The sequence below is a fragment of the Virgisporangium aliadipatigenens genome, from assembly GCF_016863615.1.
GTDB lineage: Bacteria > Actinomycetota > Actinomycetes > Mycobacteriales > Micromonosporaceae > Virgisporangium > Virgisporangium aliadipatigenens.
Genome location: NZ_BOPF01000006.1, coordinates 171,529 through 228,487, shown reverse-complemented (window position 1 = coordinate 228,487; position 56,959 = coordinate 171,529). Strand labels below are relative to the sequence as shown.

The following is a 56,959-nucleotide window of genomic DNA, read 5'->3' as shown; positions in this document are numbered from 1 at the left end:
GCCCCGCCGGCGACGGCACGCGCCCGCCGCCACGTGGCGCCCCCGTCCGTGCTGACCTCGACGTGCCGCACCGGCCCGTTGCCCGACCATGAACGCCCGCGCAGCACGTGCCGCCGCCCCGCGGCCAGGGTCGCGTTCCAGGGCAGCTCGAACGCGCTCTTCACCACCTGCCGGCTCACCAGCGTCCCCTCGGCGGGATAGGCCGGCCCGAACAGTCGGTAGAACTGGGTGTTCCAGGGAGAGAAGAGCGGCGTCGCGGAGACCTCGATGCGCCCCACCCACTTGATCGACGCGATGCCGATCCACCCCGGAACGATCACCCGCACCGGATACCCGTGGTCGGGCGGCAGCGGTTCGCCGTTCATCTCGTAGGCGAGCAGAACGTCGTCGAGCGCCTTGGCCACCGGTAGCGGCCGGCGCACCCGTCCGAGGTCGACGCCGCCGGTGACGAAGTTCGGGTCGAGCCCCTCGGGCTGCACGTCGACGGCGTCGCGGGTGATGCCGGCGCGGCGCAGCACGGTCGACAGGCGCACGCCGCGCCAGCGGGCCACGCCGATCGCGCCGAGCGTCCAGGCGGTGCCGGAGACGGTCTGCCCCTGCTGGCCGGTGTAGAAGCTGCGGCCGTTTCCGGCGCACTCGACGGCCGAGACGAGTTCGGTCGACGGCAGCCGCTTGAGGTCGCGCAGGGAGAGGGAAGCGGGGGCGCGCAGCCCGCTGCCGAAGAGTTCCAGCCGCCAGGTCGAACCGTCGATGATCGGCGTCGAGGTGTGGTTGCGCACGAAGAAGCGGTCGACCGGCACCAGATATCCCTGGTCGGCCAGTGCCTCCCAGCGCATCTCGGCGTTGGTCCCCCGGATGGTGAACCACTCGGGCGGCAGCGGCTTGACGATCGGCCCGTCCGCGCGGGCGGCCGCCGGGGCGGCACCCACACCGAGCGCGACAGCGGAGACGCCGACGGCCAGCCGGGCGAGGTCCCGCCGGGAGAAGCCGGAGGCCACCCCGGCCCGCCACTGGGACAGCCGCGCCGAGTCGTACTCCCGCTCGTCCATGAGCACCCCTCCAAACCCACCAGGTTACTGGGATTTTGCACCAGGTCATTCCGCGCGCACAAGACGCGCACAGCGCGCGGACAGGTCGGACCCGCGTAATGAAGCGGTGAACGAGCTGACCGTCATCGCCGCCGACCTGCTGGCCATCGGAACCCTCGCCTTCGGCGTGTATCTGCCCCGCCACCACCGACGGGACCTGGTGGTCGCGTTCGTCGGCATGAACGTCGGCGTGCTCGCGGTCGCCATGGTGCTCGGTTCCAGCACGGTCGGCGCGGGCCTGGGACTCGGCCTCTTCGGCGTGCTGTCGATCATCCGCCTGCGTTCGGACGAGATCGCACAGCAGGAGCTGGCGTACTACTTCGCGGCGCTGGCGATCGGCCTGCTCGCCGGCCTGCACGGCACGCTCAGCCCGCTCAGCGGCGGCCTGATGGTGCTCATCGTGGTGGCCCTCTACCTGGGCGATCACCCCCGGCTGCTGCGCCGGCACCGCCACCAGACGGTGCGCCTCGACGCGGCGTACACCGACGAGGACGCCCTGCGCGCGCACCTCGAACTGACCCTCGGCGCCACGGTCACCCGCCTGGACGTCAAGCACCTCGACGTCGTCAACGACACCACCCTCGTCGAGGTCCGCTACCTGGTCGGCGCCTCCCGGATCCGCAAGGAGCCGAGTCTCGTATGAGAACCATCAGCCTCACGGAACTGACCGAGCGCGCCGCCCTTCTCACCCGGGTCGACCGCAAGTACGTGCTGCCGATCGACGAACTCCCCGCGCTTCTCCGGGAGATCGACGCCCGGGTGCTGGAGATCGACGGCCGCCGGGAGTTCGGCTACCGCTCCGTCTACTACGACACGCCCGAACTGGCCAGCTACCTCGGTGCGGCACGGCGGCGGCCGAAGCGGTTCAAGGTCCGCACGCGCACCTATCTCGACACCGGGCTGCACGTGCTGGAGCTGAAGACCAGGGACGGCCGCGGCACCACGGTCAAGCGGCGCCTGCCGCACGAGGACCTGCACACCCTGGCGGCCAGACTCGCGCCGGCGCTCGTCACGCACTACCGGCGCATGACGCTGTTCCTGCCGGCGGACGGCAGCCGCGTCACGCTCGACACCGACCTCGCCTGGGCCCTGCCCGACGGCGCGGGCCTGCGCCTGCCCGGCCGCGCGGTCGTGGAGACGAAGTGCGCGCCGGGCCGGGCCTCCGCCGTCGACCGGCTCCTCTGGTCGTTGCACCAGCGGCCGTGCGCGATCTCCAAGTACGCCACCGGCCTCGCCGCGCTCCGCCCGGACCTACCCGCCAACCACTGGAAACCGGTGCTCCGGCGCCACTTCGAAGAAGGACGATGATCATGCGGATCCGCCCCGAAATCGCCGCCGCGGCCATGTCGGCGGTCCTGGCAGTCGCCGCGCTGACCGGCTGTGGCGCCACTTCCTCTCCTTCCGGGGCAACGGGCACCACCACGGCCGCCGCCGCGACCGGAAACGCGGGTCAGTCGGCCCAGGAGGTCCTCGCCGCCAACAAGGCGGCACATGCGGCGCAGGCCGCCGGCACCGCCGAGGACCTCGACCTGAGCGGCAGGTCCGGCACGGTCACCATCTCGAACGCCGGCACCTACCGCCTGCACGGCACGCTCAACGGCCAGGTCGTGGTGGAGGCCGACGACGTCACGCTGGTCCTGGACGGTGCCACGATCACCAGCACCTCCTCCGCCGCGATCGCCGGCACGAAGGACCTCGTGCTGGTACTCGCCGACAACAGCACCAACACGCTCACCGACACCAACTCCTACGCGCCGGACGCCGACGTCAACGCCGCCCTGTTCAGCGCCGGCGACCTGACCGTGACGGGCAACGGCGCGCTGACCGTGCACGGGCGGGGCAACGACGCGATCGCGAGCAAGGACGGACTGGTCGTCGCGTCCGGGAACGTCACGGTGGACGCGGTGGATGACGGCGTTCGCGGAAAGGACTATGTCGTGGTGAGCGGCGGAACGCTCGCGATCACGGCGGGTGGCGACGGCATCAAGGCCGACAACACCGAGGACGCCGACGCCGGGTACGTGTCCGTGACGGCCGGCGCCATCAGGATCACCTCGACCGGCGACGGCGTCGACGCGGCGACCGACCTGGTGCTCACCGGCGGCACCCTGAACGTCACCTCCGGCGGCGGCCACACCGCCACTCCCCCGGCCGACGCCTCCGCGAAGGGGCTGAAGTCCGGCGTGATCACCGTGCTGGAGGGCGGCACCGCGACGGTCGACGCGGCCGACGACGCCCTGCACGGCGACGCCTCCGTGCACCTGAACGGCACCGCGCTCACCCTTGCCGCCAAGGACGACGGCGTGCACGCCGAGGACACCCTGCGGGTCGACGCGGGGACGACGACGATCACCACGTCGAACGAGGGCCTGGAGGCGGCCCACATCGCGCTGAACGACGGCAGCGTCACGGTCACCAGCTCCGACGACGGCGTCAACGCGGCCGGCGGCAGCAGCACCGACACCCAGCAGCAGGGCGGCCCGATGAACGGCGGCGGCGGCGAACAGGTCGGCGACTACGACGTCACGATCGCCGGCGGCACGCTGGTCATCGACGCCCAGGGTGACGGCTTCGACTCCAACGGCACCGCCACGATGACCGGCGGCACGCTGGTGGTGAACGGCCCGACGACCAACGGCAACGGCGCCCTCGACGTGAACGGTTCGTTCCGGGTCAGCGGCGGCACGATCGTCGCGGCCGGCAGCGCCGGCATGGTGGTCACGCCGGCCACGGACTCGACGCAGGGCTGGCTGTCGGCGACGTTCGCCTCGACCGTGGCCGCCGGCACCACCCTGCACGTCGTCGACGCGAACGGCGCGGTCGTGGCCACGTTCGTCACGTCGAAGGCGGCGCAGAACATCGTGTACTCCTCGTCGGCGGTGAAGCCCGGCGAGCAGTACACGATCCGCAGCGGCGGCACCGCCACCGGCACGGACACCGGCGGCCTGCGCCGGTCCGGCGAACTCGGCTCGGCGAGCACGATCGCCACGGTCACCGCCGGCCAGGCCCCGGCCCGCAGCGGCGGCATGGGCCGCGGCGGCGCCGGAGGGCAGCGGCCCGGCGGCTGAACACCACGGCCGTTCGTCAGCGGTGCGAGCACCTGTACCCGGTGGGCTTGAAAATTGGGCGATCGTCCAGTACGGTCGCCCAATACATCCGACCGCACCGGAGGCGAAGAGATGGTGACCACCGCCGAGCGTGGGCGCGAGGTACGGCAGCGACTGCTGCGGGCCGCGGCGGAGCTGATCGCGGAGCGCGGCTGGAGCGCGGTGAGCACCCGGATGCTGGCAGAGCGGGCCGGCGTCGCGCCGGGCCTGGTGCACTACCACTTCTCGTCGGTGCAGGCGGTACTCGTCGAGGCGGCGGTGGGAGCCGCGCGGGACCTGGCGGCACAGGCGGGGCCGGCGCTGGCCGCGGCGCAGAGCGCGGAGGAGGGCGTCGCGGCGCTGTTCGGCATGCTCGACGCCCACACCGGCACCGACCCGACGTCAGTGCTCTTCGTCGAGGCGTATCTGGCCGCCACCCGCGACGAGGCGTTGCGTGCGGCGCTCGGCGCCGTGATCGGGGAGTTCCGCCGGCTGCTGGCCGACCTCCTCGACGCGCACGCCGTCCCCGACCCGGCGGCGACGGCGCTGGTGCTCACCGCGGCGGTCGACGGCCTGTTGGTGCACCGGGCGTTGCGGCCGGGGCCGGACGGCGCCGACGTGACCGCCGTGCTGCGCCGCCTGTTGAGCGCGCGACCGGAGGACCGGGGATGAGGGTGATCGTCTGCGGGGCCGGCATCGCCGGGCTCGCCCTCGCGCAACGACTGGCCGCACAGGGCGCCGAGGTGACGGTGCTGGAACGGGCATCCGGCCCGCGCGCCGGCGGCTACATGATCGACTTTTTCGGACCCGGCTACGACGCCGCGGAGGCGATGGGGGTGCTGCCGCGGATCCTGGAGCTGGGCTACCGCGTCGACGAGCTGGCCTACTGCGACGAGTCCGGCCGCCGGCGGGCCGGGCTCCGGTACGCCCAGTTCGCCAGGGCCGCGGGCGGCCGGGTGGTCAGCGTGCTGCGCCCGGATCTTGAGCGCGCCCTGCGCGAGCACCTGGGCGGGCACGTCGACCTGCGGTACGGCCGCACGATCGCCGCCGTTGACGACCGCGTCGACGGCGTGACGGTGACGCTGGACGACGGCGACGAGCTGACCGCCGGGCTGCTCGTCGGCTGCGACGGCATCCACTCGGCGGTGCGGGCACTGGTCTTCGGCCCCGAACGCGAATACCTGCGCCACCTCGGATTCCACACCGCCGCGTACTCCTTCGCCGACCCCGCGGCGCGTGCCGAGATCGGCGGCCGGATGTGCATGACCGACAGCCTGGACCGGGCGATGGGCTTCTACGGGCTGCGCGACGGGCGCGTGGCGGTGTTCAGCGTGCACCACAGCGCCGACCCGGCACTCCCCGACGACCCGCGGGCGGCACTGCGCCGCGAGTTCGGCCGGCAGGGCTGGCTCGTGCCGCGGGCGCTGGCCGCCTGCCCGCCGTCCGAGGGGCTGTACTACGACCAGGTCGCCCAGGTGGTCATGCCGTCCTGGAGCCGGGGCCGGGTGGCCCTGCTCGGCGACGCGGCGTACGCGGTGTCACTCCTGGCCGGGCAGGGGGCCGCACTGGCCGTCGCCGGCGCCTATCTGCTCGGCGAGCACCTGGCGCGGGCCGCCTCCGTCGAGGCCGCGCTGGCCGGCTACGAACGGGCGCTGCGGCCGGTGGTGCTCGACCGGCAGGAGACCGCCCGCAAGGGGGTGCGCTGGTTCGCGCCGACCACCCGTGGCCGGCTCCGGCTGCGGCGCGCCGCCCTCGCCGCGGCCCGGCTGCCGCTCGCCGACCGCCTGTTCGCCAACGCCCTGGTCGGCAAGCCCAGCGCCGTCATCACCGGCCACCGGATCCGGGTCGGCTGACGGCCACCGGTCTACAAGGGGCTCTTCTGGGCCGGCACACAGCCGGGGAACAGCCCGCCCGCCTTCACTTCTGTAGGTGAGCGAAGAACGGAAGTTCAGCGGGCGGGCGTTCCTCCGCGGCGGGATCTGTGCCCTCGCCACGGTCGGCGGCGCCGCCGCGTGGGGGCAGACCGAGGTGATACCGGTGTCGCTCACCTTTGCGGTGCAACGTTTTCTGGTCTTTCCCTCCGTAAGATCGGCTCATGAGCTGGACGTTGGCGGTGGCGAGGGACGACCTGACGCGCACGACCCTGACGGAGCGGGCCGTCCCGGCGCCCTCCGACGGTGAGGCCGTCCTGCGGGTCGACCGCGTCGGGATGACCGCCAACAACGTCACCTACGCGGTGCTCGGCGAGTCGTTCCGGTACTGGGAACACTTTCCCGCCGGCGATCCCGCGCAGGGGCTGGTGCCGCTGTGGGGGTTCGCCGACGTGGTGGCCTCCGCCACCGAGGGCGTCGAGGTCGGGCAGCGCTACTACGGGTACCTGCCCTCTGCGGGGCATCTCGTCGTGCGGCCGGTGCGGGTGGACTCGCGCGGGTTCCGGGACGGGGCGGCGCACCGGGCCGAGCTGCCGTCGCCGTACCTGGCGTACGCGCTGACCACCGGCGACGCGGCCTACGAGGCGGAACGCGAGGACCTGCTGATCCTGTTCCGGCCGCTGTTCTTCACGTCGTTCATGCTGGCGGACCAGCTCGTCGACAACGAGTTCCACCGGGCGCGGGCCCTGGTGCTGTCGTCGGCGTCGAGCAAGACCGCCTACGCGGCGGCGTTCGAACTGCACGGCAAGGGACCGCGCGTCGTCGGGCTCACCTCGCCGGGCAACGTGGCGTTCACCGAGGCGCTCGGCTGCTACGACGCCGTCCTCCCCTACGAACGCGCCGACGAGCTCGACGCCTCCGTCCCGACCGCCTATCTCGACCTGTCCGGGCAGCCGGGCGTGCGGGCGGTGCTGCGCGGCCATTTCGGCGCCAACCTCGTGCGCGACATCGCCGTCGGGCTCACCGGCCAGGTGCCGAACGTCGCCGACGCCGGCGAGTTCTTCTTCGCCCCGGTGCAGATGCGCAAGCGCACCGTGGACTGGGGTCGCGACGGGCTCGACGCCCGGTTCGGCGAGGCGTGGCGGCGCTTCTGCGGCCGGGTCGACGCGTGGGTCGACCTGTCCGTGTCGCACGGCCCCGAGGCGCTGCGCACCGTGTGGCTCGACACACTCGCCGGCCGTACCTCGCCGCGCAGCGGAAACGTAATCTCGTTCCCGTGAAAATCCTGGTGGACGACCTGTCCGGGCCGGAGATCGCCGGCTTCCTGGAGGCCCATCTCGCGCAGATGCGCGAGATCACGCCGCTGGAGAGCAAGCACGCCCTCGACCTCGACGGGCTGCGCCGGCCGGAGGTCACCTTCTGGACCGTGCGGGACGGCGACGCGGTCGTCGGCTGCGGCGCGCTCAAGCGCCTCGACGACACGCACGCCGAGGTCAAGTCCATGCGCACCGCCCCCGAACGCCGCCGCAGCGGCATCGCCGCGCTGGTGCTGTCGCACATCATCGCCGAGGCGACGCGCATGGGGTTCCGGCGGCTGAGCCTGGAGACCGGCTCGGACGACTTCTTCGCCCCGGCCCGCGCCCTCTACGCCAAGCACGGCTTCACCTTCTGCGCCCCCTTCGCCGACTACCGCGAGGACCCGCACAGCGTCTACATGACCCGCGCACTCACACCCGGGTGAGTGCGACGGCCGTGAGCTCACACCCGTGCGGCTAGGCTTCCCCGCATGACGGACGGCGAGGCGGCAATCCGCGAGCTGGTCGCCGTCCTGCCCGCCGGCTGCACCTGGCTGCGCCCGGTCACCGGCGCCGACGGCGCGATCGCCGACTTCCGGCTGGTCGCCGTCAGCGCCCAGGAGGGCGACGTCTACGGCCGGGGCACGACGCGCGCCGGCCGGCTGCTCACCGAGCTGTACCCGGACATCGCCGGCAGCGTCCTGTGGGACATGTTCTGCCGGACGGCGCGCGACGGGGTTCCCGGCGGGCCGACCGAGTACCGGCACGTGGAGAGCCGGGCCGGTGTGGTGGCCGATTCCCGGTTCGAGGTCTCCACGCATCCGGTGCTGGGCGGGGTACTGCTGTGGTGGCACCGGCTCGACGAGGCGCAGCGCCGGCTGGAGAACACGGAGGCGCTGGGCAACCTCGGCTGGTCCGAGTTCGACCTGACGAGCGCGCGGGTCAGCTGGTCCCCCGGCATGTACCGGATCTTCGAACGCACCACGGAGCAGGGGCCGCTGCCGCGCACCGAGCAGGCCGCGATGATGGAGCCCGACGACCGCGGGCTCGCCGAGGCGGCGTGGCAGGGGCTGGACAGCGACGGCGCCTCCGACGTCACCGTGCGCTTCCGCATCGCCGGCGGCGTCAAGCACCTGCGGATCATCTCCGAGGTCGCCCGGGACGGCGAGGGCAACCCGGTGAAGATCTACTCGGTCGTGCAGGACGTGACGGCCCGCGTCGACTCGCGCACCACCATCGAGCTGCTCAACGATCAGCTGCGCACCCGCGAGATGACGGCGCTGGCCGAACACCGCCTCGCCGCACAGGTGCAGCGCCTGATCCAGCCGGTGCCGCGCGAGCCGTTCGCACTCGCCGGCCTGGACGCCGTCGTCAACTACCTGCCCGCCGAGAGCACGGTGCGGGTCGGCGGCGACTGGTACCACGCGCAGACGCTGCCCGACGGGCACGTGGCCCTCGCGGTCGGCGACGTCGCCGGCCACGGGCTCGACGCGGCGAACGGCATGGCGCACCTGCGGTTCTCGCTCATCGCGTGGCTGTCGATCGGCATCCTCGACCCCGGCACGCTCCTCGCCCACCTGAACCGGCTCTGCCTGCAACTGGGCATCACGGCGACCGCCGCCGTCGCGGTGTACGACCCGGCGACCCGCACGCTGGCCTGGGCCCGCGCCGGGCACCTGCCGCCGCTGCTCGCCCGCGCCGGCAGCACCCGCGAGCTGGGCCGCCCGGACGGGCTGCTGCTGGGGGCCGACGCCGGCGCGCGCTATCCGGTGCTGGCACCCCGCCTGGAGCCGGCCGACCTGGTCCTCTTCTACACCGACGGCCTGATCGAACGCCGCGCCGACGACCGGCTCGCACACGTCCTGCGGCACCTGTCGGAGGTCTCCGCCGAGCCCGGCGCCGCGCCGTTGAAACGCCTCCGGGACCTGCTGCACCGGGCCAGCCCGCACGACGACACGTGCACGCTGGCCGTGCGGGTCAACGGCGACGCAGCCGCAGGCTGACCATCGTCCCGTCGGGGACCGGGATGGCGCTCACCTTGTCGCAGATGCGTTCGACGATGGCGAGGCCCCGCCCGCGGGTCGCGTCGGCGGACGGCATCGACCGCCCGAACACCGGCACCGGCCCGCCGTCGATCACGTCGCAGACGAGGTGTTCCGTGTCGGCCCACACCCGCACGTGGCCGCCGCCGTCGGTGTGCTGCACGGTGTTGGTGGTCAGCTCGTTGACGGCCAGGAGCAGCAGCTCGACCCGTTCGTCCGACAGCCCCAGCGAGAGCGCCCGGGCGCGCACGAACGCCCGCACCGCCGCCAGGTCGGCGGCGTCCGCGTAGGGGATCGTGTCGGACACGACGGGTCGGTGCGCCATCAGTCCCGCGCCGGCGCGCGGAGCAGCTCGCCCACCCCGGTGATGTCCAGAACGTGCGCGACGGCGCCACCGGCGTTGCGCACGTAGAGCCGCTTGCCGTTGCGCACGGCGGCGTGATGCCCCTCGACGAGGCCGTGCACGCCGCTGGAGTCCAGGAAGTGCAGGTCGGCGAGGTCGACGTAGACGACCGGCCCGCTGTCGACGGCGGAGTGCAGGATCGACGAGAGACGTTCGCGTGAGTCGAGGTCGCACTCCCCGCTGAGCGTCACGACCACCCGTCCCGCCTCGGTGTGTGTCTCGGCTTCGAACCGCACCGTAGCACTCCCTTCGCGTTCGCCACGGTCGTGTGCGTGCACATCATGGCACCCGCGGGCCACAGGGTTTGCAAGTTGCGGTTACCGGGGAGCGGATCCGCCCGTCTGGACTACCGCCAGCGACAGTTCGCCGTAGTAGGCCAGGTCCCACGCGGCGACGAAGACGGCACCGGTGCGCTGGGCGAGCGTGCGGAAGCGGCCGGCCGGGTCGGCACCGGTGAGCGTGCCGTCGTCGGCGCGGTCCCACACCCGGTCCAGGTAGGGCGACCACAGGTGGGCGCGCAGGCGCGGATCGGCGACCGGGGCCAGCACGCGGTCGCGGGCCGCCGCGATCCCCGGCGCGGGCTCTCCCTCCGGGTCGGTGAAGAGCGCCACGGCGAACGGGACCAGCCCGGCCTCCTCCTGCACGGGACGCAGGCCCTCGGGGCCGGCGCCGGTGCGGGTCGCGGCGGTCATCGCGGCGCGCAGTGTGCCGTCGGTGGCGACCCGCAGCGTCATCGCGACCTGGGCGGTGCCGGCCTTCACCGCCGCCGCCACGTGTGCCGGACGGACGCCGTGGATGGCCAGGGCCGTCGCCAGCTCCCGGCCGTGCAGTGTCGCCCGTTCCTTGTCGAGGAACGCCGAATCGGGCAGCCACGCCAACGCGTTGCGCAGCGGCTCGTCGGTCACGTTGTCGAACTCGAACTCGGAACGCCCCAGGTCCAGTCCCCAGGAACGGTCGAGGCAGACGGTGAGCGCGGCCGGCCGTTCGTAGCCGCCGGGGCGCAGCACGAGACCCAGGTCGTCGGCGTGCCCGAGCCGCTCGAACAGCGGCCCGGGGGCGTGCACGTTGCGGTAGTACAGCGCGTAAGCACCCGCCGGATCGAACGCCGCGAACGGCCGCCCGAGCAGCACACCGAATCCGGCGGTCTGCTCCGCTTCCCACGCGCCCCGGGCGCCGCTGGTCGTGTCATCCACGGGGATTGACCCTATCTGGTCTTTCCGGTCAGAATTCCTCGCCCTTCTCGGCCATGTCCACAAGGGACTGCGGCGGCGCGAACCGGTCACCGTACGCCGCCGCCAGCTCGCGCGCACGGGCCACGAACCCGGACAGGCCGCCCGGATACTGGTTGATGTACTGCAGCACCCCGCCGGTCCACGCCGGGAAGCCGATGCCGAAGATCGAGCCGATGTTGGCGTCCGGAACGCTCGTCAGCACGCCCTCGTCGACACAGCGCACGGTCTCCAGCGCCTCGGCGAAGAGCATCCGCTCGCCCAGTTCGGCCGGGGACACGCGCACCCGCCCCGCCCCGAACGCCTGCCGCAGCCCCGGCCACAGCCCGACCCGCGCACCGAGGTCGTCGTACTCGTAGAACCCCGCCCCGGCGGCCCGCCCGCCGCGCCCGAACTCCTCGACCATCCGGTCGATGACGGCCTCGGCCGGGTGTTCCTTCCACGTGCCGCCGCTCTCCTCCACGGCCGCGCGGGTCGCCTGCCGGATCCGGCGCGGCAGCGTCAGGGTCAGTTCGTCCATCAGCTGCAACGGCGGCGCCGGGTAGCCCGCCTGCGCACCCGCCTGCTCGATGGTCGCCGGCTCGACGCCCTCGCCGAGCGCCGCGACGGCCTCGTTGAGGAACGTCCCGATGACCCGGCTGGTGAAGAAGCCGCGCGAGTCGTTGACGACGATCGGCGTCTTGCCGATCTGCAGCGTGTAGTCGAAGACCTTCGCGAGCGTGGCGTCGGAGGTCTTCTCGCCGCGGATGATCTCCACGAGCGGCATCTTGTCGACGGGCGAGAAGAAGTGGATGCCGATGAAGTCCTCCTGCCGCCGAACGCCCTGCGCCAGGCCGGTGATCGGCAGCGTGGAGGTGTTGGAGCCGAGCACCGCGTCGGGCGCCACGACGTCCTCGATCTCGGCGAAGACGGCGTGCTTGAGCTTCGGGTCCTCGAAGACGGCCTCGATGACGAGGTCGACGCCGGCGAAGTCCTTCGGGTCGGCGGTGGGCGTGATGCGGGCGAGCAGGGCGGCCGAGGTGGCCTCGTCGGTGCGGCCCCGCTTGAGCGCCTTCTCCTCCAGCTTGACCGCGTAGCCCTTGCCCTGAGTGGCGCCCTCGAGGGTGACGTCCTTGAGCACCACGTCGATGCCGGCCTTGGCGCTCACGTAGGCGATCGCGGCGCCCATCATGCCCGCGCCGAGGACGCCGACCTTGCGCGCCTTCCACTTCTCGTGGCCCTGCGGACGGGAGCCGCCAGAGTTGATGTGCTGGAGGTCGAAGAAGAACGCCTTCGTCATGTTCTTGGCGATCTGACCGGTGGCGAGGCTGACGAAGTAGCGCGTCTCGATGATCCCCGCGGTGTCCACGTCGACCATGGCGCCCTCGACGGCGGCGGCCAGGATGGCGCGCGGCGCCGGCATCGGCGCACCCTTGAGCTCCTTGCGCAGCAGCGCCGGCATGGCGGGCAGCGTCTGCGCGAGCTTCGGGCTCGACGGCGTGCCGCCCGGCATCCGGTAGCCCTCCCGGTCCCACGGCTGCACACCGCCGGTCGGGTTGGCCGCGATCCACCCCTTGGCCCGGCCCACGAGGTCCGCGTCGGCGTCGACGACCTCGTGCACGAGGCCGATCCGCAGCGCCGCGGCCGGCTTGTGCCGCTGGCCGCGCAGCAGGACGCTGGTCAGCGCCTCCTGGATGCCGAGCAGCCGCACCGTGCGCACGATCCCGCCGCCGCCGGGCAGCAGGCCGAGCGTCACCTCCGGCAGGCCGATCACGGTGCCGGGCCGGTCGGCGACGATGCGGTGGTGGCAGGCGAGGGCGATCTCCAGGCCGCCGCCGAGCGCGGCGCCGTTGATGGCCGCGACGACCGGCCGCCCCAGGGTCTCCAGGCGGCGGAACTGCGCCTTCATGGCCTGGCCGGACGCGGTGGCCTCGGCGGCGTGCTCCGGGGTGATGCGGATGAGGTCCTTGAGGTCGCCGCCGGCGAAGAAGGTCTTCTTCGCGGAGGTCACCACGACGCCGGTGATCGTGTCGCGCTCGGCCTCCAGCCGGTCCACCGTCTCGGCGAGCGACGCGCGGAAGGCGGCGTTCATCGTGTTGGCGGACTGGTCGGGGTCGTCGAGCGTGAGCGTCACGATGCCCGCGTCGTCGCGGTCCCAGCGGATGGTGCCCATGTCACACACGCTCCACGATCGTGGCGAGGCCCATGCCGCCGCCGATGCACAGGGTCACTAGGCCGCGCCGGGCCTGGCGGCGCTCCAACTCGTCCACGACGGTCCCGAGGATCATCGCGCCGGTGGCGCCGAGCGGGTGGCCCATGGCGATCGCGCCGCCGTTGACGTTGACCTTCTCCTCGGGGAGGTTGAGGTCGCGCATCCATTTGAGGACGACGGCGGCGAACGCCTCGTTCAACTCGAAGAGGTCGATGTCCTCGACGGTGAGCCCCGCGACGTCGAGGACCTTGCGGGTGGCCGGGGTCGGCCCGGTCAGCATGATCGTCGGATCCGAACCGGTGACCGCCGTCGCCACGATCCGCGCCCTCGGCACCAGCCCGAAGCGCTCCCCCACGGCCGCGTTGCCGATCAGCACCACCGCGGCGCCGTCGACGATGCCCGAGGAGTTGCCGCCGGTGTGCACGTGGTCGATCCGCTCGAGCCAGTGGTACTTCTGCAGCGCGACGGCGTCGAACCCGGCCATCGCGCCGATCCCCTCGAACGCCGGACGCAGCTTGCCCAGCGTCTCGACCGTCGTGCCGGGCCGCCGGTGCTCGTCATGGTCCAGCAGGGTGACGCCGTTGATGTCCTTCACCGGCACCACGGACTTGGCGAAGTAGCCGCCCGACCAGGCCGCCTCGGCCAGCGCCTGCGAACGGGCGGCGTAGGCGTCGACGTCCTCCCGGCCGAAGCCCTCCATCGTGGCGATCAGGTCGGCACCGATGCCCTGCGGCACGAAGTACGCGTCGTAGGCGGTCGCCGGGTCGGTGAAGCCGGGCCCGCCGTCGGAGCCCATCGGCACCCGCGACATCGACTCCACGCCACCCGCGACGATCAGGCTCTCCCAGCCCGAACGCACCCGCGCGGCCGCCTGCGCGACGGCCTCCAGGCCGGAGGCGCAGAAGCGGTCGACCTGCACGCCCGCGACGGTCTCCGGCAGGCCCGCGGCGAGCGCGGCCGAACGCGGCAGCACCCCGCCCTGCTCACCGACCGGGGAGACGATGCCGAGCACCACGTCGTCGATCGCGGCCGGGTCGAGCTGCGGAAAACGCGTGCGCAGCTCCCTCAACAGCCCGACGACGAGGTCGATGGGTTTGACGCTGTGCAGCGAACCGCCCTTGTTGCGCCCGCGCGGCGTGCGGATGGCTTCGTAGACGAACGCCTCGGCCATGACGACCCACCTCCTGCTAATCGCGATTAACATTCGCGCGCCCGAACCTATGTTGTCAACCGCATCCGGGTGATCCGATGCCGCTAAACTGGGCTCACCATGAGCACCTCGGCGCGGACGGACCGCCGGGCGCGGCTGATCGACGCCGCGGCCGCGCTGTTCGGTGCGCGCGGGTTCGACGCGGTGACCGTGGCCGACATCGGCGCCGCCGTGGGCCTCAGCGGGCCGGCCGTCTACCGGCACTTCCCCGACAAGCGCGCGCTCCTCGCCGAGGTACTGCTGCGCGCGGCGGGCGAGACGCACGCGGCGGTCGACGCCGGGCTGGACCTGGCGGCGCTCGTGCGTTCCGCCGCGGCCGTGGCCGTCGAACGCCGCGACGCCGGCGCGCTCTGGCGCACCGAGGGCCGGCACCTCTCCCCCGAGCAGCGGCGGGCCATCGGCCGGCGCTACGCCGCCACGCTCGCGATCTGGGTGCGGGTGCTGCGGGTGCACCGGCCCGAGCTGTCCGCCGATGCGGCCGACCTGCTCGGCGGCGCGGCGATCGCGGTCTTCGGCAGCGTGTCGGCGCACCACACGACGCTCGCCCGCACCCGGTTCGTGGCTCTCCTGTCGGCCGTCGCCGAGCGCGTACTCGCCGCGTCGCAGCCGCTCCCGGGAGGGCCGGCGCAGGCGGCAGCGCGGCCGGGCGTGCCGGTGGGAGCGCATCCGGTCGGGCCGTCCCCGGGGGCGGACGCGCCGGGCGCTCTCCTCGCCGAGCCGTCGCGGCGCGAGCTGATCCTCACGGCGGCGGCCGGGCTGTTCCACCGGCACGGGTTCGCGGCCGTCACGATGAGCGACATCGGCCGGGCGGTCGGCATCGCCGGGCCCAGCCTGTACCGCCACTTCTCCGGCAAGCCGGCCATCCTCGACGCGATCGCCCGCCGTGCCGCCGACCGGCTCGCCGCCGACGCCGACCGCATCATGCACGCCGTGGCCGCCTCCCCCGGAAGCGATGACGCGCGGGCCGCCGCGGCGCTGCGCCTGCTCGCGGAGTCGTACGTGCGGGCGCTGACCGGGTCGCCGGACCTGACGGTGGCGTTCTCGATCGACACGGCGCACCTCGACGACGGGCACCGGGCGGAGCTGCTCCAGTGCCAGCGCGACTACGTGTCCCGCTGGGCCGGCCTGTTACGCACGGTCCACCCAGGGCTGGACCGGCGGGAGGCCACGGTCGTCACGCACGCCGCCCTCGGCATCGCCAACGACCTGACCCGCACCCGCCGGTACGCGAAGCGGGTCGACGCCCTGCCGACCCTGATGACGGCCGCCCTCGGTAGCTGACCCAAGTGGTGGGGCGATATGCAGGTCACGGCGCGCGTTTGAGCTGCGGATGTCCCCACCACTTGCGCACGCGCATCACGGCACCCGCCCGGCCAGGTGCGCCGCGGCCCGGTACCCGAACGCCATCGCCGGCGCGATCGTCGCACCAGCCCCCGGGTACGTGCGGCCCATGACCGACGCGGTGGTGTTGCCCGCCGCGTACAGCCCGGGGATGACGCCGCCGTCCTCCCGCACCACGCGGGCGTCGGCGTCGGTGAGCAGCCCGCCCTTCGTGCCGAGGTCCCCCGGGTAGAGCTTCACCGCCGTGAAGGGTCCCTTGGCGATCGCCCCGAGGTTCGGGTTCGGCGTGACGCCGGGGTCGCTGTAGTAGCGGTCGTACGCCGTGGCGCCCCGCCCGAAGTCCTCGTCCACCCCGGTGCGGGCGAACCCGTTGAAGCGCGCGACGCTGTCCCGCAGCACCCGCGGGTCGACGCCCATCCGCACGGCCAGTTCCGGGACGGTGCGCCCGCGCACCATCTCCCCCGAGGCGAGGAACTTCTTCGTGCCGCCGCCGGAGAGCACATACGTGCGCAGGTACCGCCGGGCGTGCCGGGCGTCGGTGACGAGCCAGGAGGGCACGGCGGGCACTGTCCTGTCGCGTTCGAGCATGGCGTGGCCGAAGTCCACATAGGACGCCGACTCGTTGGTGTACCGCACGCCGGTGGAGTCGACCACCATCGAGTACGGGAACGAGCGCTCCCACAGCACGAAGCCGTGTCCCCTCTCCTCGGGCAGCTTCACGGTCGCGCCCCACCAGGCGTCGTCCATGAGGGCGAGGGCCGCGCCGGCCCGCCGGCCGAGGTCGATGGCGGTGCCGAGGTCGCCCTCCGGGGCGGAGGTCCAGCCGGGGATGCCGTGGTGCTTCTGGCGCCATTCGCTGTTGGCGGCGAACCCGCCCGCGGCGAGCACGACGCCGCGTTCGGCGCGGACGCGCGTGTGCGTGCCGTCGCGCCGCACCACGGCACCGACCACCGCGCCGTCCTCCTGGATCAGGTCGACCAGCGGCGTGCGGAGCCGGACCGGCGTCTTCTGGTCCAGCACGATGCGCATGAGGCCGGTCGACAGCGCCCCGCCCATCCCGAACTCCCGCCGCCCGGCCAGCAGCGACCGCACCGCCCGCGCCGCGAAGCGCGCACCCCGGGCGAACCCGCCGGGCGTGGACCAGGCGCGGGCCAGCAGCCACACGTCGTCCGTCTTGATCGGCAGCGGGAACCCGTCCTTGGCGCGGGCGGTCTCCATCCACGCGCCGAGCGGCTCGGTGTCGACCGGTTCGAACTCCAGGGTGCGGCCGATCCGTGCGCCGGGCCTGTCCGGGTAGTAGTCGGGATAGTCGGCCGCACGCACCCAGCGCGCACCCAGCCGCTCCAGCAGCCCGTACACCTCCGGAACGGCGTCGAGGAAGGCCTGACGGCGTTCGACCGAGGAGGCGGGACCGACGTCGCCGATGACGGTCCGCATGTACAGCAGCGCGTCCTCGGCCGAGTCCTCGAACCCCTCCTGCCGGGCGAGCGGGTTGCCGGGCATCCACAGCCCGCCGCCGGAGATGGCGGTGGTGCCACCCCAGCGCGGGGTGCTCTCGACGACCAGGACCCGCAGCCCCCGGTCGGCGGCCGTGATCGCCGCCGTGAGCCCCGCCGCTCCGGTGCCCGCCACCAGCACGTCCACGCTCTCGTCCCACGCGTCCGCCACGAACGGCCTCCCGGCACATCGGCAACGATCAACCCGTCCGGCATCGTACGTGAGTGATCCTCGGATCGCTCCCTGTCAACACCCGAGAGCGCCGGCGCAACCCGCCGCGGCAGGGATCACCAGCCCCGCACACGCGGCCACACGGCCCGCACCGTCCGGGAGCCCGTCCCGATGACGTGGTAGCGGTCGTGCTGCGCGGCCGTGGCGCAGGCGTGGTTGGGCAGGATCCGCACCCGCGCGCCGACCGGCAGGTCGGGCAGCTCGGCCGCGCTGCCGGGGCGCACGGACAGCACGCCGTGCTCCTGGCTGGCGGCGCTCATCAGCAGGTCCGGGTAGGGAACGCCGTCGAGGTCGGTGACCAGCCCGTAGCCCTGGTCGATCTTCTGCTGGGCGGTGCTGCGATCCTGCGAGGTGGCCATCCAGCCGCCGTCCGTGAGGATCCAGCCCTTGTCCCGCTGATGGCCGATCACGGTGGCCACCACGCTGAGGGCGAGGTCCTCGACGGCGCACACGCCGAGGCCGGCCATCACCAGGTCGAGGAAGACGAAGTTGCCGATCCGCGCCTCGGTCACGCCGGTCAGTTCGACCGGGGTGTGCCCGCTCGGCGTCGAGCCGATGCTCACGACCGGCGCGGCGTACCCGGCGGCGCGCAGCCGTTCGGCCACCCGCACGGCGTGCGCGACCTCGTCGGCGGCGACCCGGTGCTTCTCCTCCGGGGTGTACGCGTAGTACGAACGGCCGGCGTGGGTGAGCACGCCGCGCACCTCGGGCAGGATGCCGGCGATCTCCAGGACGGCCGGGTCGTCCGGGGCCAGCCCGGCGCGGTGGCCGTCGCTGTCGATCTCGATCAGCGCGGGGACAGCGGCCTTCGCGGCCGCCGAGGCCTGCGCGACGCTGTCCAGCAGCACCACCAGGTCCACGCCGCGCTCGCGCAGGTCGGCCACGCGGGTGAGCTTGTCCGGGGCGATCCCCACGGCGTAGACGATGTCGGTGAACCCGGCCGCCGCGAACGCCTCCGCCTCGGCGAGCGTGGAGACGGCGATCGGCCCCGGCGTCCCGTCGAACGCCATCAGCGCCACCTCGACCGACTTGGCGGTCTTCACGTGCAGGCGCAACGGGACGCCGGTGCCGGCGAGCCGGCCGCGCAGGCGGGCGACGTTCGTCGCGACCTTGTCGGCGTCGAGCACCGCGAACGGCGTGACCGGCTCGTGAAGATCCATAAGCGAAAGCCTACCGGCGGCGGGTAACGCGGCGCCTGCCGAGGAGGAGGGCACTGGGGGCCACCTCAGAAATCCCCTCGCGATGACGCGGATCGATCGCTGAGCCAGTAACCTTCCGGGGGTGCTGACGGGGGACGAAACCACGGTGAACGATCTCGACGCGGAGCCCGCCTGGAAACTGCGCGCCGTCGAGAGGTCCACCAAGGCGGCCAAGGTGCGCGCCGAGCAGCGCGTGCAGCGGTTCCTGCACGCCGCTCAGTCGATCATCGCGAAGCGGGGCAGCACCGACTTCACCGTCCAGGAGGTCGTGGACCGCTCGCACCAGTCGCTGCGCAGCTTCTACCAGCACTTCGACGGCAAGCACGAGCTGCTGCTGGCCCTCTACGAGGACGCGCTGCGCCAGGCCGCCGAGCGGATCCGCGACGCCGCCGCCGCGCACGACGACCCGTCCGAGCGGCTGCGCGCGGCGGTGCAGCGGCTGTTCGCGCTGAGCGATCCGGACGTGGCGGGTCAGGGGCCTCTGGTCACCGACCTCTCGCCGCGGCTGCGCGTCTCGCACCCGGCCGAGGCCCGCGCCGCGCACGGCCCGCTGATCGCGCTCTTCACGGAGCTGATGACCGACGCCAAGCGTTCCGGCGTGCTGCGGGACGGCGTCGACCCGGCCCGAGCCGCCGCGCTCACCCTCGGCACCGTCGTGGTCGTCGCGCAGGCGGGCTCGATCTCCGAGGACGAGGTGTGGGACTTCTGCTCCCGCGGCTTCGCCGGGAGATAAAGAGTCTTATTTACGCGCGTCCGTCGGGCGCACGACCGTACGCTCCCGCGCGCACCGCTCCGGGCCGGTCCGCTTCGCAGGACCGGCCGCTGCGCTGCCGGGCCCGGATTCAGCGCAGCGACGCCAGCTTGTCACGGACGCTGTCCGCTTCCCGGGCGGCCAGTGCCGTGAACAGTTTCAGCGCCTCGCCGTAGCGTCGCCTCGCCTCGGCGCCCGCTCCCGACGCGGCGTGGGTGTCGGCGAGGTGGTCGAGGGCGAGGGCCACGTAGTAGCGGTCGCCGGTGTCGCCGAGCGTGGCCAGGGCGCGGTGGAAGCTGGCCGCCGCCGCCTCGTGGTCGCCGAGGTGGTGCTGCGCCGTGCCGAGGGTGTCGTGGGCGCCGGCCGCCCCGTTCGGGTCGTCGAGGCGGGCGAAGAGGTCCAGTGCGCGCCGGCAGGTGTCGATCGCCGCCGCGTGTTCGCCGGTCATCGTCTGCAGCGTGGCCACGCCGCCGAGCGAGCGGGCCTCGCCCAGGACGTTCCCGGCGGCGCGGTACAGCTGCACCGCGGCCCGGTCGGCCGCCATGGCCTCGGCGACGCGGCCGGCGCGCTCCAGCAGTTCGCCGAGGGTGGCGGTGGCGTGGGCGAGGCCGTTCGGGTCGTCGAGGTCGCGGTAGAGCGCCGCCGCCGCGCGCAGGTGATCGACCGCCTCGTCGTAGCGGCGCAGGCGGCCGAGCGTGCGGCCCAGGCTGCGCAGGGCGCGCGCCTCGACGCCGCGTTCGCCGGTGCGGCGGGCCGACTCCCGCGCCGCGTCGAGCACGGCGAGCTTGTCCGTCCAGTGGCCGCCGCGCTCCAGGTGCACCACGAGGGCGAACGCCAGCCGCCAGGCGTGTCCCGGGAAGCCGTCGCGGGCCCGTTCGACCGCGGCCAGCAGCCCGGGCGTCTCGGCGTCGAACCACGCGAGGGCCTGCGCCCGTTCCCCCACCGCGTCCGGGGTGACGCCCTCGGCGGCCCGCTCCAGCGGGGTCGGTGTCTGGTGCGGGTCGAGCAGCAGCGCCGCCGGATACGCCGTGTGCAGCAGGTGATCGAGGAGCCGCACGAGGGCCGCGTCCCGCTCGGCGGGCGGGTCGGCGCCCTCCGCCAGTTCGACCGCATAGGCCCGGACGAGGTCGTGGAACCCGTAACGCCCGGGGCTCGGCTCGGTCATCAGGCTCGCGGCGCGCAGCTGCCGCAGCACGGCCCGCGCCTCCTCGACCGCGACGCCCGCCAGGCTCGCCGCCGCACCGACCGTCAGCTCCGGTCCGGGATGCAGCGACAGCAGCCGGAACATCCGCGCGACACCCGGCTCCAGCACCCGGTACGACCACGAGAAGACGCTGCGCAGGTCGGTGGCCGCGTCGTCGCCGCTGAACCCGTCCAGCGCCCGGCGCGGCCCGGTCAGCTCGGCCGCCAGCGGCGCGAGGGAGGCCTCGGCGAGCACGGCCGAGCGCGCCGCGACGACGCTCAACGCCAGCGGCAGCCCGCCGCAGCGCGCGACGATGGATTCCACCGCGGCCGGCTCGGCCGCCACGCGTTCCGGGCCGAGGCGGCGCTCCAGCAGGTCGTACGCGTCGGTGCGCGGCAACGGCCCGAGCACGAACGGCCGCGCGCCCGCCGCCGCCAACCCGCTCAGCAGGTCGCGGCTGGTGACCAGCACCAGGCAGCCGGCGCCACCGGGCAGCAGCGGCCGCACCTGGGCCGCCGCGTGCGCGTTGTCGAGCACGAGCAGCAGCCGCCGGCCGGCGGTGACGCTGCGGTAGAGGCTCTCCCGTTCCTCGAGGCCGATCGGGTGCTCCCGGGCCGGCACGCCGAGCGCGGACAGCGCCCGGCCCAACGCGTCCAGCGGCGCGAGCGGCGCCCGCACCGGATCGAAGCCGTGCAGATTCAGGTAGAGCTGGCCGTCCGGGAACCGGGCGGCGACGCCGTGCGCCCAGTACACGGCGAGCGTGGTTTTGCCGATGCCGCCGGCCCCGCTCAGGGTGGCGATCGGGACGGCGCCCCCGTCGACGTCGTCCGGACCGTCCACATCGGACAGCAGCGCATCGAGCCGCTTCAGCCACTCCCTGCGACCGACGAACCCGTGCGTGCGCGCCGGCAGCTGCCGCGGCACCACGACCGTCCTCTGTGGAGCGTCGCGCACCGGTGCGGGCGCCGCCTCGCTGCGCAGCACCTGCAGGTGGAGCTTGCGCAGCCGCGGATCGGGGTCGAGGCCCAGTTCGTCGGCGAGCACGCGGCGGGTGTCCTCGAATACCGCCACCGCCTCGGCGCCCCGCCCGCCGGCGATCAACGCGCGCATCAGCTGCTCGCGGAACGTCTCCCGCAGCGGATGCCGGTCGGCAAGCTCGCGCAACCCGGCGATCGCCCCGTCGTGGCGGCCGAGCGCGAACGCCGCCTCGTAGCGCAGTTCCCACGCCTGCAGCCGCAGTTCCTCCAGCCCGGCGGCGTCGACGGCCAGCGCCGGTACGGTCTGCGCCCCGGCCAGCACCGGCCCGCGCCACAGCGCCAGGGCCGCGTCGAGGGCGGCGAGCGCGCGCTCCGGCTCCCCCGCCGCGACAGCCGCCCGCCCCCGCGCGACGAGGCCGCGGAACCGGTCGGCGTCCAGCTCGTCGGCGTCCAGCCGCAGCGCGTACCCCTCGGGGCGGCGGCCGATCCGCCCGTCGCCCAGGGCCTTTCGCAGGTGGTGCACGTGCACGCGCAGGGCGGCGTCGGCCTGGCGCGGCGGTGCCGGCCCCCACAGCGACTCGACCAGTACCTCGGTGGGCACGGGACGGTTGGCGTGACAGGCCAGCACCAGCAGCAGTGTGCGCGGCTTACCGCCGGGCAGCTCCACCACGACGCCGTGGTCGTCGGTGACGTCGAGCGGCCCGAGCAGGGCCAGCCTCATCAGCAGACGATCTCGCCCGCGTGGGTGTAGCACTTGCCGACGGGTATCTCCACCTCGGCGGAGGAACGGTCCACGGTGGACGGTGCGCTGCCGATCGCGATGCCGAGTGCGAGTGCCAGAGCCGATAACGCGAGCACGAACCGCCGCATTGTTCCCCCCTTGATGACGATGCACGGCATCATACGACCGCTAAGGCGTTTGTCGATGCCTCTCGCCGGCCGCCACGGCCCGGGCCAGCAGCGCCGGATCGGCCAGCGTGGCGGGGTGCCGCAGCATGTAGGTGACTTGCAGGAACGCGTCCGTGACCGCGCCGTCGACGAGGGTGGCGGCGGTGATCTGTTCCATGGCCCACCGCTGCAGGCGCAGTTCCTCGGGCACCTCGACGCCGTTCGTCGCGTCCAGGCGTGCCGCGTCGCCACCGGCGGACACGGCCCAGGCGGCGTCCACCACCACCTGCTGCAGAGCGAAGAAGGCCCGCGCGGGCGTGTCCAGATCCGGCCGCCCACGGAGATAGGTCGCCAGGCAGGAGGCGTGCAGCGCGGCCGAACTCATGCCCTGGCCGTAGATCGGATTGAACGACGCCACCGCGTCCCCCACGCTCACCAGCCGGGCCGGGAACCGGTGCAGGTCGGTGAAGTGGCGCCGACGGCTCTCGGCCTGGTGGTAGGTGACCACGTCGCCCACGGGCTCGTTCGCCGCCACGGTGGCGAAGAACGGCAGCAGGTCGGCGACGGCCGAGCGCATCTCGTCGACGGTGCGGCCGGGCCGGCTGTCGCCGTAGCCCATCAGCATGAGGAGCCACCGGTCGTCCTCGATCGCCTGCGCGGCCGCGACGGAGACACCGCCGGAGGGGTACCGCGGGGTGTAGAGCGCCAGGGCACCGGCCGTCGGCAGGTCGGCGAACTTCACCGGCCGCTCGAACAGGGCGGTCGCGTAGTTGATCGGAGCTTCCAGCCGTTCGAGCGCGGGTCGGTCGTACCCGCTGTCGTCCAGCCAGTGCGCGAGCCTGCTGGCGCGCCCCATGGCGTCCACCACGAAGTCCACCTCGATCGTGCGTGCGTCGCGGTCGTCCGCGTCGCCGCCGGCGGCCAGGTAATGGACGTGGCTGACGGCGTCGTCGCGGTACCCGAGGCCGGTCGCCCGCCCCCGGAGAAAGGAGACGTTGGGCAGGGCGGCGACCCGCCCGCGAATCAGGACCTCCAACAGCGGACGGCTGAGCGCGAGCAGGTGGTACCCCTCGCCCTCGGACGCCTGTGGTACGCCGTCGAACGCGGTGATCGCCTGCTCCGGTCCGACGAACGGGGCCCCGCGATCCTGCGCCTCCCGGGTCAGTCCCGGCATCCACCGTTCCAGCCAGCGCTGACCGGCCGGTAGGAGCGTATGCACCTGTTGATCCTGGGGAACGCCGGCGCGGAAGGCGGCCTCCTCCGGAAGGGCGTCGGCCTCGACGACGACGACCCGGCGGGCGTGATCGGCGAGCACCCGCGCCGCCATCAGCCCGGCGACGCTGCCGCCCAGCACCACCGCCGTGTCGATTGTCAGCGGCGCGTCCTCGACCGGACCGACCGCCACGAGCGTCTCGAACACCGCATCGGTCGGCTCGGACAGGAGATGATCAAGATCCATGAAGGCCACTCTCGCCGTGCACCGCCCTCGGCGTCTTGTCCCTGCCGGCCAACCGGCTGGTACCTGCCTGCAATCCGGCCCGACAGTCCGGACAACCGGCGCGTAGCACGCACGACGTAACGTAAACCGGTGGATTGGACCGACGATGCACCCGTCTCGCCGATGGGCGGCGCCTGGCGGCCGATGATCGACATCACCGTGCCGTACGCCGACGCGAGCCGCGACCACGTGCTGCACAGCCGTTGGCGGCGCCAGGCCGGTGACCTGCTCCCGGCGCCCCCGCTGACCCTGCCCCGGCGCGCCGAGGGCGCGTTCCGGGTCCGCATCCGGGCCCAGCGACTGCTCGATCTGCCGGTCGAGGACCAGTACAGCGACGCGGTCGCCGGTGCCACCGGCGGCCCGGGCGGCCATCTCGAGAACCAGATCGTCACCCACATCACCTTCACCGGCCGGACCCGGTTCGCCACCCGCGGCCGGCAGGCCGTCGCGGCGGCCGGCACGGTGTGTGTCCGCCGCAACGACGAACCGTGGGACTTCGAGGTGGCTCGTGACACCCGTGCGATCGCGGTGGGCCTACCGGCCGGCGCGATCCGTTTCCCCGGCGACATCCGCGCCGTGACCGCCCCGCAAACCGCCCCGGCCGCCCGGTTGCTGCTGGCCCAGCTGCGCCTGTTCGCGGGGCTGTCGGAGGAGCTCGGGCCCGCGGGAGCCACGGCCGCCCGCAACGCGATCGTGGAGCTGTTCCGGGGACTGGTGAACGACCAGGTCGTCGACGACCGCGAAGTCAGCCCGGCGCTGTTCGAGGCGGCACGGGGTTACATCGAGGACCGGCTGCTGGACGATCCGGATCTCGATCCGGGGAGCATCGCCGACGCGCTGCACGTGTCGGTTCGCACGCTCTACCGCGTGTTCGCCGAGCAGGCTCCCGGTCCCGTCATGGCCTACGTCCGGGAACGACGCCTCGACCGCGCCCGGGCGGAGCTGCTCTCGACCCGCCTGACCGTGTCGGAAGTGGCCGCCCGATGGCACTTCGCCGACGGCAGCCATTTCGTCAAGGCGTACCGGAAGCGGTTCGGCGAGGTGCCCACCGCCCGCCGTAAACCCTGAGTCGGGCGCCCTTAACGGAAGTACAACGGCGCTCTGCCAGCCTCTTCCCGCCGACGTCGTCGCGAGGGGGGAACGTGGAATGAGCCTGTCGTTCAAGATATTGGGACCCGTCGAGGTACGCGACGGGGACCGCGCCGTCGCCGTCACCTCGGCCAAACAGCGGGCGCTGCTCGGTGCCGCGCTGCTGCAGGCGAACGCCGTCGTGCCCACCGCGCGCCTCGTCGACGCGATCTGGGGCGACCGCCCGCCGAACACCGCCAACGACCTCGTCCAGACCTACGTGTCGACGCTGCGCCGCTCGATCGGTTCGGCCGGGGCCGGCTGCATCGTCACGCGCGCGCCGGGCTACCTGGTCCGCGTCGACGAGGGCGCGCTGGACCTGCACCGGTTCGAACGGCTGACCGCCGAGGCGGACCGGGCGGCGGCCGACGGCGATCACGACCGCGCGACGCGGCTCTTCGGCGACGCGTTGGCCCACTGGCGCGGCCCCGCCCTGGCCGGGCTCGACTCGCCGGTGTTCCGCGCGGCGGCGGCCCGCCTGGAGGAGCTGCGCCTGCGCGCCGTCGAACGCCGCTTCGAGGCCGCGAGCCACCTCGGTGCGACGGGCTGGCTCGTGGCGGAGCTGACGGCGTTCGTGGCCGAACATCCGCTGCGCGAGGGCACCCGCGCGCTGCTGATGGACGTGCTGTACCGGCAGGGCCGGCAGGCCGAGGCGTTGCAGGTCTACCAGCAGGGCTACGCGGTGCTGCGCGAGGAACTGGGCGTCGAGCCCGGCCCGCAGTTGCGCCGCGCGCACCAGGCGATCCTGTTCGGGGACGCCGAACCGGCACCCGCCGCAGCGAGCGTGGGACCGCACCAACTGCCGCCACCCGTGCGGCTGATCGGCCGGGAGCCGGAGGAACGCGCCCTCGGGGCGGCGCTCGCCGCGGCGGCCCGGGCCGACCGGCCGGCGCTGGTGACGGTCGACGGGCCGGCCGGCGTCGGCAAGACCGCGCTGGCGTTGGCCGTGGCCGACCGCGCCCGGGAGGCGTTCCCGGACGGGCGGCTGTTCGTGCCGATGCGGGCGACCGGGGCGACGCCGACGCCGGTGGTGGACGCGCTCGCGATGCTGCTGCGCTCCCTCGACGGCGCCGACACCCCGCTGCCGGGCTCCGTGGACGAACGCGCCGCGCTGCTGCGCACCGTGCTGGCCGGCCGCCGGGTCCTGGTGCTGCTGGACGACGCGTGGAACGCCGCGCAGGTGCGTCCGTTCCTGGCGACGCACCGCGGCTGCGTGGTGCTGGTGACCGGCCGGCCGACCCTGCCCGACCTCGACGCCGACCTGCGGATCTCGCTCGGCCCGTTGACCTACCGGCAGTCGGTGGAACTGCTCGGCTCGGTCGTCGGCGCGCAGCTCACCCGCGCGCAGGCCGGTGCGGCGGGCGACATCGTGTCGGCGTGCGAGGGGCTGCCGCTGGCCGTTCGGGCGGCCGCCGCGCGGCTGCTCTCCCGCCCCGGTGCCGAACTGCACACGCTCGCCGTCCGGCTGCTGGACCCGCGGGTGTGCCTCGATCACCTGACGGTCGGGGACCTGGATCTGCGGGCCCGGCTGGACGGCGGCTTCCGGCACCTGGATCCGACCGCGCGGTGGGCGTTGCGCCGGCTGGCCACCGAGGGCACGGTCTTCACGGCGTTCGACGTCGCGGAGGCGCTCGGCACACCGGTCGCCGTGGCCGAGCGCGTCGCCGACCGGATCGCCGCCGCACGGCTGCTGGACCACCACGACGGCGGGTACCGGCTGCCGCGCCTGGTGCGCCTGTACGCCCGTTCGCTTCCCGCGGAGTAGGAGGAGGGCCGGGTCCCACCGGACCCGGCCCTCCACTGTGGACGGTCAGCGGGTCGGGACCGCCGTCGCCGGCACGTCGCCACCGCCGCCGTACGGATGGCTCCCGACGAGCTGCGCGTTGCGGTGCAACGACTTCACGTGCCACTGACCCGCCGACGGGCGGTACAGCGCGATGTCGGCGAACCCGTCACCGTCGTAGTCGCCGGTCAGCGGCACGTCGCCGGAGCCGCCGTACTGGTGGCTGCCCCACAGCTGCACGCCCCGCTTCAGGCTCTTGACGTGCCACTGCCCGGCGGACGGGCGGTACAGCGCGATGTCGGCGTTGCCGTCGCCGTCGAAGTCGCCGGTCATCGGCACGTCGCCGGAGCCGCCGTACTCGTGGCCGCCGTACAGCTGCACGTTGCGTGAGATGCTCTTCACCCACCACTGCCCCTGCGCCGGCCGGTACAGCACCATGTCGTCGGTGCCGTCCCCGTCGAAGTCGCCGCTGAGCGGGATGTCGCCGCCGCCGCCCCACTGGTGGCTGCCGGTGATCTGGACGTTCCGCTTGACGGACTTGATGTGCCACTGCGCCGTCGAGGGGCGGAACACCGCGATGTCGGTGTAGCCGTCGCCGTCGAAGTCGCCCGTCAGCGGGATGTCGCCGTTGCCGCCGTACTCGTAGGCCGCGTACAGCTGCACGTCGCGCTTCACGCTCTTGATCCACCACTGCCCCTGCGCGGGGCGATACAGCGCGATGTCGGTGTAGCCGTCGCCGTCGAAGTCACCGCTGAGCGGGATGTCGCCGCCGCCGCCGTACTCGTAGCTGCCGTACAGCTGCACCATGCGCGAGACGCTCTTCACGTGCCAGTTCCCGGCGTTCGGGCGGAACAGGGCGAGGTCGCTCGCGCCGTCGCCGTCGAAGTCGTTCACCGGCTGCCTGCCGCCGACGAGGGTTTTCAACGCGGCCGCCGAGCCGTTGAACACGTCGCGGTCGACGTTGCCGCTGATGCCGCTGACGCTGCCGCCGCTGGTGTACTGCCAGAACGTCCACCGGCTCCAGCCGGCCGGCATCGGGCTCGGTCCCTCGGAGCCGTAGGAGTAGTCGGCGACGAACAGCGGCAGCGCGCCGAACGACGTGTTGCTTCCGGTGCACGGGTTCCACCAGTTGGTGTTCGTGTAGATGACGGTGGTGGCGCCGGTGCGTTCGCGCACGCGGTCGACGAAGTCGCGGATCCACCCGACGATCGCCGAAGGGCTCATCCCGTAGCAGGGCGACGGGCTGCCGGACGGGCCGGAGGGCCACTCGATGTCGAGCATCGGCGGCAGCGTCCGCCCGTCGTGCTGATAGCGGGCGTGATCCAGGAACCAGTCCGCCTGCACCCTGCCGCTGCTGTGATCCGGCAGGCCGTAGTGGTAGGCGCCGGCGTAGAGGCCGTTGCCCTTGGCTCCCGCGTAGTTCGTGCCGAACGTGGGGTCGGCATAGTCGGTGCCCTCGGTCGCCTTCAGGTAGGCGAACTGTTGCCCGGTCCCGGCGACGGCCGGCCAGTTGACCGTTCCCTGATGATGGGAGATGTCGATGCCCTTGACGCTGTAGTCCGCGGGGACCGCGGCCGAGGCGGCGGTCGGGGCGAGAAAGACAAGGCACGCGGCCGCGAAGGCGGCGAGTCGTTTCATGGCGACGCTCCAGAAAGAAAGGGCCGGGCCGCCCCGGGGGGAATTGGGGCGGCCCGGCTGCTTGCGGAGGGAATCAGTTGCGGGTGGGGATGTTCGTGACCGCGAGGTCGTTGCCGCCGCCGTACGGGTGGCTGCCGATGAGCTGCGCGTTCTTCTTGACGCTCTTGACGTGCCACTCGCCGGCCGACGGGCGGAACAGCGCGATGTCGGTGTAGCCGTCGCCGTCGTAGTCGCCGGTCAGCGGCACGTCCCCGCCACCGCCGTACGGGTGGCTGCCGAGGATCTGCACGTTGCGCTTGAGGGACTTGATGTGCCACTGGCCCGCCGACGGCCGGTAGAGCGCGATGTCGGCGTTGCCGTCGCCGTCGAAGTCGCCGGTCATCGGGATGTCGCCGGAGCCGCCGTACTCGTGGCCGCCGTACAGCTGCACGTTGCGTGAGATGCTCTTCACCCACCACTGCCCCTGCGCCGGCCGGTACAGCACCATGTCGTCGGTGCCGTCCCCGTCGAAGTCGCCGCTGAGCGGGATGTCGCCGCCGCCGCCCCACTGGTGGCTGCCGGTGATCTGGACGTTCCGCTTGACGGACTTGATGTGCCACTGCGCCGTCGAGGGGCGGAACACCGCGATGTCGGTGTAGCCGTCGCCGTCGAAGTCGCCCGTCAGCGGGATGTCGCCGTTGCCGCCGTACTCGTAGGCCGCGTACAGCTGCACGTCGCGCTTCACGCTCTTGATCCACCACTGCCCCTGCGCGGGGCGATACAGCGCGATGTCGGTGTAGCCGTCGCCGTCGAAGTCACCGCTGAGCGGGATGTCGCCGCCGCCGCCGTACTCGTAGCTGCCGTACAGCTGCACCATGCGCGAGACGCTCTTCACGTGCCAGTTCCCGGCGTTCGGGCGGAACAGGGCGAGGTCGCTCGCGCCGTCGCCGTCGAAGTCGTTGGGGGTCCCGAACGAGTTGCCCGGGAACTTCGGCTCGGAGTAGCCGATGATGTCGGCGTTCGAACGGGAGTAGGTGCGGCGGCTGACCACGCTGGCGTCGCCCTGGTTGCCGCCGATGATGTTCACGCTGCTGCTGGAGACGCTCTCGACGATCGCGACGTGGTCGATCGGGTGGTCGTCGGCGGAACTGTGGTCCCAGTCGAAGACGATGGCGTCGCCGGGCTGCGGGGTGTAGCCGCTGCCGCGGGAGTGGTAGGTGCCGCGCTTCTCGCCGTACTGCTTGAACGACTGCGCCCACCCGTCGAGGCCGGCGTAGTCGGTGATGCCGCCGTGGCGCCAGACCCAGCGCGCGAACTCCGCGCACCACTCCATGCCGCAGCTGTTGTAGTAGCCCGGATCGCAGGCCGTGCCGCCGAGCTGTGCCTGGGCCTGGTCGACGATCGCGTTGCGGATCTGCGATTCCGTCGCGGCCTGCGCCGTCCCGGGCAGCACCACCGTGCCGGCCGCGACCGTGGCGCCGAGCATGCCGGCCAGCACGGCGGCTCTGGTGAGCCGGCGGAGGATGTTCGTTGTCATTGTCGTGCAACTCCTTCGTACCGAACGCTTGTGGCTTGTTGGTGCGACCACTGTCGATCGGTGCGCTGGAGGAACACGGGCAGCGGCTCCGCAGTCGCGCTGCAGAGCCGCTGCAATCCCGGTCAGGCCTTGATCGGCTCGAGCGGAACGTCGTCCACGCCCGCCGCGATCGCCTCGTCCTGGCGGCGGCGGGCGGAGGGGACGATGAGGCAGATCAGCACGGCCAGCAGGGCCACGCCCGCGCACACCCAGAACCCCTCGGTGAACGCGTGGTCCGTCGGCAGCCCGCGCGGCGTGCTGTCGGCGGCCATCACCGCCGCGATGACGGCCGTGCCGACGCTGCTGCCGATCGTGCGGGCGATGGTGTTGACGCTGGTCGCCTGCCCGGTGACGGTCGCCGGAACGGCCTCGATGATGGCGTTCGACATGGCGGCGAAGCCGAGGCCGATGCCGGCACCGGTGAGGAAGCTGGCGAGCAGGATCTGCCACGCCTGGGAGTGGTCCAGCGCCGGCAGCACGAACGCCGCCACGATCAGCCCGGCCCCCAGGAACATCGGCACCTTGGGCCCGAACCGGCGGTCGAGCAGCCCGGCGAGCGGCCCGAAGATCAGCATCGACAGGGTGGCGGGCACCAGGTACCAGCCGGCCTCGGAGACCGTCCTGCCGAAGCCGTAGCCGGTGCCGGCGGGCAGTTCGAGCAGCGTCGGCAGCAGCAGGAACGTGCCGAACATCGCGAAGCCCAGGACGACGGCGACGAGGTTCGTGGTCCACACGCCGCGCACGGCCATGAGCCGCATGTCGATCAGCGGCTGCGCCACGGTCCGCTCGACGATCACGAACGCCACCAGCGCCACCGCGCCGACCGCGAACAGCGTCAGGATCGTGCCGGAGTCCCAGCCCCACTCGCGCCCCTTGCTGATGGCGAGCAGCAGGGTCACCAGCGCCACCGACAGCAGGCCGGCGCCGGCCAGGTCGAGCCGCCCGGGCGTGCGGATCGGCGACTCGGGCACGCCGAAGATCACGCCGAGCAGCGCCACCACGATGACGGCGAGCGGCAACCAGAACAGCCAGTGCCAGGAGAGGTGGTCCACGATCGGGCCGGCGGCCACGATGCCGACGCCGGCGCCGATGCCGAAGATCGCCGAGAGCAGGCCGACGGTGACGCTGACCCGCTCGCGCGGGAGTTCGTCGCGGACGATGCCGATCGACAGGGGCATGATCGCGCCGGCCGCGCCCTGCAGCGCCCGCGCCGCGATGAGGATCGGCAGGTTGGGCGCGAGGGCCGCCAAGAGCGTTCCCACGAAGAGAACGACGAGCACGGCGAGCAGTACGCGTCGCTTGCCGATCATGTCGCCGAGGCGGCCGAGGATCGGCGTCAGCACCGAGGCGGCGAGCAGGTACGCGGTGAGCGTCCAGCTGATGTCACCGGTCGAGGCGTCGAGGTCCCGCGCGATGACCGGCAACGCCGGGGCGATGAGCGACTGGAGCACGGCGAACGACAGGCCGCCAAGCGAAAGGAACAGCACGACCAGGGTGCTGTTGGCGTGTCGGCCGGTGCGCGCCGCGGGCTCGGTGAGCGGTGCGGACAAGGGATCCCCCAGAGCATGTAGTCGTTTGACGACTTAACCGACGGTAGGAAGATCCGCGGAGTAAGTCAACAACTGACTACTTACGTGATGATCACCACTCGGGGTATGTTTCTCCTGTTCGTCGGCCGAGTTACGTCGGAGGAAACGGTGCCGGAACCGCGACGCCGGGATGCCGCCGCCACCCGGGAGGCACTGCTGGGCGCCGCCCGGGACCTGATCTCCCGGCACGGCGTCGAGGGGACCAGCACGCGCGACATCGCCACCGCCGCCGGCGTCAACCAGACGCTCGTCTACCGGTACTTCGGCTCCAAGGAGAAGCTGATCACCGAGGCGATCGACAACAGCGGCACCACCGGCGAGAAGATCATCGCCGAGACGCCGCTGGACGAGCTGCCCCGCGCGCTGCTCGAACACATCCTCGACGCCAGCGCCGCCCGGCGGACCAACAGCTACTCGGCGCTGCTGTCCAGCACCAACGACGACACGCTGCGCGAGCTGGTGCGCGGCAAGCTGGAGAAGGCGTTCACCGTGGGGCTCGCCGCCCGGCTGGCGGGCCCCGACGCCGCCCTGCGCGCCGAGCTGGTCATCGCCCTGCTCAGCGGCATCGCGCTGCTGCGCGACAAGCTCGGCACGAAGGCGATCAGCGCGGCCGGGCGCGAGGAGATCGCGGCGCACGTCGAGCGGATGTGCGCGCCGCTGCTGCGCGGCTGAGCGGGCTCTCCGTCCGGCGGGTTATCGTGCGTCAGATGGGTACTCGACGGGAGATCAGCGAGCTGCCGCCGGAGGCCGATCTGGCGCGGGCGGACTCGCTCGCGCGGGAGATCTTCTCGGACGTCGCCAACAAGTGGGCGTTCCTGATCATCGAGTTCCTCGGCCAGGGCATGATGCGCTTCAGCGAGCTGCAACGGGAGATCGGCGGCATCAGCCACAAGATGCTCGCCCAGAACCTGCGGATGCTGGAGCAGAACGGCCTGGTCGAACGCACGGTGCACGCCACCGTGCCGCCGCGCGTGGACTACGCGCTCACCGAGGCCGGGCAGGCGCTGCGCGCCGTGGTCGACGGCATGTGCGGCTGGACGCAGCGCTACCTCGGGCACATCGAGGAGTCCCGGCGCCGCTTCGCTAGTCGAGAACGGCCGTAGCCTCCACCTCGACGAGATGTTCGGGCACGTCCAGGGCCGCGATGCCGAAGAGCGAGGCCGGCGCGGCGGGGGTGGTGCCGAGCTTGGCGGCCGCGCGGGCGATGCCGTCGAGGAGTTCCGGCATCCGCTCGGGTGTCCAGTCGACGACGTGCACCGTCAGCTTCACCACGTCGTCGAAGGTCGCGCCGACGCCGGCGAGCGCGGTGGCGACGTTCAGGTAGCACTGCTCGACCTGGGTGGCCAGATCGCCGCCGTCCCAGGCGACCTGCCCGGCCACGTGGATCAGCTTCGTGCCGGTCGCCACCGACACCTGCCGGTAGACGTCGATCTCCGGCAGTCCGGCAGGGTTGATCAGGGTGACGGCCATGGCGTTCTCCTCACGTCGGGTACCCGGACGACCGTAGGAGCCCGGCGCCGCGCGCGGAAGAACGCACTTTTTCGTTACCCAGGAACCTTTCGGTGACCGGCTCAGGCGACCCGCACCTCGTCGCCGTGCCACTCGAAGGACGTGTTCAAACCCGCCCGGCCGCTGATGTCGGCGATGTAGGCCGCCACGCGCTCGCCCACCTCGTCGCGGCCGTGCGGGACCGGTCTGCCGGCGTCGTCGATCCAGCAGGGGACGAAACCCGCCGTCACCTCGCCGCCGGTGCTGACGCGCACCCTGGCGATCGCGGTGTTCCGGCTCTCCGGATGGAACGGGTAGTACGGCATGTCGGGATCGGGGGCGAACCCGTACAGCTCGACGCGGCGCCTGGCCCAGGCCGCCCGTTCGGCGTTGTCGCCGTCGGGGGTGAGCGCGCGGGTCACCGTGACGAAGTTGCCGAGGCCGTGGAAGATCGGCCGGCCGCGGTACACCTCGACGCCCCGCATGATGTGCGCGTGATGGCCGAAGACGGCGTGCGCACCGGCGTCGATCGCGGCCTTCGCGACGGGGCGTTCGTACATGGCGAGCACCGCCGGCGTGTGGCCGACGCCCTTGTGCATCGAGACCGTCACCACGTCGACCTCGGCGGCGAGGGCCTCGATGTCGGCGGCCATCGCGTCCAGCCCGGCCGGATCCGCGAACGTGTAGATCGTCGGCGGGCCGCCCGGCGACGCGTGGTCGAGTTCGTAGTGTGTCAGGACCTTGACGTAGGCGACGCCGGGCTTGCGGGAGTTCGCCCACGACTCGCGGGGGCCGACGAGGTTGTAGCTGAGCACGCCGACGCGCGTCCCCTCGTGCTCCACGATCGCGGCGCGGCGGGCCTCGTCGAGGTTCGCGCCGGCGCCGGCGGTGTGCAGTCCGGCCTTGCGGGCGTGGCCGATCGTGTCGTGGATGCCGACGTCGCCGAGGTCGTACATGTGGTTGCCGGCGAGCGTCACGACGTGGAAGCCCGCGCCGGCCACCGCCGCCAGGCCCGCAGGGTCGGCGCCCGGTGCCGGGATGTCCGTGCTCAGCTGCACGTCGGCGGTCGAGTGCGGCACCTCGATGTGCCCGATCACCACGTCGCCCGCTTGCAGCACACGGCGCGCCGGGTCGAAGAACGACGCCTGTTCCGGCTCGTCGAGCACGAGATCGCCGACCGCGAGGATGGAGAGCTCAGGCATCGAGGGGAACCTCCGACGGTCCGGTGAAGCGGGACAGGAACGCGCGCAGCCGCGGCGACCGCGGCGCACCGAAGATCTGCGCGGGCGGGCCGGTCTCGACGATGCGCCCCCGATCCATGAACACGCACCGGTCGGCCACCTCGCGGGCGAAGGCCATCTCGTGCGTCACGACGACCATCGTCATGCCGCTGCGCGCGAGGTCCCGCATGACGGCCAGCACCTCGTCCACCAACTCCGGGTCGAGCGCGCTGGTCGGCTCGTCGAAGAACATGATCCGCGGGTCGGTGGCGAGCGCCCGCGCGATGGCGACCCGCTGCTGCTGCCCGCCGGAGAGCTGGCGGGGATAGGCGTTCGCCCGCTCGCCCAGCCCGACGCGCTCCAGCAGCGCCAGCGCCCGATCGCGGGCCGCGGCCGGCGCGACGCCGTGCACGCGCACCGGCGCCTCGGTCAGGTTGCGCAGCACCGTCCAGTGCGGAAAGAGGTGGAACTGCTGGAACACCATGCCCATCCGCCGCCGCTGCTTCGTGATCGCCGCCTCGGACAGGGGTCGCAGGTGCCCGCGGTGCACGGCGTGGCCGAGCAGTTCGCCGTCGAGGTACATCGCGCCGCCGTCGATCGGGGTGAGCTGGTGCAGGCAGCGCACCAGCGTCGACTTGCCCGAACCGCTGGGCCCGATGACGACCACGACCTCGCCCTCCTCGACGCTCAGGTCGACCCCGTCGAGCGCCTGATGGTCGCCGAAGCGCTTCCTGACCCGCACGGCCTGCAGGACCGGCTTCATAGCTGGTGCCCCTGTCCGAAGTGACGTTCCAACCGCTGCTGTCCCAGGGAGAGCACGGTGACGACCACGAGATACCAGACGCAGGCGACCAACAGCATCGGCACCACCTTGTACGTCACGTTGTAGATCACCTGAACGGAGTGCAGCAGGTCCGCCATCGCGATCACCGACACCAGCGACGTCCCCTTGAGCAGCGAGATGAACTGGCTGCCGGTCGGCGGGATGATGACCCGCATCGCCTGGGGCAGCACGACCCGGGTGAACGTCTGCGCCGCGCCGAACCCCATCGCCTTGGCCGCGTCGCGCTGACCCGGGTCGACGGCGAGGATGCCGGCGCGCACGATCTCCGCCATGTACGCCGCCTCGTGCAGGCTCAGCCCGATGATCGCGGCGGTCAACGGCGTGATCAGGTCGTTGGTGTCCCAGCCTGCGATGGTGGGCGCGAGGTAGGCCAGGTTGTACCAGAAGATCAGTTGCACCAGCGGCGGGATGCCGCGGAACAGCCCCACGTAGCCGGTGCTCGCCCAGCGCACCGGCGCGAAGTCGCTGAGTTGCCCGGCGGCGAGCACGACCCCGAGCAGCGAGCCCAGGGTCATCCCGAGAACGGTCAGCAGGAGCGACATGCCGAGGCCCTTGAGGACGTTCGGGTCGAAGAGGTACTCGCCGACCACGGACCACTCGAAGCGCGGGTTGTCGACGAGGAACCACGCGATGCGCAGCACCACGAGCGCGAGCACGATGCCGGTGAGCCAACGGCCCGGCCGCAGTCGCGGCCGGGCGGAGGCGATGTCCACGGTGGTCATCCGGCCGCCGTGTTCATCTTGGGCTCGGTGACGACGACCTTCTGCAGGCCGTACTTGTCCATGATGCGCTTGTATTCGCCGTTCGCGAAGATGGCCTTGAACGCCTGGAGGATGACCGGCCCCAGCTTGCTCGACTTGGGGACCAGCATCGCCAGTTGGTCGACGCCGGCGCCCTGCTCGTCGGTCTGGCTGACGTAGGTGTAGGCGTCCTTCTCCTTGGCCATGGCGTCGATGGCGGCGCTCTCGGTCATGCCGGCGGCGTCGGCCCGGCCGGACTTGGCGGCGAGGATGATCGCGTTGGTGTCGGCGAGCCCGATGAACGTCGGCGCCGGCTTCCCCTTGCCCGTGCACCACGTGGTGAGCTTCTTGATCTGGTCCTCGATGATCGACCCCGAGGTGCCGGCGACCTTCTTGCCGCACAGGTCGTCGGAGGTCTTGATGCCGGCCTTGCTGTCCTTGGGGATCAGGTAGGCGGTGCGGGTGACCATCCAGACGACCGCGTCGAACTCCTTCTCCCGTTCGGCGGTGTCCTTGACCGGCCCGTTGAACGCGTCGTAGCGCCCCGACTGCATGCCGGTGAGCGCGGCCGGCAGCCCGGCGACGATCTCGATCTCGGTCTTGACGCCGAGCACCGCGCCCAGCGCCTCCTGGATCTCCCGGTCGATGCCGGTCACGGTCTTTCCGTCGGGGCCGACGATCCGGTACGGCGGGTGCGAGTCACCGGCGAAGCGGATCACCCCGGCCTTCTTGATCGCCTCGGGCAGGCTGGCGTTCAGCGCGGGGTCGGCCTTCGCGGCGGCACCGGTGGTGCCCTTGTTGTCGTCGTCGCCGTCGCCGCAGGCGGCGGGCAGGAAGAGGAGGGCGGCGAGGGGTAACGAGAGCAAAGCGCGCAGGCGCATGTGGTTTCTCCAGGGGGTGGGCGGCGGCCTGAAGCGGTCAATATGAGTTTGTAGTCTGCACGGGCGTTACAACTACTGTCACATAATCCTCGCTTCAGGCCCGCCGTCAAGAGGGATCAACCATCTAGCCATCCCGGGAGCCGGTCAAGGCAGTCGCGCCACCCCTGGTCGTGTTCGTCCCGCGCTTCTTCGCTATCGAACGCTTCGTGCCGCAGCGTCAACTGCGTCCCGTCCTGTGCCGGAGTGAGTGCGATCGTCACGAGCGTCGACTCGTTCTCGCCGTCCCACTGCCACGTGAAGACGAGGAGGCGGGGCGGGTCGACGGTGCGGTACTCGCCGCTGACCGCCATCCCGACGGCCGGCCCGTCGATGCGGTAGCGACCGCCGACGCGCACATCGGCCTCGGCCGTCGGCGCGAAGCGCTGCGGCCAGAACCATGCGGCCAGCGCCGACGGGTCGGTGAACGCGCGCCAGACCCGTTCGACCGGAAAGGCCAGGTCACGGGTAATGAGAAGCTCGGTCACGCCTCCTCCCCCAGCCAGCGCTCGAGGGAGTCGATCCGCCCGGTCCAGAACGCCCGGTAGTGCTCCAGCCACCCGGCGGCCCCGGCGAGCGGCGCGGCGCGCAACGCGCACACCTGGGAGCGCCCCTCGCGGGTGCGCGCGACGAGCCCGGCGCGTTCGAGGACGGTGACGTGCTTACTGACGGCGACGAGGGACATCGGCAGCGGCCCGGCGAGCGCGGCGATCGTGCGCGGCTGCACGGCCAGAGCCGACACGATGCCGCGCCGCGTGGGGTCGGCAAGCGCGCCGAACGTCAGGTCCAGAGGGTCACGAGGGTTAACCATATGGTTTACTGTGCCTGGTCAGCCCCCGCTTGGCAAGATTCCCCAGGCGTGGGCCAGCAGTTCGAACGAGCGCACCCGGTCGCCGTGGTCGTGCGTGATCGTCGTGACGAGGAGTTCGTCGGCGGCGGTCACCCGCTGCAACACGCGCAGCCGCTCCGCGACCTCGTCCGGGGTCCCCACGAACTGCGTGTCCAGGCGGTCGGCCACCAGCGCGGCGTCCTCCGGCGTCCACGGCGCCTCAGCGGCCTCGGCCGGCGACGGGAACGGGATCGCGCCCTGCCCGGTGCGGATGCTGCGCACCCACAGCCCGTACCCCGCGGCGAGCCGCCGCGCGGCGGCCGTCTCCGGGGCGACCACGACGTCGGCGGAGACGATCACGTACGGCCGGTCGAGCACCTGCGACGGCCGGAACGCCGCCCGGTAGGCCTCGACCGCCTCCAGCACGCTCGCCGGCGCCACGTGGTAATTCGCCCCGAACGGCAGCCCGAGCCGGCCGGCCACCTCCGCGCTCTGCCCCGCGCTGCTGCCCAGGATCCACAGCTCGACCTTCGCGCCCTCGCCCGGGGTGGCCCGCGCGCCCTCGTAGGTGCCGTCGATCAGCGCCCGGATGTCGTCGACGACCTCCGCGAAGTCCGGCGCGACGGCCGCCGGCTGCTGCAGCAGTCGCTGGTAGACGGCAAAGCGCGGCGACGCGGCCAGCACCGAGAAGTCGAACGCTGCGGGAATCAGCAGCCCGTCCTTCTCGAAGGCCTCCTTCCGAGGCCCCTTCGGCGCGGCCGCCGCCTCCTTGCTCCGCTGGCCGGAACGGCCCAGTCCCAGGTCGATCCGGCCCGGGTAGAGCGCGTCCAGCAGCCCGAAGGATTCCACAATGGACAGTGGCGTCCGGTGGCCCACCTGCACGGCCCCGGAGCCGACCCGGATCCGGTCGGTGGCCGCCAGGATCTGTCCGATGAGCACTGCCGGCGCCGCGCTCGCCACACCCGCGGCGAAGTGGTGTTCGGCGACCCAGTAGCGGTGGTAGCCGAACGACTCCGCCCGGCGCGCCAGGTCGATCGTGTTGCGCAGCGCCTGGCCGGCGTCGCTGCCGGAACTGATCGGCGAGAGGTCCAAGATGGACAGTGGAATCGTCAAGGCCTCACACCTCCGGCGCGGGGAACGGTCGACTGGAGATCTCGCGGCGCAGCACGGGCGCCACCTCGCTCTGGAAGAGTTCGAGGGAGGCGCGGTGCTCCTTGTCGGACAGGCCGTCCGCGTCGGCCTGCACGTGCATCACCTCGTGGCCCAGCCGATCGTGGTAGCGGTGCACCTTGTCGATGATCTGCTGCGGGCTGCCGACGAGCAGGGAGCTGCGTTCGATCGCGTCCTCGATCGAGTGGAACACCGGCTGGACACCGGCCCGCCTGAACAGTTCCTGGCGCGACTCGAAGATCGGCCGATAGGTGTCGACCGCCTTCTGCGAGTCGCGGTGCATGTAGAGGCCCGCGCTGCCGGCCCCGACCAGTGCCTTCGACGCGTCGTGGCCGTGGAACGCCAGCCGTTCCCGGTAGTAGGCGACCAGTTCCTCGTAGGGCTCGACCGGGTTGGTCACGTTGGCGGAGAAGAGCGGGTCGCCGTACGACGCGGCCAGGTCGACCGACGCCCGGCTGGTGGCGCTGCCGTGCCAGATGCGGATCGGCTGCTGCAGCGGTCGGGGCAGCGCCTCGGCCTCCTCCAGGGACGGGCGGAAGCGGCCGCTCCAGGTCACCTTCTCCTCGCGCCACAGGCGGGTGAACAGTTCGTAGCCCTCACGGTTGCGCTCCCACTGGTCCTGCGCCGTCACGTGGAAGAGCTTCGCCTGGGCCGCCCCGTTGCCCTTGCCGACGATCAGTTCGAGGCGGCCGCCGCTCAGGTTGTCGAGCGTCGAGTAATCCTCGAACGCCCGCACCGGGTCGAGCAGGCTGAGCGTGGTCACCGCCGTGAAGAGCCGGATCGTGGCCGTCCGCGCGGCGATGTGGCTCAGCACCACCGGCGGCGACGAGGAGATGAACGGCCGCTCGTGGCGTTCGCCGACCCCGAAGCCGTCGAACCCGACCTGCTCGGCGAAGACGGCGTTGTCGACGACCTCGCGCAGCCGTTCCCGGGGGGACTTTGTGCCCCGGTCCACGATGAGCGTGATCGCGAGGAACTTCATCGCTTCACCAACCCCAGGTGCTCCCGCAGGGTGCTCGTCGTGTACTCGGTGCGCAGGACGCCGCGTTCCTGCAGCAGCGGCACGACCCTGTCGACGAACTCGTCGAGCCCGCCCGGAACGATGTGCGGCACCAGGATGAACCCGTCGGCCGCGTCGGCCTGCACGTGCTCGTCCAGCGCCTGCGCGATCGCCGACGGGGTGCCGACGAAGTTCTGCCGGCCGGTCACCTCGATGATGAGGTCCCGGATCCCGAGGCCCTTCTCCTGCGCCAGGGCGCGCCACTCCCGCGCCTTCTCGATCGGGTCGTCGTAGAGCCGGGTGCGCCCCTTGATGATCGAGTCGGCCTCCGGCACCGGGTCGAACGCCGGCAGCGGCCCGTCCGGGTCGTGGTCGCTGAGATCCTTGTTCCACAGCTGTTCCAGCAACAGGATCGCGGTCTGCGGGCTCACCTGCTGGCGGCGGATGTGGTGGGCACGTTCGCGGGCGTCGGCGTCGGTGTCGCCGAGGACGAACGTGCTCGCCGGCAGGATCTTCAACTCCTCCGGCCGCCGGCCGTACTTCGCCATCCGGCCCTTCACGTCGGCGTAGAACGCCTTCCCGGCCTCGAGCGTGCCGTGCCGGGAGAAGATGGCGTCCGCGTCCTTCGCGGCGAACTCCCGGCCCGGGTCGGAGTCGCCCGCCTGGATGATGAGCGGGTGGCCCTGCGGGCCCTTCGGCACCGTCACCCGACCCCGGATGTCGATGTGCTGTCCACTGTGGACGAACTCGTCCGGCGCGTCCCTCCCCGCCGCCCAGCTGTCCCAGAGTTCGCGCGCCGTCTGCAACACCTCGGCGGCGCGGCTGTACCGGTCGGCCCGGTCCAGGTAGCCGCCGCGGCGGAAGTTCTCGCCGGTGAACGCGTCCGAGGAGGTGACGACGTTCCAGCCGACCCGGCCCTCGGTCAGGTGGTCCAGGGTCGCCAGTTTGCGGGCCAGTTCGTACGGCTCGTTGAAGGTCGCGTTCACCGTTCCGGTGAGGCCGAGATGATCCGTGACGGCGGCGAGGCCGGCGAGCAGGGTGAGCGCGTCGGGCCGGCCGACCACGTCGAGATCGTGGATGCGGCCGCGCTGCTCACGCAGGCGCAGTCCCTCGGCGAGGAAGAAGAAGTCGAACCTGCCCCGCTCGGCCGTTTGCGCGAAACGGGTGAACGAGTCGAACGCGATCTGGCTGCCCGACTCGGGGTCGCTCCACACGGTGGTGTTGTTGACGCCCGGGAAGTGCGCCGCCAGAATCACCTGCTTCTTGCTCATGCGCTCGCTCCCGCGTAGCGGTTGACGGCGACGGGCAGGCCGAGGCGCTCCCGCAGCGTGGATTCGGCGTACGCGGTGCGGAAGGCGCCGCGTTCCTGCAGCAGCGGCACGACGCGCTCCACGACGGTCGCGAGGTCGTCGGGCAGCACGGCGGGCCGCAGCCGGAACCCGTCGATCCCGGCCTCCCGCTCGTCGAGCAGCAGCTCCACCAGCTCCTCCGGCGTGCCGGTGAAGACGTGCGCGTCGCTGTCGAACGCCGCCCCGTCGAAGCTGACCACGAGGTCGAGGAAGACCTTCGCCGGTCGCACACCCTCCACAATGGACGGATCGGTCACGTACACCACGTCGGCCGAGCCGGCCGCGAACTCCAGCGGTAGCTGGTCGTGCGCGAGCGCGGTGACGACGGGCTGCCCCTGCGGCGGCCGGGGCACGATCGACGGTCCCTTCACGCTGAAGAAGCGGCCGGCGAAGTCGACGTAGTGCAGCTTCTCCCGGTCCACGAACCGGCCGGTGGCCACGTCGCGGATGACCGCGTCGTCCTCCCAGCTGTCCCAGAGCCGCCGCACGACCTCGACGTGATCGGCCGCCTCGGCGAAGAGTTCGGCCACGAAGCGGGCGGACTCGTCGTCCAGGTGCGCCGGATCCAGGTCGGGGAAGACGCGGTGACCGAACTGCGCCGCCTCGGCCGGGCGGCCGGACACCCGCACCTGCCAGCCCGCGCGGCCGTTGCTGATGTGGTCGAGCGTCGCCAGTTCCGTCGAGACATGGAACGGCTCGGTGTGCGTGACGGTGACGACCGGGACCAGCCCGATGCGGCTCGTGGCCGGGGCCACCCGCGCGGCGACGAGCAGCGCGTCCAACCGCCCGGGGGGACCGGCGACCGGCGGCCCGAGCGTGTCCTCGAACGTGACGAAATCGAGGAGCCCCCGCTCGGCGGTGCGCACCAGGTCCCGCCAGTACCCCGGTCTCAGCACTTCCGGGGAGCGGGCCGCCGGATGCCAGCCGGCGCCGTCGAGCGCGACCGCCAGGTGCAGATGTCGGGTCATCCAAGCCTCCGCATTGACCACAGCCGTTTGCCTATTACCCCTTACCCTACAGATGTGATAGGAATTTGGCCATGCGCAGACGACTCCTTGCCACCCTGGCCGCGGCGACGTTGCTCGCGACCGGTTGCAGCGCGACGGAAGGGTCCGGCACCGACGCCGGCGCGCCCATCCAGGGCGGCTCGCTCACGTGGGCCGTCGAGACCGAGCCGATCACGTTCAACCCGCACCAGTACGCGCAGGCGAAGGCGCGACTGCTCGTGTGGAACAGCTTCGAGGCGCTGCTGACGCACGATGACAAAGGCGGTTACCTGCCCTGGCTCGCCACCGCGTGGACGGCCTCCCCGGACGGCCTCGCCTACACGTTCACGCTGCGCGGCGGCGTGACGTTCCACGACGGCGAACGCTTCACCGCCGCCGCCGTCAAGGCCAACCTGGACCAGCTGCTGGTGCCCGGCTACGCGCCCACCGTCGCCGCCACCCAGCTGAAGAACTACGCCGGCGCCGACGTGGTGAACGACACCACCCTCGTGGTCAGGCTCAAGCAGCCGGACGCGCCCATCCTCGACTTCTTCTCCTCCCCGCAGGGCGCGCAGGTGTCGCCGAAGTCGTTCGGCAGTCCCGATCTCAAGGCGGGCGGGCCGAGCGTCGTCGGGACCGGGCCGTTCATCCTGGACCGGTACACCAAGGGGCAGGAGGTGCACTACCGCAAGAACCCGGTGTACGACTGGGCACCGGAGAACGCCGGGCACCAGGGCACCGCATACCTCGACGAGGTCACCTACCGGTTCCTCAAGGAGTCGGCCGTGCGCGTCGGCGCGCTCACCTCCGGACAGGTCGACGTCGTCGAGGGCGTGCCCGCCACGGAGCAGGAACTGCTGGCCGGCGACCCCGAGTTGAGCTTCACCAAGCAGCTCAACAGCGGCACCGCCTACAGCTACTACTTCAACCAGACGCACGCGCCCTTCGACGACGAGCGGGTGCGCAGGGCGTTCCGCGACGCGGTGGATCTCGACGCCGTGCTGAACGGCGTCTACCGCGGCACCGCCACCCGGGCGTGGAGCATCGTCAGCCCGGCGAGCCCGTTCTACGACGCGACGCTCGCGAAGTCCTACGGCAACAACCCGTCCGGGGCGAACGCGCTGCTGGATCAGGCGGGCTGGTCGCAGAAGGACGGCGACGGCTTCCGCACCAGGGACGGCAAGCGGCTGACCGTGCGGATCGTGCTGTCGGCGCCGTTCGTGCGGGACCGGCGGGACGTCCTCGCCCAGGCCGTGCAGGCCGCGGTGAAGCAGAGCGCCGGCATCGACCTCCAGGTCCGCATCGTCGACCAGGGAACGGCGAACGACGCGATCGCCAAGGGCGAGTTCGAACTCTTCGACAACTCCCGCGCCGACACCGACGCCGGCGCCGCGCTCAGCCTCATCCTGCCCAAGGGCGCGCCCATCAACCGGCACGGCTACACCACGCCGGAACTGGAAACCCTTGTCGCGCAAGGGGCCGCCACCACCGACCCGGCCAAGCGCAAGGAGATCTACACCCGGGTGCAGAGGATCCTGGCCGACAACGCCACGCTGCTGCCGCTCTACGCGCCGGCCGACCAGATCGCCGCCCGGCGCACCGTCGGCGGGCTGCGCTTCGAACCGACCGCCGGCGTCCCGGGCAGCGCCTACAACGTGTGGGTCAACCGATGACAGCCGTCCTCAAACGGCTCGGCGGCAGCGTGCTCGTCCTCTGGGCGGCGGCCACGGCGGCCTACCTCGCGCTGCGGCTCTCCCCCGGCGACACCGTCGACACCCTGGTCGGCGACGGGCCGGACACCCCGCAGATCCGGGCCGCCATCATCGCGGACCTCGGCCTGGACAAGCCCGCCGTCGTGCAGTACCTGACCTACCTGTGGCGGCTGCTGCACGGCGACCTCGGCCGTTCCTACGTGTTGCAGCGGCCGGTCGTCGACGTCATCGGCGGGCAGGTCTGGCCGACGGTCAAGCTGACGCTGCTCGCGTCGGCGTTCTGCGTGGTGATCGCGCTCGGGCTCGCCGTGCTCACCGCCGGGCGGGGCCGCTGGCTGCGCGGGTTCGTCTCCGGTGTCGAACTGACCGTCGTCTCCGCGCCGGCGTTCCTCATCGGGATCCTGCTGCTGAGCCTCTTCTCGTTCCGGCTCGGCTGGTTCCCGGTCTCCGGGGACCGGGACGCGGCGGCCCTGGTGCTGCCGGCGCTGTCGCTGGCCCTGCCGCTCGGCGGGCTGCTCAGTCAGGTGCTGCGCGAGGGGCTCGAACGCGCGCTCGAGGAGCCGTTCGCGTTGACCGCACGGGCGCGCGGGCTGACGTCGTACGCCGTCGTGGCGCGCCACGCGCTGCGGCACGCGCTGCTGCCGACCGTGACGCTCGCCGGCACGCTCATCGGGTTCATGCTCAGTGCCGCCGTCGTCGTCGAACGGGTCTTCGGCCGGCCGGGGCTCGGCGAGGTCGCCACGGAAGCCGTGGGCAACAAGGACATCCCGGTGGTGCTCGCGGTCGTCATGCTCGCCGCGGCGGTGTACGTGGCGCTCTCCACGCTGGCGGACCTGGCGTATCTGCTCATCGATCCTCGGCTGCGAAAGGAGGCGGCGGCATGACGGTCGTCCTGCCTCGTCCGTCCACTGTGGACCTGCGGGTGCGCGCGACGCCCGGCACCGTCGCGGCGGTGCTCGTCCTGGGACTCGTCGCCGTCGCCGTCGTCGCGCCGTCGCTGATCGCCGGGGACGACCCGCTCGCCGCCGATCCCCTGCACACGCTCGACCCGCCCGACACCGCGCACTGGTTCGGCACCGACCAGCTCGGGCGCGACGTGTTCACCCGCGTCGTGCACGGGGCCCGCTACTCGCTGAGCATCGGGGTCGCCGCCACCGCGCTCTCCGTCGCCGTCGGCGGGCTGCTCGGGCTCGTCGCCGGCCTCTCCCCGCGACCCGTCGACGGGCTGCTGAGCCGGGCGTTCGACGTGCTGTCGGCATTCCCGGAGGTGTTGCTGGCGCTGCTGTTCATCGCGTTGACGGCACCGGGCGCGCCGTCGCTCGTGCTGGCGATCGCGCTGTCGTTCGCACCCCGGTACGGGCGCATCGTGCGGGCGCAGACGATGGTGGTGCGGCGGTCCGGATACGTCGAGCAGGCGCGGACGTTCGGGCTGTCGGGCGTGCGACTCGCCGGGCGGCACATCCTGCCGAACGTCCTCGGCCCCCTGCCGGTGCTCGCCACCATCGGGCTCGGCTCGGCCGTGGTGAACGCCGCCGCGCTGAGCTTCCTCGGCATGGGGCCGCAGCCGCCCTCCCCCGAGTGGGGCGCCATGCTCTCGGAGAGCCGCAACTACCTGCGGGTCGCCTGGTGGACGGCCGTCCTGCCGGGCGCCACGCTCACGGTCACGGTCGTCGCGCTCACCGCCGTCGGACGGCGGCTGCAGCGCCGCTTCGAGGGGAGACGCGCGTGAAACCGCTGGTGTCCATTGTGGACCTGCACGTCAGCTTCCCCGGTCCGGTGCACGCCGTGCGCGGGATCAGCTTCGACATCCTCCCCGGCGAACGGGTGGCGCTCGTCGGCGAGAGCGGTTCGGGCAAGAGCGTCACGGCGCGGACCCTCGTCGGCCTCGCCGGTCCGACGGCGTCGGTGCGCGTGCAGCGGCTCGTCGTGGACGGCCACGACACCCGTGATTTCACGGAACGGCACTGGCGACGGCTGCGTGGCCGGGGCGCCGGACTGGTGCTGCAGGACGCGCTCGTCTCGCTCGACCCGCTGCGCACCGTCGGGCGGGAGATCGGCGAGGTGCTGCGCACGCACGACATCGGTGAACGGCGCGCGCGTCCCACCCGGGTCACCGAACTCCTCGACGCCGTGCACGTCCCCGAACCGGCGCTCCGCGCCAAGCAGTACCCGCACCAGCTCTCCGGCGGGCTGCGCCAGCGCGCACTCATCGCCTCCGCCATCGCGGCCGACCCGCCGCTGCTCATCGCCGACGAACCCACCACCGCCCTCGACGTCACCGTCCAGGCCCAGATCCTGCGCCTGCTGGCCGAACGCGACGGCGCCCTCCTGCTGGTGAGCCACGACCTGTCGGTGGTGTCGCAGCTCGCCGACCGGGTGCTCGTCATGCACGACGGCCGCATCGTCGAACAGGGCCCGACCGCCCGCGTGCTGACCGCGCCCGAGCACCGCTACACCCGCACCCTCCTCGCGGCGGTTCCCACGGCGGCCTCGCGCGGCAAGCGACTGTCCACAGTGGAACGCCTCCCGCTGCCGCCGCGCGTCGTGGACACCGCCGACGTGGTGCTGCGCGCCGACGGCGTGCACAAGCGGTTCGGCACCCGGCACGCCGTGAACGACGTGAGCTTCACGCTCGCGCGCGGCGAGACCCTGGGCGTCGTCGGCGAGAGCGGCTCCGGCAAGACCACGCTCGCCCGCATCGCGCTGGCGCTCACCGAGCCCGACGGGGGGACGGTGCGCCTCGGCGACGTGCCGTGGAGCGGCGTGCGCGAACGCCTGCGCAGGCCGCACCGGCGCCGGATCCAGTCCGTGGCGCAGGATCCGCTCAGTTCGTTCGACCCGAGGTACACCGTCGAGAAGATCGTGGGTGAGCCGCTCCCCGACGCCGACCGGCGCGGACGCGTGGTGGAACTGCTGGAACGCGTCGGGCTCGGCGTGACCTTCCTGCGGCGCCGCCCGCGCGACCTCTCCGGCGGACAGCGCCAGCGGGTGGCGATCGCCCGCGCGCTCGGCCCCCGGCCGGACGTGCTCGTCTGCGACGAACCGGTCTCCGCGCTGGACGTGTCGATCCAGGCGCAGATCCTCGACCTGCTCGCCGAGATCCAGGCGGCCGACGGGACGGCGCTGCTGTTCATCTCGCACGACCTGGGGGTGGTGCACCACCTGGCGGACCGGGTGCTGGTGATGAAGGACGGCCGCGTGATCGAACGCGGCCCCGCTTCCCGGGTCCTGACGTCCCCGACGCACGAGTACACGAGGGAACTGGTCGCGGCCGTCGCGCGATAGGCGCGGCCGGGTGCGCGGGCACGCAGAGCCTTGCCCATCCTAGGAGGCTAGGACCCATGCCCCGCCCGGGCGGCCGGGCGGACGGCTCGTTGGCAGGCGGTTCATGCGCCCGATCGCGGGTAGGGGCGCACGCATGCCGATCGGTGCGCAGCCCCCGCGACGCCGTGGAACGGTCGAGCGGCCGTACTCCGCGCTCAACCTCCGCCTCGTGCTCGCGATCTTCGGGCTGGTCATGTGCGTGGTCTTCGCCGGGCTGCTGCTGCGCGCCGGCCTGAACGGCTTCGGCTGGGCGTTCGCCGCGCTGGCCGTGGTCTCCGTCGTGGACATCGTGGTGGTGCAACTGCGCCGGCGGGCCCGCCGGCGTGCGGGCGACAACGGGCACAGCCTGTTCGAGTAGGAGGTTTTTCCCATGGCAGGCGTCTTCGGGCCGGATCCGATGGACGAGTTCTTCGCCCGCTTCTTCGGCGGCCCCGCCCGGGTGCACCGGGTCGACCTCGGCCGCCTGATGAGCCAGGAGGCCCGCGAACTGGTCGCCGAGGCCGCCGCGCACGCCGCGGAGATCGGCGACCCCGACGTCGGCACCGACCACCTGCTCTGGGCGGCCACCCGCCGCCAGCCGCTGCGCGAACTGCTCACCCGCGCCGGCGCCGACCCGGACGCGCTGGTGCGCGGCGCGGCCGGCGGCACGCCGGGCAACGCGTCGAACGGCCCGCCCGCGCTCACGCCCGCCGCCAAGCGCGCCCTGCTCGACGCGCACCGCGTCTCCCAGCAGCTCGGTTCCTCCTACCTGGGACCGGAGCACATCCTGCTCGCCCTGGCGCTGCAACCGGACGGCACGCTCGCCGCCAACCGCATCACGCCGCAGGCGATCATCGACGCGGCGCGGGGCCGCCCTTCCGCACCGTCCCCGGGAATGGCGGCCGCGCGCCCGCCCACCGGCGAACAGACGGCCACGCCGACGCTCGACCGGTTCGGCCGCGATCTCACCGCCATGGCGCAGGAGGGCCGCGTCGACCCGGTGATCGGCCGGGCCGACGAGATCGACCAGTGCGTGGAGATCCTGGCCCGACGCACCAAGAACAACCCGGTGCTGATCGGCGAGGCCGGGGTCGGCAAGACCGCGATCGTCGAGGGGCTGGCGCAGCGCATCGCCGACGGCGACGTGCCGCGCACGCTCACCGGCCGCCGGGTGGTGCAGCTCGACCTGACCGGCCTGGTGGCCGGCACCCGCTACCGCGGCGACTTCGAGGAGCGGCTGAAGAACGTGATGGACGAGGTGACCGCCAACTCCACCGAGCTGATCCTCTTCATCGACGAGCTGCACACCGTGGTCGGCACGGGCGGGGGCGGCGACGGCGGGGGCGCGGACGCCGCGAACATCCTCAAGCCGGCACTGGCCCGCGGCGACCTGCACGTCATGGGTGCCACGACGCTGGACGAGTACCGGCGTTCGATCGAGAAGGACGCGGCGCTGGAGCGGCGGTTCCAGCCGGTGCTGGTGCCGGAGCCGACGGTCGAGGACACGATCGAGATCCTGCGCGGGCTGCGCGACCGCTACGAGGCGCACCACGGCGTGCGCTTCACCGACGAGGCGCTGGTGGCCGCCGCCGAGCTGTCCGACCGCTACGTCGCGGACCGGTTCCTCCCGGACAAGGCCATCGACCTGATCGACCAGGCGGGCGCGCGGATCCAGTTGCGGGCCGCCTCCCCCGGCCATGATCTGCGGGAACTGGAGCAGCGGGTCGAACGCCTCACCCGGGACAAGGACCAGGCGGTGGCGCATGAGCAGTACGAGCGCGCGAGCGCCCTGCGGGACGAGCTCACCGCGCTGCGGGCCAGGCTGGAGCAGGCCGACGGGAAGCGCTCCGCGGTCGCCGAGGTGACCGCGGAGGACATCGCCGCCGTCGTCTCGCGCGCCACCGGCATCCCCGCGACGCAGCTGACCGAGGAGGAACGCCTACGCCTGAGCCGCCTGGAGGAACGCCTCCACGAGCGCATGGTCGGCCAGGACGACGCCGTGCGGGTGGTGGCCCAGGCGATCCGGCGGGCCCGTTCGGGGCTCGGCGACCCGGGCCGCCCCGTCGGCAGTTTCCTCTTCCTGGGACCCACCGGCGTCGGCAAGACCGAACTGGCGCGCAGCCTCGCCGTGGCGCTCTTCGGCGACGAGGAACGCATGATCCGGCTGGACATGAGCGAGTTCCAGGAACGGCACACGGTCAGCCGCCTCGTCGGCGCCCCGCCCGGGTACGTCGGCTACGAGGAGGCCGGCCAGCTCACCGAGGCGGTGCGGCGCCGCCCGTACAGCGTGGTGCTGCTGGACGAGATCGAGAAGGCCCACCCGGACGTGTTCAACCTGCTGCTGCAGGTGCTCGACGACGGCCGGCTCACCGACAGCCAGGGCCGGACGGTCAACTTCCGCAACACCGTGCTGATCATGACGAGCAACCTCGGCTCCGAACTGATCGTCGGCCGCGGCACCGGGCTCGGGTTCACGTCGGACGGCGGCTCCGACGGCGGCGTGCCGGCCGACCTGCGGGACCGGCTGATGCGGCGGCTGCGCGAGCACATGCGGCCGGAGTTCCTGAACCGGATCGACGAGATCGTCGTCTTCGCCCGGCTCACCGACACCGAGCTGGCCCGCATCACCGAACTGCTGCTGGAGCGCACGCACCGCCGGCTGCACGCGCAGAACGTCGCGCTGACCGTGACGCCGGAGGCGGTCGCGTGGCTGGCCGCCCGCGGGCACGAACCGGAGTTCGGGGCGCGGCCGCTGCGCCGCACGATCCAGCGCGAGGTCGACAACCGCCTCTCCGAGATGCTTCTCGACGGCCGGGTCAGCCCCGGCGACAGCGTGACCGTGCGGGTCGTCGACGACCGGCTGGAGTTCGGTGCGGAGACGCTCGCGAAGCGCTCATGAGCCGCCGGTGAGGTGCCTGCGCAGCACCTCGCCGGCGTGGCGCGCGCTCTGCGCCTCCTTCTCGTGGCGGCGCCGTTCGTCGTCGTCGCCGCGGTCGCCTGCGTAGCGGGCCATCTGGCGCAGCACCGTCGCCTGTTCCTGCAGCGCGCTGATCGCCGTCCACAGCGCCGCCTCGACGTTCTCCGACCGGGCGGACAGCAGCGCCTGCGGCGAGAACGAGTGGCCCACGTGGCACACGTAGTGGTCGGCGAAGCCGGTGCGGAAGCGGTACATGCCGCCGCCGCACTCCGGACAGCCCAGGGCGACGGGCTCTCCGGGCCGGTCGTTCGCGGAGTGGCCGTAGGCCAGCATGTCGGTCTCCCAGAGCAGGCTGTCTCGCAGTTCGGTGGGCGGGCGTGGGCCGTCGCGGCCGACCAGCGCCGTGATCGCCCGGCCGAGGTCGTCCGCCGGCAGGGCCGTGGCCTCGGGGACCACCTTGAGCGCCGCCGACGGCATCCCGGCGAACTTCGCGTCGTCCGGCCGCTGCACCAGCGCCACCCCGCCGTGTTCGACGATCGACGCCAGTCCGGAGGCGCCGTCGTCGAGGCTGCCGGAGAGCACCACGCCGATCACGCGGGGCCCGCACCAGCGCGCCGCCGTCCGGAACGTCGCGTCGACGGCCGGCCGGACGAGGTTCTGCCGCGGGCCGCGGCCCAGCCGCAGCGTGTCGTCGGCGGTGATCAGCAGGTGCCGGTCGGGAACGGCGGTGTGGATGTGCGCCGGCCGGGCACGCTCGCCGTCGACCGCGGGCACCGCGGGCAGCCCGCCGATCCGGTCCAGCATGGCGGCGATCGTGCTGCCGCCCTCGGGTGCCAGGTGCACGGTCACCAGCACCGTGGCGGCCAGGTCGGCGGGCAGGCCGGCCACCAGCGCCTGCAACGCCGCGTGGCTGCCGGCCGAACCGCCGATCACCACGACGTCGCGTTCCCGATCACCCGTCACCCGGCACCACTACCCCGGGTGAACTGGGGCAACCGCGTTTGCCGCCCCGGACCCCGGGTAGCTGGCCGCCACTGCCCGGTGTGAGCGGAGGATGTCGTGTTCAACCCGTTGGACCACAAGGGAATCCCGCTCGACGACCAGATCCGCAACTGGCGCGAGCTGAACGTCGAGCCGATCGACCCGGAAGCGGTCGACCCCTACACCCGGTGCCGGATCATCGCCATGAACGGCATCGAGGCCGAAGCGATCATGTTCTCCCACCAGTTCGCCCGGAACTGCGGCGACGACGACGTGAAGCGACAGCTCGCGTACACCCGTTACCTGGAGAGCCAGCAGCAACGCGTGGTGAACTGGCTGCTGCCCGGCCAGGCGAGCGTCCTGGAGACCACACTCGGCTACGAACAGGTGGCCGTCGACCTGACCGCCTGGGTCGCCCGGCACGAGCCGGAGCCGTACCTGCGCCAGGCGTACGAGTTCGGGGTGCTGGAGGACTTCGACCATCTGTACCGCTACGCCAACCTGTACGAGATGGTCGAACGCCGCAAGGCCGAGAAGATCGTCGACGGGCTCACCGAGGTGATGCCGGGGCGGCCGACCGTGCAGGAGCACCGGCACCCGTTCGACGAGGTGCGCACGCCGTACGACAAGGACCTGGTGGATCCCCGTTCGAAGCTGCACGCGCTGACGATCCTCGCCGCCGAGCAGCAGGTGATGGTCTATTACATGAACGTCGGGCCGCAGTACATGGAGCCCATCGCCCGGCAGCTGTACCAGGAGATCAGCCTCATCGAGCAGGAGCACGTCACGCACTACGAGTCGCTGGTCGACCCGGGTGAGAGCTGGTGGGAACGGCTGCTGACGCACGAGTACACCGAGTGCTGGCTGTACTGGTCGTTCATGGAGCAGGAGAGCGATCCGCGGGTCAAGGCGATCTGGGAGCTGCACCTGCAGATGGAGCTGGCCCACCTGCAGTCCGCGGCCGACCTGTTCCGCCGGCACGAGGGCCGCGAACCGGAGGAGATCGTCGGCGGGTCGGGGCTGCCGGAGCCGTTGACGTTCGAGCCGAACAAGGAGTACCTGCGCCACCTGCTGGCCACCCAGATGGACCTGAACAAGCTGGGCGAGGGCTACGTGCGCGAGGCGCACGAGCGGTTCGAGTGGATGCAGCAGCAGCTGCACGCCGGGGAGCAGCCGCCGAGCGAGCAGGTGATCGAGCAGCACCGCGAACGCTTCGGCGACGAGTACCGCATCGAGACCGAAGGGCCGCACCCCGTGGAGTCGTTGCGCGCGAAGGAGGGCGGCCGCAGTGCCTGACAAAGTGCCGGCCAACGACGCAATTGATCTTCTGCTGGCGCAGCACGCGCGGATCGAGGAACTGTTCGTCCTCGTCGCCGGCAGCGCGGGCGACACCCGGCGGGAGGCGTTCGACGACCTCGTGCGGCTGCTGTCCGTGCACGAGACCGCCGAGGAGGAACTGGTCCACCCGCTGTCGCGCACCCTGCCCGACAGCGACGCGCTGGTCGACGACCGGCTCGCCGAGGAACGCGAGGCCAAGGAGACGCTGCGCACCCTGGTCGACGGCGGGGTCGACGCGCCCGGGTTCGACGCCGGGCTCCTGCTGTTGCGCACCGCCGTGCTGACCCACGCGCGGTACGAGGAGCGCTACGAGTTCCCCCGGCTGCGGGCGCACGTGCCGGCCGGACGGCTGCGCGGGCTGGCCGACGCGGTCCGCGCGGCGGAGGCGTTCGCGCCGACCCGGCCGCACCCGGGCACCGAGTCGGCGGCCGCCAACCTGGCCCTCGGGCCGGTCCTCGCCGTCGCCGACCGCGTGCGCGACGCCATCCGCGACGCGAGCAGCTGAGGAGGGGACGATGTCGGACGCGGTAGACGCGATCACGCGGGACCATCGGGCGCTCGACGCGCTCTTCGAGCGGGTGCTGGCCGACGAGGGCGACCGCGACGCGCTCCTCACCGAGGTCGCCGACCGGCTGTCGGCGCACTCCCGGGCCGAGGAGCTGGAGGTGTACCCGTATCTCACCGACTTCGAGGAGAACGAGCGGGAGCACTTCCAGGCCGAGCACCTGTTGCGCCGGGCCCGCAACCTCACCGCCTCGCCGCACTTCGCGGAGGCGTTCCGGGCGTTCGTCGCCGCGGTGCGCCACCACGTCGAGGAGGAGGAGTCGACGGTCCTGCCCCAGCTGCGGGAACTGGTCGACGGCGGCACGCTGGAGCGGCTGGGCGCGGCGTTCGAGACGGAGCGCGCGCGGCTGCTCGACTCGCCGGCCGAAGCGAGGACCCGCGACGAGCTGTACGCGCGGGCGCGACAAGTGGACCTGCCCGGGCGTTCCCACATGAACAAGCAGGAACTGGCCGAGGCGCTGGGCGAACCGACGTGACCGACCCCGATCTCACCTTCGTCGGAACGGCCACGACGCTGCTGCGGCTGGGCGGTTTCACGCTGCTGACCGACCCGAACTTCCTGCACCGCGGCCAGCGCGCGTACCTCGGCAAGGGCCTGTGGAGCCGGCGCCGCACCGAGCCCGCCCGCACACCCGCCGAACTCCCACCGCTCGACGCGGTCGTCCTGTCGCACCTGCACGGCGACCACTTCGACCGGATCGCCCGCCGCGAACTGGACCGCGCGGTGCCGATCGTCACCACCGGCAAGGCCGCGAAACGCCTGCACCGCTGGGGATTCGACGCGGCGACGCCGCTGGAACCCTGGGAGAGCACCACCTTCGCGCGCGGCGGGGCGCAGCTGCGGGTGACCGCGGTGCCCGGCCGGCACGGCCCCGGCGCGGTGGATTTGCTGATGCCGCCGGTCATCGGAACGGTGCTCGAGCTGACCGGTGCCGCCGAGGAGCCGCTGACCGTCTACATCACCGGCGACACGCTCTACCGACGCGAGCTGGCCCGGGTCCGGGAACGCTTCCCGGACCTCGACGCGATGGTGATCCACCTCGGCGGGACCCGCGTGCTCGGGATGCTGCTCACCATGGACGGCCGGCAGGGTGCGGATCTCACCGCCCTGCTGCGCCCCGCGTTGACCGTGCCGGTGCACTACGACGACTACCCGGTGTTCCGCTCGCCGCTGTCGGACTACCTGACCGAGGTCGCCCGGCGCGGCCTCGCCGACCGCGTGCGCGTGGTGCGCCGCGGCGACACCGTCAGCCTGCGCCCGGTGTCGCACCGAACCTGACGAAGGAGACGACAATGCCCAACATCCAACAGCCCGAGATGCGCCGCAGCGGCAAGGATCCGCTGGTCCAGGAGAGCGCGGCGAACATCCCGGAGGCCCAGGGCGGCGGCCCCGGCGGCGGAAAGCCCGAACATCACGGGCCGGTGCCACCGGATCAGGTTTCGCCGTACGGGCCGGACGCGCCGCAAGAGCCCGACACCGACTGAGCCGTACCCGAACCGGCGTCGACCGCACCGCGGCCGGCGCCGGTTTTGCATGCCCGGCACGGCGCTGGCCCCGGCGGGCCATCCGTGGCCCGACAGTGCCCGGGCTCCGGGCAGTCCCCCGTCGTCAGCACATCGACGACAAGGAGACTCCGATGTTCTTCCACAACTCCGGGTTGCAGTACGAGGCCAAGCCCGACGGCCCGGACGCGATCTACGCACGCAAGATGCAGGAGATCCTGGGCGGCGCCTGGGGCGAGATCACGGTGGCCCTGCAGTACCTGTTCCAGGGCTGGAACTGCCGCCTGCCCGGCAAGTACAAGGACATGCTGCTCGACATCGGCACCGAGGAACTGGCGCACGTCGAGATGCTCTCCGTGATGATCGCCCGGCTGCTGGAGGGCGCCCCGCTGGCCGACCAGGAAGCCGCCATGGCCGACAACCCCATGCTGTCGGCCGTCCTCGGCGGGATGGACCCGCAGCACGCGATCGTCAGCGGCCTGGGCGCCATGCCCAACGACAGCAACGGCTACCCGTGGAACGGCCGCTACATCGTCGCCAGCGGCAACCTGCTGGCCGACTTCCGGGCCAACGTGACGGCCGAGTCGCAGGGCCGGCTCCAGGCGGCGCGGCTGTTCGAGATGACCGAGGACCCGGGCTGCAAGGAACTGCTGCGCTTCCTCATCGCCCGCGACGGCATGCACCAGAACCAGTGGCTCGCCGCCATCGAGTCGCTCAAGGAGGAAGGGCTCGACGAGACGCCGGTGCCGGCGGCGTTCCCGCTGTCGGAGCAGAACCAGGAGGTCGGATACACCTACATCAGCCTCTCCAGCGGCAAGGAGTCGCTGAAGGGCCGCTGGGCCGACGGCCCGTCGATGGACAGCAAGGGCACCTTCACCGCCGTCTCCGACCCGTTGCCGACCACCGGCGAGCCGGTGCTCCCGCCGACCGATCCGCGGCTGTTCGGCACGCCGCCGATGCCCAACGGCGCCGGCGGCCTCGTCGAGAAGGCCAAGGACCTGTTGACCTGACGGCCCCTGACCGGCCGGCCCCGGGGACGGGGCCGGCCGGCCGTGGGTACGCGACGAAGGGATCGCTCATGTCCGTGTTGCTGCTCCTGGTCTATCTCGCCGCCGCCGGCATCGGCCTGGCACAGGTCGGCTCTGTGCCCGCGACCGCCGCCGGGGTGGCGATCCTCGCGGTCCTCGGCGTCCGACGGGGCGCCGCGGCCCGCTTCCGTTCCGGCTCCGACGCCGGAACGCGTGAGCGCTCCGACGGTGGGAGCGTCTGATGGCCGTCGACGTCGCTGTTCCCGTCGCCGCCGCGCCCGCGGTGCGCTGGCGGCGGGGCGTCACGATGCTGGGCCCCGCGTTCGTGGCGGCCGTGGCCTACGTGGACCCCGGCAACTTCGCCACGAACTTCGCCGGCGGCGCCGGCTACGGCTACACCCTCGTGTGGGTGGTGGTGGCCGCCAACCTCATGGCGATCCTGATCCAGTCGCTGTCGGCGAAGGTCGGGCTCGCCACCGGGCGCAGCCTGCCGGAGCTGTGCCGCGACTCGTTCCCGACCGCGGTGCGCATACCCCTGTGGCTGCAGGCCGAGGCGGTGGCCATCGCGACCGATCTCGCCGAGGTGCTCGGTGGGGCCATCGCGCTGTCGCTGCTGTTCGGCGTCCCGCTGCCGGTCGGCGGGGTGATCACCGGGGTCGTCGCGCTGGCGCTGACCGCCGTGCAGACCCGCCGGGCGCGCCGGTTCGAGGCGGTGATCGGTGGGCTGCTCGCCGTAGTGCTGCTCGGGTTCCTGTACGACCTGTGGTTCACGCCGACCGATCCGGTCGCGTTGGCCGGTGGGCTGGTGCCGACGTTCGCCGGAACGGAGTCCGTCATGCTCGCCGCCGGCATCCTGGGGGCGACGGTGATGCCGCACGCGATCTACGCCCACTCGGGGCTCACCCGGGGCGCGCGCTACGGCGTCGACGCCGATGCCTCCGGCGGGCCGGTACTGCGCTGGCAGCGCACCGACATCGTGCTCGCGATGGGGCTGGCCGGGTTCATCAACCTGACGATGCTCGTCGTCGCCGCCGGCCTGTTCGCCGGGCGCGGGGCCGAGAGCATCACGCTCGAGTCGGTGTACCAGGGCTTCGGTGTCACGGTCGGGCAGGGCGCGGCGCTGGCGTTCGGGTTGGCGCTGCTGGCGTCGGGGTTCGCGTCGTCGGGCGTCGGCACCTATGCGGGGCAGATCATCATGGAGGGCTTCCTGCGCCGCCGGATCCCGCTGCTGCTGCGCCGGCTCGTCACGCTGGTGCCGGCCCTGGTCGTGCTGCTGCTGGGCATCGACCCCACGCGCGCGCTCGTCGTGTCCCAGGTGGTGCTCTCGTTCGGGATCCCGTTCGCGCTGATTCCGCTGATCCGGTTCACGGCGAGCCGGCGGCTGATGGGTTCGTTGG

54 protein-coding genes (2 of these 54 running past the window's edge) are annotated in these 56,959 nt (G+C 72.5%); 28 read left to right on the top strand and 26 right to left on the bottom strand.

Annotation, left to right across the window (positions count from 1 at the left end):
- A protein-coding gene (locus Val02_RS10355; RefSeq protein WP_203898737.1) for a sulfite oxidase crosses the window boundary here: on the bottom strand, positions 1–1,049 show its 5' portion. It extends 166 nt beyond the left edge of the window; the window shows 1,049 of its 1,215 coding nt (coding positions 1–1,049); the start codon lies at positions 1,047–1,049; the stop codon falls past the left edge of the window.
- 106 nt (positions 1,050–1,155) lie between these two features.
- Here Val02_RS10355 and Val02_RS10350 point away from each other — a divergent pair, with 106 nt between their 5' ends.
- The 8 genes from Val02_RS10350 to Val02_RS10315 all read left to right on the top strand — a co-directional run bounded on the left by Val02_RS10350 (position 1,156) and on the right by Val02_RS10315 (position 9,343).
- Positions 1,156–1,731 carry a DUF4956 domain-containing protein gene (locus Val02_RS10350; protein ID WP_203898736.1) on the top strand — a complete coding sequence of 192 codons (576 nt, stop codon included), beginning with the start codon at positions 1,156–1,158 and terminating at the stop codon, positions 1,729–1,731.
- Positions 1,728–2,396: a polyphosphate polymerase domain-containing protein gene (locus Val02_RS10345; RefSeq protein ID WP_203898735.1), complete on the top strand. Its 669-nt coding sequence runs from the start codon at positions 1,728–1,730 to the stop codon at positions 2,394–2,396. Before Val02_RS10350 ends, Val02_RS10345 begins: the two co-directional genes overlap by 4 nt.
- A 2-nt stretch (positions 2,397–2,398) precedes the next feature.
- Positions 2,399–4,156 (top strand): carbohydrate-binding domain-containing protein, encoded by a 1,758-nt coding sequence (locus tag Val02_RS10340; protein WP_203898734.1) that lies wholly within the window; start codon positions 2,399–2,401, stop codon positions 4,154–4,156.
- Between the two features lie 111 nt (positions 4,157–4,267).
- Complete coding sequence (locus Val02_RS10335) at positions 4,268–4,846, top strand: TetR/AcrR family transcriptional regulator (protein WP_203898733.1); 579 nt, start codon at positions 4,268–4,270, stop codon at positions 4,844–4,846.
- A complete protein-coding gene (locus Val02_RS10330) occupies positions 4,843–6,027 on the top strand; it encodes an FAD-dependent oxidoreductase (RefSeq protein WP_203898732.1) in 1,185 nt (394 codons plus the stop codon). The genes Val02_RS10335 and Val02_RS10330 overlap by 4 nt, the downstream gene beginning before the upstream one ends.
- A gap of 242 nt (positions 6,028–6,269) precedes the next feature.
- Positions 6,270–7,325, top strand: a complete 1,056-nt coding sequence (locus tag Val02_RS10325; RefSeq protein WP_203898731.1) for a DUF2855 family protein — start codon at positions 6,270–6,272, stop codon at positions 7,323–7,325.
- A complete protein-coding gene (locus Val02_RS10320; RefSeq protein ID WP_239152666.1) occupies positions 7,322–7,786 on the top strand; it encodes a GNAT family N-acetyltransferase in 465 nt (154 codons plus the stop codon). Before Val02_RS10325 ends, Val02_RS10320 begins: the two co-directional genes overlap by 4 nt.
- Positions 7,787–7,831: 45 nt before the next feature.
- Complete coding sequence (locus Val02_RS10315) at positions 7,832–9,343, top strand: PP2C family protein-serine/threonine phosphatase (protein WP_203898730.1); 1,512 nt, start codon at positions 7,832–7,834, stop codon at positions 9,341–9,343.
- Here Val02_RS10315 and Val02_RS10310 read toward each other — a convergent pair.
- From Val02_RS10310 to Val02_RS10290, 5 genes are all read right to left on the bottom strand, one after another.
- A complete protein-coding gene (locus Val02_RS10310) occupies positions 9,318–9,689 on the bottom strand; it encodes an ATP-binding protein (protein WP_239152664.1) in 372 nt (123 codons plus the stop codon). The genes Val02_RS10315 and Val02_RS10310 overlap by 26 nt on opposite strands.
- A gap of 17 nt (positions 9,690–9,706) precedes the next feature.
- Complete coding sequence (locus Val02_RS10305) at positions 9,707–10,021, bottom strand: STAS domain-containing protein (protein WP_203898728.1); 315 nt, start codon at positions 10,019–10,021, stop codon at positions 9,707–9,709.
- An 81-nt stretch (positions 10,022–10,102) separates the two neighbouring features.
- The gene (locus Val02_RS10300) at positions 10,103–10,978 is read right to left on the bottom strand and encodes a hypothetical protein (protein WP_203898727.1); all 876 of its coding nucleotides are present in this window, start codon (positions 10,976–10,978) and stop codon (positions 10,103–10,105) included.
- Positions 10,979–11,006: 28 nt separating this feature from the next.
- Complete coding sequence (locus Val02_RS10295) at positions 11,007–13,166, bottom strand: 3-hydroxyacyl-CoA dehydrogenase NAD-binding domain-containing protein (protein WP_203898726.1); 2,160 nt, start codon at positions 13,164–13,166, stop codon at positions 11,007–11,009.
- Position 13,167: 1 nt separating this feature from the next.
- A complete protein-coding gene (locus tag Val02_RS10290) occupies positions 13,168–14,376 on the bottom strand; it encodes an acetyl-CoA C-acetyltransferase (RefSeq protein ID WP_275415559.1) in 1,209 nt (402 codons plus the stop codon).
- A 99-nt stretch (positions 14,377–14,475) separates the two neighbouring features.
- Between Val02_RS10290 and Val02_RS10285 the strand changes: the two genes are divergently transcribed.
- On the top strand, positions 14,476–15,696 hold the full coding sequence (locus tag Val02_RS10285; protein WP_203898724.1) for a TetR family transcriptional regulator: 1,221 nt from the start codon (positions 14,476–14,478) through the stop codon (positions 15,694–15,696).
- A gap of 75 nt (positions 15,697–15,771) precedes the next feature.
- Here the strand turns inward: Val02_RS10285 and Val02_RS10280 are convergent, their stop codons facing one another.
- Together Val02_RS10280 and Val02_RS10275 are read right to left on the bottom strand one after the other, a co-directional pair.
- Positions 15,772–17,424 carry an FAD-dependent oxidoreductase gene (locus tag Val02_RS10280; RefSeq protein WP_203898723.1) on the bottom strand — a complete coding sequence of 551 codons (1,653 nt, stop codon included), beginning with the start codon at positions 17,422–17,424 and terminating at the stop codon, positions 15,772–15,774.
- 116 nt (positions 17,425–17,540) lie between these two features.
- The gene (locus Val02_RS10275) at positions 17,541–18,644 is read right to left on the bottom strand and encodes an alanine racemase (RefSeq protein ID WP_203898722.1); all 1,104 of its coding nucleotides are present in this window, start codon (positions 18,642–18,644) and stop codon (positions 17,541–17,543) included.
- 121 nt (positions 18,645–18,765) lie between these two features.
- On the opposite strand from Val02_RS10275, the gene Val02_RS10270 reads away from it, so the two are divergent.
- The gene (locus Val02_RS10270; protein WP_203898721.1) at positions 18,766–19,416 is read left to right on the top strand and encodes a TetR/AcrR family transcriptional regulator; all 651 of its coding nucleotides are present in this window, start codon (positions 18,766–18,768) and stop codon (positions 19,414–19,416) included.
- A gap of 109 nt (positions 19,417–19,525) precedes the next feature.
- On the opposite strand, the gene Val02_RS10265 is transcribed toward Val02_RS10270, so the two are convergent.
- From Val02_RS10265 to Val02_RS10255, 3 genes are read right to left on the bottom strand one after another with little or no spacing between them, the layout of a single operon-like run.
- Positions 19,526–22,315, bottom strand: coding sequence for an AfsR/SARP family transcriptional regulator (locus tag Val02_RS10265; RefSeq protein WP_203898720.1), 2,790 nt, complete (start codon positions 22,313–22,315; stop codon positions 19,526–19,528).
- On the bottom strand, positions 22,315–22,464 hold the full coding sequence (locus tag Val02_RS10260) for a hypothetical protein (RefSeq protein ID WP_203898719.1): 150 nt from the start codon (positions 22,462–22,464) through the stop codon (positions 22,315–22,317). The genes Val02_RS10265 and Val02_RS10260 overlap by 1 nt, the downstream gene beginning before the upstream one ends.
- A gap of 40 nt (positions 22,465–22,504) precedes the next feature.
- Positions 22,505–23,941 carry an FAD-dependent oxidoreductase gene (locus Val02_RS10255; protein WP_203898718.1) on the bottom strand — a complete coding sequence of 479 codons (1,437 nt, stop codon included), beginning with the start codon at positions 23,939–23,941 and terminating at the stop codon, positions 22,505–22,507.
- A 129-nt stretch (positions 23,942–24,070) separates the two neighbouring features.
- Here Val02_RS10255 and Val02_RS10250 point away from each other — a divergent pair, with 129 nt between their 5' ends.
- Positions 24,071–25,048: a helix-turn-helix transcriptional regulator gene (locus Val02_RS10250; protein ID WP_203898717.1), complete on the top strand. Its 978-nt coding sequence runs from the start codon at positions 24,071–24,073 to the stop codon at positions 25,046–25,048.
- A 79-nt stretch (positions 25,049–25,127) separates the two neighbouring features.
- Positions 25,128–26,873 (top strand): AfsR/SARP family transcriptional regulator, encoded by a 1,746-nt coding sequence (locus Val02_RS10245; protein WP_203898716.1) that lies wholly within the window; start codon positions 25,128–25,130, stop codon positions 26,871–26,873.
- 45 nt (positions 26,874–26,918) lie between these two features.
- Here Val02_RS10245 and Val02_RS10240 read toward each other — a convergent pair whose 3' ends face one another.
- The 3 genes from Val02_RS10240 to Val02_RS10230 form a co-directional block, all read right to left on the bottom strand.
- A complete protein-coding gene (locus Val02_RS10240; protein WP_203898715.1) occupies positions 26,919–28,529 on the bottom strand; it encodes a GH25 family lysozyme in 1,611 nt (536 codons plus the stop codon).
- Between the two features lie 73 nt (positions 28,530–28,602).
- On the bottom strand, positions 28,603–30,045 hold the full coding sequence (locus Val02_RS10235) for an FG-GAP-like repeat-containing protein (protein WP_203898714.1): 1,443 nt from the start codon (positions 30,043–30,045) through the stop codon (positions 28,603–28,605).
- Positions 30,046–30,167: 122 nt separating this feature from the next.
- Positions 30,168–31,634 carry an MFS transporter gene (locus Val02_RS10230; protein WP_239152662.1) on the bottom strand — a complete coding sequence of 489 codons (1,467 nt, stop codon included), beginning with the start codon at positions 31,632–31,634 and terminating at the stop codon, positions 30,168–30,170.
- A gap of 147 nt (positions 31,635–31,781) precedes the next feature.
- On the opposite strand from Val02_RS10230, the gene Val02_RS10225 reads away from it, so the two are divergent.
- The gene (locus tag Val02_RS10225) at positions 31,782–32,345 is read left to right on the top strand and encodes a TetR/AcrR family transcriptional regulator (protein ID WP_203898713.1); all 564 of its coding nucleotides are present in this window, start codon (positions 31,782–31,784) and stop codon (positions 32,343–32,345) included.
- Between the two features lie 35 nt (positions 32,346–32,380).
- Entirely contained in the window at positions 32,381–32,776 is a 396-nt protein-coding gene (locus Val02_RS10220) for a winged helix-turn-helix transcriptional regulator (protein WP_203898712.1), read from the top strand.
- Here Val02_RS10220 and Val02_RS10215 read toward each other — a convergent pair.
- The 11 genes from Val02_RS10215 to Val02_RS10165 all read right to left on the bottom strand — a co-directional run bounded on the left by Val02_RS10215 (position 32,757) and on the right by Val02_RS10165 (position 42,198).
- Complete coding sequence (locus tag Val02_RS10215) at positions 32,757–33,143, bottom strand: RidA family protein (RefSeq protein WP_203898711.1); 387 nt, start codon at positions 33,141–33,143, stop codon at positions 32,757–32,759. The two genes, Val02_RS10220 and Val02_RS10215, sit on opposite strands and share 20 nt — an antisense overlap.
- A 101-nt stretch (positions 33,144–33,244) precedes the next feature.
- Complete coding sequence (locus Val02_RS10210; protein ID WP_203898710.1) at positions 33,245–34,363, bottom strand: CapA family protein; 1,119 nt, start codon at positions 34,361–34,363, stop codon at positions 33,245–33,247.
- Positions 34,356–35,144, bottom strand: a complete 789-nt coding sequence (locus tag Val02_RS10205; RefSeq protein ID WP_203898709.1) for an amino acid ABC transporter ATP-binding protein — start codon at positions 35,142–35,144, stop codon at positions 34,356–34,358. The genes Val02_RS10210 and Val02_RS10205 overlap by 8 nt, the downstream gene beginning before the upstream one ends.
- Entirely contained in the window at positions 35,141–35,947 is an 807-nt protein-coding gene (locus tag Val02_RS10200; RefSeq protein ID WP_203898708.1) for an amino acid ABC transporter permease, read from the bottom strand. The genes Val02_RS10205 and Val02_RS10200 overlap by 4 nt, the downstream gene beginning before the upstream one ends.
- Complete coding sequence (locus Val02_RS10195) at positions 35,944–36,846, bottom strand: transporter substrate-binding domain-containing protein (protein ID WP_203898707.1); 903 nt, start codon at positions 36,844–36,846, stop codon at positions 35,944–35,946. The genes Val02_RS10200 and Val02_RS10195 overlap by 4 nt, the downstream gene beginning before the upstream one ends.
- A gap of 116 nt (positions 36,847–36,962) precedes the next feature.
- A complete protein-coding gene (locus tag Val02_RS10190) occupies positions 36,963–37,370 on the bottom strand; it encodes an SRPBCC family protein (protein ID WP_203898706.1) in 408 nt (135 codons plus the stop codon).
- Entirely contained in the window at positions 37,367–37,693 is a 327-nt protein-coding gene (locus tag Val02_RS10185; protein WP_203898705.1) for an ArsR/SmtB family transcription factor, read from the bottom strand. Before Val02_RS10185 ends, Val02_RS10190 begins: the two co-directional genes overlap by 4 nt.
- 18 nt (positions 37,694–37,711) lie before the next feature.
- Complete coding sequence (locus Val02_RS10180; protein ID WP_203898704.1) at positions 37,712–38,824, bottom strand: MsnO8 family LLM class oxidoreductase; 1,113 nt, start codon at positions 38,822–38,824, stop codon at positions 37,712–37,714.
- A 4-nt stretch (positions 38,825–38,828) separates the two neighbouring features.
- Positions 38,829–39,863 (bottom strand): LLM class flavin-dependent oxidoreductase, encoded by a 1,035-nt coding sequence (locus Val02_RS10175; RefSeq protein WP_203898703.1) that lies wholly within the window; start codon positions 39,861–39,863, stop codon positions 38,829–38,831.
- A complete protein-coding gene (locus tag Val02_RS10170; protein ID WP_203898702.1) occupies positions 39,860–41,152 on the bottom strand; it encodes an NtaA/DmoA family FMN-dependent monooxygenase in 1,293 nt (430 codons plus the stop codon). Before Val02_RS10170 ends, Val02_RS10175 begins: the two co-directional genes overlap by 4 nt.
- A complete protein-coding gene (locus Val02_RS10165; protein WP_203898701.1) occupies positions 41,149–42,198 on the bottom strand; it encodes an LLM class flavin-dependent oxidoreductase in 1,050 nt (349 codons plus the stop codon). The genes Val02_RS10170 and Val02_RS10165 overlap by 4 nt, the downstream gene beginning before the upstream one ends.
- Positions 42,199–42,269: 71 nt before the next feature.
- Here Val02_RS10165 and Val02_RS10160 point away from each other — a divergent pair, with 71 nt between their 5' ends.
- The 6 genes from Val02_RS10160 (at position 42,270) to Val02_RS10135 (ending at position 50,130) form a co-directional block, all read left to right on the top strand.
- The gene (locus tag Val02_RS10160) at positions 42,270–43,889 is read left to right on the top strand and encodes an ABC transporter substrate-binding protein (protein WP_203898700.1); all 1,620 of its coding nucleotides are present in this window, start codon (positions 42,270–42,272) and stop codon (positions 43,887–43,889) included.
- Complete coding sequence (locus Val02_RS10155; RefSeq protein ID WP_203898699.1) at positions 43,886–44,812, top strand: ABC transporter permease; 927 nt, start codon at positions 43,886–43,888, stop codon at positions 44,810–44,812. Before Val02_RS10160 ends, Val02_RS10155 begins: the two co-directional genes overlap by 4 nt.
- Positions 44,809–45,657: an ABC transporter permease gene (locus Val02_RS10150; protein ID WP_203898698.1), complete on the top strand. Its 849-nt coding sequence runs from the start codon at positions 44,809–44,811 to the stop codon at positions 45,655–45,657. The genes Val02_RS10155 and Val02_RS10150 overlap by 4 nt, the downstream gene beginning before the upstream one ends.
- Positions 45,654–47,213: a dipeptide ABC transporter ATP-binding protein gene (locus Val02_RS10145; RefSeq protein ID WP_239152661.1), complete on the top strand. Its 1,560-nt coding sequence runs from the start codon at positions 45,654–45,656 to the stop codon at positions 47,211–47,213. The genes Val02_RS10150 and Val02_RS10145 overlap by 4 nt, the downstream gene beginning before the upstream one ends.
- A gap of 133 nt (positions 47,214–47,346) precedes the next feature.
- Positions 47,347–47,610 carry a DUF6343 family protein gene (locus Val02_RS10140; RefSeq protein ID WP_203898697.1) on the top strand — a complete coding sequence of 88 codons (264 nt, stop codon included), beginning with the start codon at positions 47,347–47,349 and terminating at the stop codon, positions 47,608–47,610.
- Between the two features lie 12 nt (positions 47,611–47,622).
- Positions 47,623–50,130 (top strand): ATP-dependent Clp protease ATP-binding subunit, encoded by a 2,508-nt coding sequence (locus tag Val02_RS10135; RefSeq protein ID WP_203898696.1) that lies wholly within the window; start codon positions 47,623–47,625, stop codon positions 50,128–50,130.
- Here the strand turns inward: Val02_RS10135 and Val02_RS10130 are convergent.
- Complete coding sequence (locus Val02_RS10130; protein ID WP_203898695.1) at positions 50,125–51,111, bottom strand: chemotaxis protein CheB; 987 nt, start codon at positions 51,109–51,111, stop codon at positions 50,125–50,127. The genes Val02_RS10135 and Val02_RS10130 overlap by 6 nt on opposite strands.
- Before the next feature lie 96 nt (positions 51,112–51,207).
- On the opposite strand from Val02_RS10130, the gene Val02_RS10125 reads away from it, so the two are divergent.
- The 8 genes from Val02_RS10125 to Val02_RS10090 all read left to right on the top strand — a co-directional run.
- Positions 51,208–52,425, top strand: a complete 1,218-nt coding sequence (locus Val02_RS10125) for a hypothetical protein (protein ID WP_203898694.1) — start codon at positions 51,208–51,210, stop codon at positions 52,423–52,425.
- Positions 52,418–52,972, top strand: coding sequence for a hemerythrin domain-containing protein (locus Val02_RS10120; RefSeq protein WP_203898693.1), 555 nt, complete (start codon positions 52,418–52,420; stop codon positions 52,970–52,972). The genes Val02_RS10125 and Val02_RS10120 overlap by 8 nt, the downstream gene beginning before the upstream one ends.
- A 10-nt stretch (positions 52,973–52,982) precedes the next feature.
- Positions 52,983–53,507, top strand: coding sequence for a hemerythrin domain-containing protein (locus Val02_RS10115; RefSeq protein ID WP_203898692.1), 525 nt, complete (start codon positions 52,983–52,985; stop codon positions 53,505–53,507).
- The gene (locus Val02_RS10110) at positions 53,504–54,310 is read left to right on the top strand and encodes an MBL fold metallo-hydrolase (protein ID WP_203898691.1); all 807 of its coding nucleotides are present in this window, start codon (positions 53,504–53,506) and stop codon (positions 54,308–54,310) included. The genes Val02_RS10115 and Val02_RS10110 overlap by 4 nt, the downstream gene beginning before the upstream one ends.
- 14 nt (positions 54,311–54,324) lie before the next feature.
- Entirely contained in the window at positions 54,325–54,516 is a 192-nt protein-coding gene (locus Val02_RS10105) for a hypothetical protein (protein WP_203898690.1), read from the top strand.
- 152 nt (positions 54,517–54,668) lie between these two features.
- The gene (locus Val02_RS10100; RefSeq protein ID WP_203898689.1) at positions 54,669–55,544 is read left to right on the top strand and encodes a manganese catalase; all 876 of its coding nucleotides are present in this window, start codon (positions 54,669–54,671) and stop codon (positions 55,542–55,544) included.
- 68 nt (positions 55,545–55,612) lie between these two features.
- Entirely contained in the window at positions 55,613–55,804 is a 192-nt protein-coding gene (locus tag Val02_RS10095) for a hypothetical protein (protein ID WP_203898688.1), read from the top strand.
- A protein-coding gene (locus Val02_RS10090; protein WP_203898687.1) for an Nramp family divalent metal transporter crosses the window boundary here: on the top strand, positions 55,804–56,959 show its 5' portion. Its footprint extends 92 nt past the window's final position; only the first 1,156 of its 1,248 coding nucleotides appear in the window; the start codon lies at positions 55,804–55,806; the stop codon falls past the right edge of the window. Before Val02_RS10095 ends, Val02_RS10090 begins: the two co-directional genes overlap by 1 nt.

Coding starts and splice junctions, on each gene's coding strand:
- Val02_RS10345 (WP_203898735.1), top strand. CDS start 1,728: ATGAGAACCATCAGCCTCACGGAACTGACCGAGCGCGCCGCCCTTCTC.
- Val02_RS10340 (WP_203898734.1), top strand. CDS start 2,399: ATGCGGATCCGCCCCGAAATCGCCGCCGCGGCCATGTCGGCGGTCCTG.
- Val02_RS10335 (WP_203898733.1), top strand. CDS start 4,268: ATGGTGACCACCGCCGAGCGTGGGCGCGAGGTACGGCAGCGACTGCTG.
- Val02_RS10330 (WP_203898732.1), top strand. CDS start 4,843: ATGAGGGTGATCGTCTGCGGGGCCGGCATCGCCGGGCTCGCCCTCGCG.
- Val02_RS10325 (WP_203898731.1), top strand. CDS start 6,270: ATGAGCTGGACGTTGGCGGTGGCGAGGGACGACCTGACGCGCACGACC.
- Val02_RS10315 (WP_203898730.1), top strand. CDS start 7,832: ATGACGGACGGCGAGGCGGCAATCCGCGAGCTGGTCGCCGTCCTGCCC.
- Val02_RS10295 (WP_203898726.1), bottom strand. CDS start 13,166: ATGGGCACCATCCGCTGGGACCGCGACGACGCGGGCATCGTGACGCTC.
- Val02_RS10290 (WP_275415559.1), bottom strand. CDS start 14,376: ATGGCCGAGGCGTTCGTCTACGAAGCCATCCGCACGCCGCGCGGGCGC.
- Val02_RS10285 (WP_203898724.1), top strand. CDS start 14,476: ATGAGCACCTCGGCGCGGACGGACCGCCGGGCGCGGCTGATCGACGCC.
- Val02_RS10275 (WP_203898722.1), bottom strand. CDS start 18,644: ATGGATCTTCACGAGCCGGTCACGCCGTTCGCGGTGCTCGACGCCGAC.
- Val02_RS10265 (WP_203898720.1), bottom strand. CDS start 22,315: ATGAGGCTGGCCCTGCTCGGGCCGCTCGACGTCACCGACGACCACGGC.
- Val02_RS10260 (WP_203898719.1), bottom strand. CDS start 22,464: ATGCGGCGGTTCGTGCTCGCGTTATCGGCTCTGGCACTCGCACTCGGC.
- Val02_RS10255 (WP_203898718.1), bottom strand. CDS start 23,941: ATGGATCTTGATCATCTCCTGTCCGAGCCGACCGATGCGGTGTTCGAG.
- Val02_RS10245 (WP_203898716.1), top strand. CDS start 25,128: ATGAGCCTGTCGTTCAAGATATTGGGACCCGTCGAGGTACGCGACGGG.
- Val02_RS10240 (WP_203898715.1), bottom strand. CDS start 28,529: ATGAAACGACTCGCCGCCTTCGCGGCCGCGTGCCTTGTCTTTCTCGCC.
- Val02_RS10235 (WP_203898714.1), bottom strand. CDS start 30,045: ATGACAACGAACATCCTCCGCCGGCTCACCAGAGCCGCCGTGCTGGCC.
- Val02_RS10220 (WP_203898712.1), top strand. CDS start 32,381: ATGGGTACTCGACGGGAGATCAGCGAGCTGCCGCCGGAGGCCGATCTG.
- Val02_RS10215 (WP_203898711.1), bottom strand. CDS start 33,143: ATGGCCGTCACCCTGATCAACCCTGCCGGACTGCCGGAGATCGACGTC.
- Val02_RS10210 (WP_203898710.1), bottom strand. CDS start 34,363: ATGCCTGAGCTCTCCATCCTCGCGGTCGGCGATCTCGTGCTCGACGAG.
- Val02_RS10205 (WP_203898709.1), bottom strand. CDS start 35,144: ATGAAGCCGGTCCTGCAGGCCGTGCGGGTCAGGAAGCGCTTCGGCGAC.
- Val02_RS10200 (WP_203898708.1), bottom strand. CDS start 35,947: ATGACCACCGTGGACATCGCCTCCGCCCGGCCGCGACTGCGGCCGGGC.
- Val02_RS10195 (WP_203898707.1), bottom strand. CDS start 36,846: ATGCGCCTGCGCGCTTTGCTCTCGTTACCCCTCGCCGCCCTCCTCTTC.
- Val02_RS10185 (WP_203898705.1), bottom strand. CDS start 37,693: ATGGTTAACCCTCGTGACCCTCTGGACCTGACGTTCGGCGCGCTTGCC.
- Val02_RS10175 (WP_203898703.1), bottom strand. CDS start 39,863: ATGAAGTTCCTCGCGATCACGCTCATCGTGGACCGGGGCACAAAGTCC.
- Val02_RS10170 (WP_203898702.1), bottom strand. CDS start 41,152: ATGAGCAAGAAGCAGGTGATTCTGGCGGCGCACTTCCCGGGCGTCAAC.
- Val02_RS10165 (WP_203898701.1), bottom strand. CDS start 42,198: ATGACCCGACATCTGCACCTGGCGGTCGCGCTCGACGGCGCCGGCTGG.
- Val02_RS10160 (WP_203898700.1), top strand. CDS start 42,270: ATGCGCAGACGACTCCTTGCCACCCTGGCCGCGGCGACGTTGCTCGCG.
- Val02_RS10155 (WP_203898699.1), top strand. CDS start 43,886: ATGACAGCCGTCCTCAAACGGCTCGGCGGCAGCGTGCTCGTCCTCTGG.
- Val02_RS10150 (WP_203898698.1), top strand. CDS start 44,809: ATGACGGTCGTCCTGCCTCGTCCGTCCACTGTGGACCTGCGGGTGCGC.
- Val02_RS10140 (WP_203898697.1), top strand. CDS start 47,347: ATGCCGATCGGTGCGCAGCCCCCGCGACGCCGTGGAACGGTCGAGCGG.
- Val02_RS10135 (WP_203898696.1), top strand. CDS start 47,623: ATGGCAGGCGTCTTCGGGCCGGATCCGATGGACGAGTTCTTCGCCCGC.
- Val02_RS10115 (WP_203898692.1), top strand. CDS start 52,983: ATGTCGGACGCGGTAGACGCGATCACGCGGGACCATCGGGCGCTCGAC.
- Val02_RS10105 (WP_203898690.1), top strand. CDS start 54,325: ATGCCCAACATCCAACAGCCCGAGATGCGCCGCAGCGGCAAGGATCCG.
- Val02_RS10100 (WP_203898689.1), top strand. CDS start 54,669: ATGTTCTTCCACAACTCCGGGTTGCAGTACGAGGCCAAGCCCGACGGC.
- Val02_RS10095 (WP_203898688.1), top strand. CDS start 55,613: ATGTCCGTGTTGCTGCTCCTGGTCTATCTCGCCGCCGCCGGCATCGGC.